Below are 57671 nucleotides of genomic sequence, written 5' to 3' on the forward strand. Positions count from 1 at the left end.
ACCGGTCATACTGACTCGGTATATGCAGTGGCGATCGCAGCCGACGGCCTCACAGCGATTTCCGCTTCATCGGATAAAACCCTGAAAATCTGGGACACCGAGACAGGTACCGAAGTTAGAACCCTCACCAATCATACTAACGGGGTACAAGCAGTGGCGATCGCACCAGACGGCCTCACAGCGATTTCCGCTTCATCGGATAACACCCTGAAAATCTGGGACACCGAGAGTGGTACCGAAGTTAGAACCCTCACCGGTCATACTAACCGGGTACAAGCAGTGGCGATCGCACCAGACGGCCTCACAGCGATTTCCGCTTCATCGGATAACACCCTGAAAATCTGGGACACCGAGAGTGGTACCGAAGTTAGAACCCTCACCGGTCATACTGACTCGGTATATGCAGTGGCGATCGCACCAGACGGCCTCACAGCGATTTCCGCTTCACGGGATAACACCCTGAAAATCTGGGACACCGAGACAGGTACCGAAGTTAGAACCCTCACCAATCATACTAACCGGGTACAAGCAGTGGCGATCGCACCAGACGGCCTCACAGCGATTTCCGCTTCACGGGATAACACTCTCAAAATCTGGGATTTGCTTAGTGGCCAAGAAGTTGCTAGTTTCAGCGGAGATGCTGAGTTTGATTGCTGTGCGATCGCCCCTGATGGAGTGACAGTTGTAGCGGGGGATTCGTTGGGCCGGGTGCATTTCCTGCGATTGGAGGGAGTTAGCGGCGGGCGATAATCGGATTTTTGGGTCGATTCGGGTGATCTAATTTGAAATTCTCGGCGGTTGAAATCCCGGCGGTTGGAAACCGCGTCTACACAAACGATGTCCGCCTACGCGGACGAAGAGGGTATTTGGAGATTGAAAATCATCAGGTGAAATCTTCAACCCGCGAAGGCGGGTTTTGTCTCTGTAGCCGCGGTTTCCAACCGCCGGGTTTTTTGGGTTTCAACCACCGGGTTTTTTGTGGATGAGCGATCGAATTTGAGAGAAATGTGCGATCGACTTTTATTGTTGGGAGATAGTATTCGGATCGATCGGCACAATTCCTTCGCTGGCGTAGCGAGTAAAATCCTTAACATTTAGCATCAAAATATGTGCTCCACCATTTGCTTTCATAATAGCCACAAGACGAGCATCATGTACCTGAATTCCCGAAACTCTGTAGCTAACAACTAACCTACGCCACTCGGAGTATGTTAAATGCGTATCGGGAAACAACGGAAAAAGACGCTCTATCCGCTGTAACAGGCGATCGGCATCAGCAGGAGTCAACCCAAAGCCATTTTTCTCGATCGGGCGAGTAACCACATTCCAAAACTCAACGCAGTTTTGTGATGCTACTTGCAGTTTATATCCATCTTGTCGCAATTTTTTTACGGCAGTTCGGGTTACAGGGTATAAAGGATGAGAGCGATCGGCAAACCGCAGCAAAATATTCGTATCCACAAGACATAACATTGCTAAGGGTGATCCTCGTAGATGCCTTCACGACTTATGGCAAAATCTGATAGCATAGGGACATTTACTCCCATGTTTTTAATGGAATCATCAGCCAATTCATCTAAAATTATTTCAAACTCGCGATCGCTGATTTCTGCCTCAGAATCACTTACTCTTGATAACAGACCGGGCCCTGACTTCCAAGTTAGAAAATCAACAAAATTAAGAACAACTTCTAGCTGCGGTTTACCTAAATAACGCAGCTTACTTACAATGCTTTCAATTACAGCTTCCATATATTTATAGTTGAGCTTTAATTGTGATTAATTTCAGGAAATTATAGCAAAAATATCAAATTTTGTCAAATTTACCCAACTGCGAGAGAAGGGGAAGGGATCTCGGCTTTTAGGGAAAGGGGCGATCGACTTTTTGGGAAATCGGCGATCGACTCTTCAACCCGTCGGGTGGGCTTTGAGCAACGCCCAAAAAGTTAAATTTAAATGCAGAACACCCGATCAATCAACCCTTGGCTCATCCAATCCCAGCGGCACGAAATATTGACTGTAAACCACACTATCCGATGCCCAAAGCGGCCGCCAATAAACATTTTGCATCACCGCTTTCTCCCCATCACCCTCAGCAGGCCACTGAAAACTGACGATCGCAATATTGCTATATCCCACAATCTCATCACCCTCTTGCAGCCAGCGATTGCGCCACAACAGCGATATAAAATTCCACAACCTGCGCAGCACTGACAATCGTTTATCTGTATGCGATCTATTTGACGCAGTTCCCTTTTCTAGCTGCAAAAACATCCGAGCTTTTTGTCGTTTTATCCAGTCAACCCGATAGCCCCAATCAGGCAGAGATTGTCTATTTCTGACAGCAGCCGCCAAAGCTTTCTTTCTGCCACCCCTCGAAATTTTAATTAATTCCAGCGGCTCATTCCATCCCAAACATTCGTGCGATCGCTCAGGAAGCAGCGACTTAATCTTAGTATGAATTAAATGCGTTTTCCACTCCTCATTGATAAAAGCACTAGCTGTCAACTGCGCCAACACAGAAGATTGACAATTTGATTGATAATTCGCCCCCTTCAAAAGCTCAATATTCGATCGAGAATCGCCAAAATGACAATCAGACCAATAACTCAGCCGCACAGCAGCAGCATAGTGAATATCCCCCGTCAACAGAATCACCCGATCGCGCTGTTTAAACAACTCTGACAACAGCTTCACAAAAGCCAACTCGTGAAAATTCCAAGCATCCCCCGCATCACTATTAAAAACCTTCCCCTGTTCCACATCCCACTTTTGCACCACATCAATAATCCACAAACCCACCAAATTTGTCGGCACAACCACCAGCGTCGCCTCAATCTCAAACTCCCCAGTTTTATTCAGCAAATCAGTCTCCTTCAAAGGTTTCTGAATTTGCTCCTCAAAACCTTTGTGAGTCAAAAGCATCGGCGGATCGATCGCGCTTTTCACCGGATACCCCCGCCAACTCCGCGTATCCAGCACAATCACCTCGTGCTTAAAACTTCTCACAGTAAAATGCCAATTCAAAACCTCACTTACACCCTCGCCACCCCGATCCAAAATAAAAACATCTTCATCTAATTTCAACTTAGGCAAATGAGTTTTCGGATCGAGCCCTGGAATTCCCAAATACGAAGCCGCCTCCTCCCAAGCAGAAACATCAGTCCCCGCCGAATTCGACCATTTTTCAGCAGTTGTTAATAATTTATATCCCGGTTTTTCGCGATCGAACTGTGCGGGCGTATTTCCCCAAGCCTGAAACACAGCGTAAGCCAGCAAAGCATTCTGCACCACCCGCCGGCCCAGCGGCTTCCCCAGCACCCGGTAACACCACTCTCGATTCAAATACAAATCGTCGCTAACATCATGGTCGTCGCAAATCATATAAGTAGGAATATTCGCTAGCGCCCTCCTCACCCTCCACAAGTTGCGAACAAAACCGTCAAGTTCAACAACTTCTCTATCCCAGACTTTTGCCTGCTTAGAATTTGGGCAAATATCCTTACCCTTCGGAAAACGCTCGCACCAAAGTACCGGCGACCAAACTAACAAATACATCGCATAATATTCGCCCAAGCTAAACAAGTGACTTTTAGCATTTTTGGGTTTATTCACCAACATCGCGGTAAAGCCGCCAAAATCTCTGGCAATATCGCTGCGAGTCCCCGGCTGTAACTCAATTGGTTTTTTGGACTCATACTTACCATCAGACGGTTTCTGAATAGGTGACTCTCTAAAAATTTCCCTCTCTTGGCCAACTGTATTTTCGTTTTCCGCATTTTTAGGTATACTGATACACAAATTCTTTTTAATTTGGGCATCATCCATCAGGGGTAAACTCTCTTCCCAGCCTAACAGGGTATCGCCAGCATCAGTCAAAGCCCACAGCATCGCATCGGCAACGTCGTCGCCGTAAATTTGGTCACCCGTTAAAAACAGTTGGTGGGGCCTGCTATTTGCCGTACTTGCAAACTGTTCGATCGAATTATCCAAGATTGGCAGGGCATCTCTGCCGTCTCCGTGGGGCTTGCGACAAGAACCGTGAACGATACGCAAATAGTTTAAATCGTTCGGCGGCAGGGCAAAAGTGGGCAACTGGTGAGCGAAATAACTGATCGTCTCCCGTCCCAAAGCCGACCAATCAGGGGACGCCGGCCACAGGCAAGAAATGAGATTTTCTTTCTCATTTTCTGGGACTGCAACCCCCGACGGCGACTCGCGACTCCCAGCAAACTCGATGTCATAAGCATAAATTTGCCCGGATGTCAAGACGTTGCCGTCGATCGGTTTAGCAGTCACCGCCACTACGTGCAGGTATTTGCCGAGCTGCACGGTAGAGTTCGCACCTTGGAGCAATGGCACCCCGACAATTTCGCCGGTTCCGCCCTCTGTCGAATAAACCTTGAGTTCGACTTGGCGAGGTGCTTTCAGAGCCAGCCAAACAGTCACTGCCCGACTTTCAGTCCGGCGCAAAATTGGGCCCGCAAGGATGAGCGGCAAATGATGAATTCGATGACTTAATGGCGTCCACGACATAGGATTTAAAAAATAAAAATTCAATCAGGGGTTTTCTAGCAATGAAATTTCAGGCGATCGAGCATCTGTAATCCGCTTAATTAATGCTAAGTCTGCCAACCCCAGTCTGCAAAATTGTAACAATTCATTAAGTAAAATTAATAATCAACCATGCTACAAGAAGAAAAATTACAGCAGTTCCTAGATTCAGCCCTGCAGCCGCCAGCAATTAAAACATCAGAACCCGCCGAGAGGCCCAACAGTCCGCCGCTCTACTCTTCACCTTTAGATCGGGCGATCGACCGCCACCCCCTCACCGTGGCTCCAGAAACCCCGATCGCCCAAGTGTTGGCTTTGATGAACCCGATGCGTGTCTCCTGTCGGCTTTATGGCGAAAAACCACACGCTCTTCCGAGTCCGACCAAGCGCAGTTGCGTGTTAGTCGTGGAAGATAATCGGCCCATCGGCATTTTTACAGAACGAGATATCGTCAAACTAACTACCGTAGCAGCTTGTGCGGTAGGACTGACAATTGCTGACGTAATGACTCGATCGCCCATTACTCTCAAACAATCCGAGTCTCAAGATATTTTCACAGCTATATTCACGTTGCGCCAGCATCAGATTCGGCATTTGCCCGTAGTGGACGAAGACTCGCGACTTCTCGGCATCATCACCCGCGAAGCCATTCACGAAGCCCTGCAACCGGTTAACTTGCTAACCAATTTGCGCTGTGCAGCAGATGTCATGACTAAAGATGTCATTTCGGCCCCAAAAACTGCCTCAGCCCTCGATTTAGCCGAACTCATGGTCAAGTATCGAGTTAGTTGCGTCGTCATTGTCGAAGAGCAAACTCAGCATCCACAGCGGGCGATCGCACCAATAGAAAATTACCAAATTCCGATCGGCATTGTCACCGAGCGGGATATTGTGCAGTTTCACGCGCTCGAATTAAACCTCTCGGAAATCCCGGCAGCAAGGGTCATGAGTGCGCCTTTATTTTGCATATCTCCCGCCGATTCCCTGTGGAGTGCCCATCAGTCGATGCAGCGGCACTGTCTCCGCCGTTTGGTAGTAGTTGGCAGTCACGGAGAACTTTTGGGCGTTGTCTCTGTGACAAGTTTGCCGCAAGTTTTTAACCAATCAGAAATGTACGGGACGATCGAGCTTTTGCAGCAAGCAGTTGACGATCGAGCCTCTCAATTGCAGGAAGCCAACGAACTTTTGCAGCAAGAAATTTTAGAGCGGCAGCGGGCCCAAGAAGCCCTGCGCCAAGCTCATGACGACTTAAAAAAACAAGTTGAAGAACGCACTGCTCAACTTTTAGAATCAAATGAATTGTTGAGACGCGATATTATCAAGCGCCAGCGAGTCGAAGAAGCGCTGCGGCGAAAGCAAGCTTGCTTGAAAAATCAAGCGCAGCAATTAGAGCAAACTGTACGAAAGTTGCAGCAAACTCAAACTCAATTAGTGCAAACCGAAAAAATGTCTTCTTTGGGACAAATGATTGCCGGTATCGCTCACGAAATTAACAATCCTGTTAATTTTATCTACGGCAATCTTTCCCACGCCAGCCACTACATCAAAGAATTATTCCAACTGTTGGAACTTTACCAGCAGCACTATTCCGAACCAGTCTCGGAAATTCGGGAAGCAGCAGCACAGATGGAAGTCGATTTTTTGGTAGAAGACTTATCTAAGATCATGTCTTCTATGCAAGTAGGAACAGAGCGCATCCGCCAAATAGTTGTATCGATGCGCAATTTTTCGCGATCGGATCAATCTAACATCAAGCTCGTTGACATTCACGAGGGACTCGACAGCACTTTGTTGATTTTGCAGCATCGGCTCAAAGCTTACGGCGCACATCCAGCTATTGACATTATTAAAGAATACGGTAATTTGCCCCTGATCGAGTGCTGTGGCGGTCAGATCAATCAGGTGTTCATGAATATTATCGGCAATGCTATTGATGCTTTGGATGAAGAAATTCAGAAAGGGGAATGGGCGAGGAGATATGGGAAAAATTTACCCCCGTCAACTCCTAGTTCTTCAGTGACTTCTCCCACTATTACAATTCGCACTGAAGTTGTTGGCGGCGATTTTGTGGCGATCCGCATTTCCGACAACGGGCGGGGCATACCGGAGGAGATTCGCCGCCAATTATTTGACCCGTTTTTTACTACCAAACCCGTAGGCAAGGGCACTGGGTTGGGACTGTCGATTTCTTACCATTTAATTGTGGAACAGCACGGGGGGCGGCTCGATTGCGTTTCGGAAGCTGGACGGGGCACTGAGTTTGCGATCGAGATTCCAATCGTCAGTTGTCATTAGTCATAGGATTGAAGAATTGAAGAATTGAAGAAATGGAAATGACTGATGAAGCTCGTAGTTTGGATCGCGGGCAGGGCTATTTCATTCTTTTTTTAAACTGGTATCAGTAGGTGCGATTCGTTTACCCGATAACCCGAAAGGGAGGATGGCTAGCAAAGATGGGGTAAACCCAATCAAGGGTTGGAGCTCGCACTTTAATCTCCCATAAATGACAACTTACTATTCATGCAGGTGAGGAAACCTAGCCGAGTAACTAGCTAGGGCTTGCTGAATAAAGATAACAAATCGATCCCTCCGGCTTCCCCAAGAAGTTGAAAAGGCTAGTAATAGCGGTTAAGTAAATCAAACGCTATATACAGGATACTAGCGTCGGTAAACGCTTGAATATCCGAACGAGCTGGTAGGGTGACTGGGTGGTCAAATGCCAGAATTCTTGGTAAGATAGCTCAAAACTCGTGCATCTCCAAGGGCGATCGTGTACCGAAAAGCTGAACAAGTTAATGGCCCAGCAGCAGAATTTGAACTCCCCTTAGGGGCAAGGTTGGCAACAAATAACCGTTGGGTGCTGATGGCCCAAGTAATTCCGGCCGTCAGAATTTGAAGCCGAATATGCTCAAAACTTCACCACAGAAATGGGTTCACCAGCTAAATCATTTCGGCTCGCCTTAGGGGCATTAATTATTAAGGAGAAATTGGGAACTAGCTCCGCGTGAAACCGTAAATAAAATCAGGGAAAACCCTTACCTACAATACTTTATAAGTCAATCATCCTACAGCAACGAAGCGCCATTCGATCCATCCTTATTAGTACACTTCCGACAAAGAATCAGCGCCGAACTCGTCAACAAAATCAACGCGGAAGTGGTGAGGAGATTGCGGTTAGGAACCAGCTCACATGAGGAAAAAAAAATCCCGAGCGAGAAAGCGACGCGCCTAAACATCAAGGAAAATTAATCCGCTTATGCCACTTGCGCTCCAGCCGATATTAGTTATCCAACGGACTTCTCTCTCTTAAATAAAGCAAGAGAACACACGGAAAAAATCATAGACATTCTCTAGAAAACGCTGAACTTTCTAGTTCTGAACAAACCGAGAACCTATCGCAAGATCGCCAGAAAAGACTACTTAGAAGTTGCCAAACAAAGACGACCTTCCGGGAAACAGAAAAGGAAAGCTCTGAAAAAACAACTCCAGTATGTCAAAAGAAACCTTTCTCACATTTCACTGTTAATCGAGTTAGGAGCATCCCTGGAAAGTCTCAGCAAAAAACAATATAAGACCTTGCTAGTAGTGTCCGAAGTCTATCGGCAACAATTGTGGTTCTGGCAAAATTACCAACAAAGTATTGCCGACAGGATTGTAAGTTTAAGCCAACCTCGGATTCGTCCCATAGTCGCGAGGAAAAGCAGGAAAATCAGTAGAGTTTGGAGCTAAGCTTTCAGCGAGTTGTTTTGAGGGATAGGTGATTTTACATCGAATCAGTTGGGATAATTTTAACGAATCGGGAGACTTCAAAGCTCAAATAGACGCTTATCACAAATTTACTGGTTATTACCTAGAATCTGTCCGTGTCGATAAAATTTGTCGGACAAAAGATAACCAAGCATGGTGCAAAGAAAGAGGCATTAGAATTAGTGGACAGGCTTTAGACAGACCTCCACTCCAGGTAAGCAAAGAAAAAAAGAGACAAGCCAAAGAAGATGAGAAAATTCGCAATGCAATTGAGGGAAAATTTGGACAAGGCAAAAGAAAGTTTAGTCTCGATCGAGTAATGACAAAACTTCCTACTTCACAGACTGCGATTGCTATTACTTTTTTAGTCATGAATCTTTCTACCTAGTTAAGACGGGTTTTTTGTGCCATTTTTTATCAAAAACTCAAAATAATACCTGTTAACCAAGTGATGATTATCAAAAGCTATTAATTGCTAAATCATAGACCAATTAAACTTATATTAGAGGAAGCTTAATATAGATGAGCGATCTCGATCGAACTTTTCCTTTACTTATTCAGCAAGCCTTAAGTAGGTAAAAATAAACATGGCCTGGGGAAACCGGGTTTTGCATTAATCCTAAACCGGCGGCTAGTATAGAGCATTGCCTTACCCGCACCTAATATTTTTTTTGTCGCGTCTGCCTACTTGTTAACTAATAACTTTTGAGGAAAGCCGCTTCTTCTCAATATATTGCTGGTGGTAATCCTCGGCCATATAAAATTCACCAGCAGGTTTGATTTCGGTGGCAATGTCTTTGTCGTATTTACCGGAAATTTGCAATTTTTGTTTGGAGGCGCGAGCCGCTTTTTCTTGTTCGGAATTGTGATAAAAAATCACAGACCTGTACTGTTCGCCTCTGTCGGGGCCTTGGCGATTGATTTGGGTAGGATCGTGACAGTTCCAGAATACATCTAGCAGTGCTTCGTAACTCACTTGCGATCGATCGTACTCTAGCAGCACAGATTCAGCGTGACCGGTGACTCTGGCGCAAACATCCAGGTAGCAGGGATTGGGCCAGTGACCTCCTGTGTAGCCCGCAGCAGTCGAGACAACACCCGCAACGGCGCGAAACTTGTGTTCAACTCCCCAAAAACAACCGGCGGCAAATGTGGCTTTTTCCATCGTGTTACTCATCGTATTGCGCTCAAACTTGGCAATAAATTATGCTTGACATATTCCCATCAGTGTGCATTCCCAAACCAATCGCGGCTGTACGTAGTTTAGCAAATATTGTCGCGCTTTTTCCAAGGGTTCTAAGGGCGATCGACTAATTCCCCCTGCCAAAAATTGCTGCCAGTAACAGTGCTGTAAATAATCAATTAACCACAACTGAGATTCAGTATCTAAAGTTTTATCAATTTCCTTGGCCAATTCCAAAGCAGACCGCAGATTTTGAGGCAACTGCTTCACCTTTTGCAGCAAATCATCGGGTATTGATTGCAGTTGTTGCCAAATAGAAATTGCCTCGCCAGGACTTCCCTGAGCCATCCCCATTACCTCGGGATGGGATAAAATCTCCGCGAATCCCGCTTGCTGCAAAACTTGTGCCATTGCTTCGGGATTCAGCCGAGAAAACTGGATTTTTTGACAGCGGGAAATCAAAGTGGGCAGCAAAGCTTCCACTGTCGGAGCAATTAAAACGAGCGCTGCTTTTCCCGGTTCTTCCAATGTCTTCAACAAGCCGTTAGCGGCTCCCTCGCCCATTGTTTCTGCTTGTTCCAAAACTACGACTGAACGCGCCGCTTCTAGCGGCGGTCGGCTGAGAAATTCACCGATTTCTCGAACTTGTTCTAAGCGAATTTGTGGCGGTGCTTTCCGCTTTAAACCGGCTTCCTCTGCTTCCTTTGGCGACAGCCGTTTGCCTTGGTTCATGTAAGTTGGTTCTACCCAGAGCAAGTCTGGATGATTTCGCTGTCGCACGCGATTTTGCACGGAGGCTATTAGTCTGGTTTCGGAAAGGTTGGCTGAGAATAAAAGCTCAATGAAACACTGAGCCGCTAAACTTTTGCCGATGCCGTTAGAGCCGATAAATAAATAACCAGGAGCAATTCGGTTTCGCTCGACTGCTTGAGTTAGCAATTCTACTGCTCGCTCTTGTCCGATTAATGATGTAAAATAATCCATGTTTGCGGAAGAAGGAAGAAGGAAGAAGGAAGAAGGAAGAAGGAAGAAGGAAGAAGGAAGAAGGAAGAAGGAAGAAGGAATAAAATCTAGGGTTTTAGCAATTAAGTACATCATAACCGTCGGCGCGGCTACTATAATACTAAAAGGCTATTGTGGTTTAATGGACTGCTCAATAATTGTTTTGAGTTAACAATGTTAAGTTGTAAGTTCCTGGAGCAGGACACGGTATTGCCGTGTTTCTAGATATTATGTAGCGCTATTTTTCTGAAATGGTATTATTTGAATATCCCCAAGCTTCTAACCTGCGAGTTACAATATCTTGAATTTCCTGAGCGACTTCATATTCAGGGCGATCGGCATTTATCCGGACAATTCGAGATCCATTTTCCCCGGCTAACTCCGCAAAACCTTGCTGGACAAGTTGGTGAAACTTCAAATCAGCTTGCTCGATCCGATCGCACCCTCCCCGAGCTTTTACCCTCGCCAAACCCGCCTCCACCTTAATATCCAGCCACAAAGTCAGATCGCTTTCCAAGCCGCCGGTGGCAATTTCATTCAACTGTTTAATTAAATTTAAGTTAAGACCGCGGCCGTAGCCCTGATAAGCAATCGTAGAGTCAGTAAAGCGATCGCATAAAACAATCGTTCCTTTCGATAACTCTGGTTTAAGAAAAGTTTCGACGTGCTGAGCGCGATCGGCAGCGTACATCAGTAATTCTGCTCGATCGGATACAGATTCGCCCCCATCTTGTTTCAGCAACAAATGTCGCAGTCCCCTTCCCAGCTCAGTACCCCCCGGTTCGCGAGTAGCCACCAAGCGGACTCTCAGACAGCAACTTGCTTGCAGGAACTGTATCAACCGCTGCATTTGCGTAGTTTTACCCGCACCTTCAACCCCTTCAAACACGATAAGTTTGCCCTTCATTGCCCTAACTTTCCACCTGAATAAAATAAATTCATATTGTTCTGTGAATCGGTTCTAGGTTCGGTATGATAATAAAGTCTAAATGCCTCACGGCTGGAGTTGTCTATGGCTCGCTATACTGGTTTTTTTATCGTTGCCGTTCCGATCGACCGTCTCCGTCAGTCCCTGATTGAAATTTTAGAGTCATGCAATCTTGATATTATCTACAATACAGGAGATTCCGTCATGGCTCGCGAACTTCCCGGTCAAGTTTCGATTCCCAAACTTGTCACCGCAGAAGTCCTAATTGAGAAAAACACGGCTAGCGACTCAGAGGTTCGCATGAACTTCGTGATTAAAAACGAGGAACTGCCACTGCAAACCAACAACCACTGCCGTCAAATGTTCGAGCTAGTCAGTCGTTCAATTATGAACAACAATAATTGGCGGCTCTTGGAAAGTATGGCACTGTAGCCATCAGTCAGTCAATTTGAGGTGTGAGATTTTCGATTGACTCTAAAGATGAATCAGGGGGTTCTAAGTAACGTCGAAACTTCGTGGCTCTCGACTCCTGGTGTGAGGGGTTTGTCACCCTCTTGGGATGAGGTCATCAGTCATTAATTCCTAACTAATGACCGATGACCTCCGACTTCTATCTCTCATCCATACATTTAAGCTCGAAATCCCCGGCGCAAAAACAAAGAATTTGTCACAACGCTAACAGAACTAAACGCCATAAATGCACCGGCCGCCGCAGGACTGAGTAGAATTCCGGTTGCAGGCAGCAAAAGACCGGCTGCAACCGGAATTCCCAAAGTATTGTAACCAAAAGCCCAAAATAAATTTTGGCGAATCTTGTTGAAAGTAGCACGTCCCAGCTCGATCGACTCAACAACATCCATCAAAGCATTTCGCATCAGCACAATTTGAGCAGTTTCAACTGCCACATCCGTGCCGCAGTGCAAACCGATACCGACATCAGCTTGAGCCAAAGCCGGGGCGTCATTGATTCCATCCCCCACCACAGCCACTTTACAGCCTTGGGCTTGCAAAGTCGCGATCGCCCGAGCCTTGCCCTCCGGGCGCACCTCGGCCAAAACATCAGCCGCCGCCAAATCTAGCTGCTGCGCCGTCGCCGCCGCCGCTGACGCTGTATCTCCCGTCAGCATCATCACCCGCAATCCCATGCCCCGCAAACGTTCCACCGTCGCCTTAGCATCCGGTCTCAGAGTATCTTTTAGCCCGATTACCCCCAGCAAAACGCCCCCAGAAGCCACATAAACCGCCGTTTTGCCTTTGCAAGACCCCGACAATTCCGCCGCCACAGCGACCCCCTGCTCCTTCATCCACTCGGCATTCCCCGCGAACACCCGCCGGCCCTCCACCAAAGCAGAAACCCCGAATCCCGGTTCCGTGCAGAAATCCTCAGCAGCTAGCATCGGCAAACCTTGCTGTTGAGCTTCCAGCAAAATCGCTGCGGCGATGGGATGACAAGCGCCCCTTTCCACCGCCGCCGCAATTTGCAGCAGTTTTGAATTAACCGCACTGCCAGAAACTCCATCAATTGTGGAACAAACATCTTGTTTCTCTCCAGAAACTCCATCGATTGTGGAACAGGCATCTTGCCTGTTTCCAGAAAATCCATCAATTATGGAACTAACATTTTGTTTCTCTCCAGAAAATCCATCAATTGTGGAACAAACATCTTGCCTGTTGCCAACATTAATATCTGAGTTCAAATCCCACTCCGAATTCTGGAAAATCGGCAAATAATCTGTGAGTGTGAGATTTCCGGTTGTCAGAGTGCCAGTTTTATCAAAAACCACCGTATCTAATTGATGCACCCGTTCTAAAACATCGCCACCGCGAATTAAAAGTCCGCGCTCCGCCCCGATGCCAGAACCGACTAAAATTGCTGTTGGGGTAGCCAGTCCCAAAGCGCAAGGACAAGCAATAACTAAAACTGCGATCGCCAATTTCAAACTTAACAGCAAAGGCGATTGATAATGGATAATAGGCAATTCATTTCCCATATTCATTGCCCCGTGTCCCATATCCATTGCCCCGTGTCCTAAAAGCACAGAAGGCCAAATATGAGTCCCGGCAAAATACCAAAATAGGAAAGTTAAAAGCGATATCGCCATTACCCCATACACAAAATATCCTGCGACAGTATCAGCTAAATTTTGAATCGGCGCTTTGCGAGTTTGGGCGGCCTGCACCAAAGCCACCATTTGAGCTACAGTTGTTTCCTTACCGGTGCGAGTTGCGCGCATCACAACTGCCCCGGATTTATTGATAGTTCCCGCCGCAACTGTATCTCCTGGTTGCTTCAAAACCGGCATTGATTCGCCAGTCAGCATCGACTCATCTATGGTTGTTTTGCCTTCGCAAACTTCGCCGTCTACCGGAATTTTTTCCCCTGGCAAAACTTGCAGCCATTCTCCGACTCGGACGCGATCGGCTGGAATTTCAATGTATTGTGGATCGTAGACCGCAGATGTCGAGTCTAAAGGCAATTCTTCCGATCGCAAATCTAAACTCGAAAGTTTAAAATCAACTAAGCGGGCTTTCGCCGGTTGCAATGCAATTAAAGCTTGCAAAGCTGATGCAGCGCGCCGTCTGGCTTGCTGTTCCAGAGTTTTGCCCAACAAAATAAAGCCCAGCAGCATCACCGGTTCGTCAAAAAAGCACTCCCATCCCATCCGTGGAAACAGCAGCGCCGCGTTGCTAGCGGTGTAAGCTGTAACAGCACCTAAAGCTACCAAAGTATTCATGTTGGGTGCATTTCGCCACAAACTGCGGCACCCGTCAACGATAATCGGGCGCCCCGGTAGCAGCAAAGCTAGGGTGGCGAGTCCCCAGTGAAACCAAATATTGCTGAGAATTGGGGCTTTTGTGCCGACTACGTGACCTAAACCGGATAGAATAATTAGGATTAGGGCGATCGTCAATTGCTTGATTTGCTGTCGAATTTCCTGTCGCCGTCGTTCAATTGTTGTCGCTTCTGCTTCCTGCTGATTTTCACTTGAACGAGACTGAGAGGGAAATCCATTATCAGTCAACTTTTTCGCTAAAGCTTCTGCATCGACAGTCCCCGGTTGACACTCAACCGTCGCGACTTCTACGGCCAAGTTAACGCAAGCTGAAATTACGCCTGAATACTGCATGAGTTGGCGTTCCACAGCTTTCGCGCAGCCGGCACATTTCATCCCGCCGACATCGAAAGTAACAAGTTCTGGCGGTGATTCTTTAACTGGTATGATTTCTGGTTGAATTTCGGGGATTGTTTTCGGTAGAAATTGCATGGTTTTTTTTGGTATTGATTAGAATATTTCTGTGCTTGTGAAATGGTTTAATGCACGGTTTAGACAAATGTCTATATTTTGATAATAGATAAATATTGTGGCATCTTCCGAAAGTGTTAGTTTTTTTTAATTCTTATTAATTCCATGCGGTTAAATCCGCACTCCTGCAGGGGTTGAAACCAATGTCGGACTGCGGGTTTAATGCTAAGACAGGCTTTGGGCACGGTAGTGCTGTTTCCCTATTTGATATAATGAGCCAATTGCCTAGTTAGTATCCAGCTTTTATTTGACGAATTTAGCTATGACAGAAACACCAAAATTTTATATTGTCAAACGTCCTGCCGGTAATTGCGAAATTTTGCCGATCGCGCAACTCGAACAACAAAACCCTAGTATTATTGAAAAGTGGGGTCCTTACGATTCGCCTGAAGATGCCATCGCCCGTCGCATCGGATTAATTCGCGCCGGCAAATGCCAGCCGCAATGACCAAAAGCATCCAGGATACAAGCCCCCGGATTCATCCGTGGGGTCAATGCTTCAAATCTAAAATCTAAAATCTAAAATCTAAAATCTAAAATCGATTGACTCACAATGACGGATTGCAAAAAATAGCAAAGCATTCGAGTTGAAAATGTTGGCTTTGAGCCGTAATCCTTCCCCCGAATGCTTTTTTTTAACTGAAACCCTACACAGGTTTTCTACTTCGATTTAGAAGGTGCTGCACTCGGTTTTGCTTGCGTTGCAGTCGGCTTAGGTGGCGCTGCATTCGGTTTCGCCTCAGCCTTATTGTTCCCGGTTTTACCAGTAACTTGCTGTGTCAAAACTTCCATAGCTTTCGCGTACTGCGGATCTGCCGCCGTAGCAATTTTATCGCGATCGCGCCTCAATTCCTGTTTTTGAGCGTCGGTGAGTTCTACCTTAAAATCCGGTTCAATCCCGGCGTGGTTGATATCAGTGCCGTTGGGAGTAAAATACTTGGCAATTGTCACTGCCAAACCGGCACCATTTCCCACGCCGCGTACTGACTGAACTAAACCTTTACCAAACGTCTTTGTTCCCACCAAAACCGCGCGTTTGTTGTCTTGCAAAGCACCGGATAGAATCTCGCTAGCACTTGCTGAACCGCCGTCTACCAGTACAACTAACGGTTTGTCTGTGAGCTCTGCCTTATTTGCCGTTTGTTTATCAGCCTCACCGATTCGATCGACCGTCGAGACGATCGTACCTTCTTTGAGCCACATCCGAGCAATTTCAATACTTCCGTACAGCAACCCGCCGGGATTGGAACGCAAGTCTAAAATATAGCCCGTCACCTTTTTCTGTTCCAAATCCTTAATTGCCGATCGCATTTCCGATGCAGCATTCGCACTGAACTGATTTAACCGAATATAGCCGACTTCTCCGATGGGAGTTTTCTGCGCCGACTTCCGCACGGGATGAATTTCGATTTTAGCGCGTTTCAGCTTAAATTCTAATTCCTTTTTTTCCCGCAAAATGGTCAGCGTCACTTCAGTATTCGCCTGACCGCGAATCAAACTTACCGCTTGATTCGTATCCATGCCTTCTGTACTCTTGCCGTCAATCTTAGTAATGATATCTTTTGCCAGAATACCAGCAGTAAAAGCCGGGGTATCTTCGATCGGCGAAATCACCACCAACTTTTTGGTTTCCTCATCTTGAGTCAACTGAATCCCAACTCCTGTCAGTTCTCCAGAAGTTTCAACCTGCATATTCTTGAACTCTTCAGGGTCCATAAACCGCGTATAAGGATCGTCCAGCTTCTTCAGCATTTCCCGAATTGCTTTGTAAGCTTCGTCGTCGCTGGTATAAGTCCGGTTCAAATAATCATTCCGCACCGCTTTCCAGTCAACCTGGTTAAAAGTGCCATCCACATAACTTTTGTCAATAATCTGCCAAACTTCATCAACCAATTCTTTAGGGCTTCCCCGAAAAGAAGCCAGAGATTTAGAACTGCAACCAGTGTTCGCAAGAGTTACAGCAGTGAGTACCACTGCTGCTGCACTTAGAACAAGCCCTCGTTTTGTTATAACCATTTGTCTGACGCGCGGGAGAAAAAGAGTTCAGAATAATTACGCTCAATCTAACACAGGCAAAGCCGGCTCGCGTTTGGCGTACATATATTATTCAACTTTGCCGACTTCTATTCAGGGCGGGCTAGGAGCAACGCCCCACAAGAAACTTGATGTTTTTTTGTGGAACAGGCATCTTGCCTGTTCCTGACGGGCTAGCAGCAACGGCCCACAAGAAACTTGATGTTTTGTGGAACCAGCCCGAAAGCCTGTTCTTGGGGGGCTAAGGTTCGACCCAGCGATCGTCCGATTTAATCAAATCAATCAATTCTGCCACGCCTCGGTCTTCCGGGACTTTCTTAATTTCTTCCCGGCCCCGGTACAGCGAAATATAACCCGGTTGCTTCCCGACGTAGCCGTAGTCAGCATCAGCCATTTCTCCCGGGCCATTGACAATACAGCCCATTACTGCTATATCCAAACCCGTGAGATGCTTCGTCGCCTCTCTCACTTTGTGTAACACTTCCTCTAAATTAAACAAAGTGCGACCGCAGGAAGGACAAGCGACATACTCAACCATGGTTTTCCGCAGTCCCAAGGCTTGCAGAATGCTGTAGCAAACGGGAATCTCCTTTTCTGGGGCCTCTGTCAGCGAGACGCGGATGGTGTCGCCGATACCGTCAGTCAGCAGCGGTGCGAGGCCTGCGGTGGATTTGATGCGGCCGTATTCGCCGTCTCCTGCTTCGGTGACGCCCAAATGCAGCGGGTAATCCATGCCGAGTTCGTCCATCCGGTGCACCATCAAGCGGTAAGCAGCAACCATCACGGGTGCGCGGGAGGCTTTCAGGGAAAGTACGATATTTCGGAAGTCTAGGGATTCGCAAATTTTGATGAATTCCAGGGCCGATTCTACCATGCCTTCGGGCGTGTCGCCGTAGGTAAACAGCATCCGTTCGGCGAGGGAACCGTGATTAACGCCGATTCGCAAAGCTTTGCCTTGGTCGCGCAGGGAAATCACCAGAGGTTCCAGGGTTTCGCGGATTTTTGCGCCAATTTCCGCGAATTCGCTGTCGGTGTATTCGCTTCTGTCGGCTTTCGGCTTCTCGAACACGTAAAGTCCGGGATTGATTCTCACTTTGTCTACGTGTTTCGCCACTTCGAGGGCAATTTTCATGCCGTTGTGGTGGACATCGGCAACGAGGGGCACGGGTTGGTAGGTGGCGTGCAGTTTTTGCTTGATTTCGGCTAAAGCTTTAGCGTGGGCCATGCTGGGCACGGTGACGCGGACGATTTCGCAGCCAATCTCGTGCAAGCGCCGAATTCCGGCGACTGATCCGTCGATGTCGAGGGTGTCTTCGTTAATCATCGACTGTACGACGACGGGGTAGCCGCCGCCGATGGTGACGCTACCGACTTTGACGGGCCGGGTTTTGCGGCGTTTGATGGTGGTGTCGAAGGTTGGTTCGGTGGTGGGGGTTTTAGTGGGGTTCGGCAGAGTTTGCATAACTGGTTGCGAGGGTTCTGTAATTAGAGTTTATAAAATTGTGTCTGCTGTTTTTTAGGTTTGCACAGAAAGGGTCTGTTTGGGCAATGAGGTTTTGGGATTTATGATTCTTAATGAAATTGCTGCGAATTTGTCGATCGAATTATGTCGGAAAAGGGCGATCGAACTAAAAGCTAGCCATCACCGGGAAGGCGAACTGAAGTTGGGCCCGTGGAACTAAACCGAACTTACAAAATTAAGACGTTCTGAGTTTTTGAAATTCGCTGATTCTATTCCCTTCTTCCCCTAGCCTAAGCGCCCCTAAACCGCCCTGGCGGTTGCTATAATTTTGGTTAATTTTTGAGAATCGGCAATTCCAGTATAAACTCCGTTCCTTCTCCTGGAGTAGAGTTAACTGTAATTGTCCCTTGATGTTTTTCTACTATGATTTGACGCGCGATCGCCATTCCTAAACCCGTGCCTTTCCCTACGGATTTTGTAGTAAATAAATAATCAAAAATTTTTTGTTTTACCTCTTCTGTCATGCCGATGCCATTATCGCTAAAACGAATTAAAACTGACTCGCGATCGCTCGATAGTTCAGTTTCGATCGTAATCCGGTTTGGGTTGGCTTTAATATCGGCAAAAGTACGTCCGTGATTTGATTCTTCTATTGCCTCGATCCCATTAGCCAAAATATTCATAAATACTTGATTTAATTGGCCCAAGAAGCATTTTATTTCTGGGATATCCTCATAATTAGTAATAACTTCAATTTCCGGTCTAAATTCCGAAGCTTTGAGGCGATGTTTGAGAATTAAAATTGTGCTATCAATACCTTCATGCAGATTCGCCTTCACTGGAAAATCGCGATCGGCTCTGGAAAATGTTCGTAAACTCGTGCTGATACTTTTGATGCGATCGCACCCCACTTTCATTGAGTCTATCATCTTCGGCACATCTTCTAGGAGATAGTCTAGCTCGATTTCTGCGGCATGATTGTTAATATCTGTTTCAGTCGCGCGATCGCCATATAATTTCAGATGTTCGATCAAATCTTGTAATGCTTGCCCAGCTTGGTCGAGGTTGCCATAAATAAACCCCACAGGATTATTAATTTCATGGGCAACTCCAGCAACTAAATTACCTAATGCCGACATCTTTTCACTTTGAATTACTTGCAATTGCGCTTGCTGGAGTTGACTGTATTGTTCTTTCAACTCTTGATTAGCTTTCTCTAATGCTTCATTCATCTGCTGGAGTTGGCAATTTTGTTCCGCTAATTTTTGAGCCTGAACAGAATTTTCCTGTTTCAGGAGTTTTTGTAAGCGACTGAGTTCTAAATGAGTAGAAATCCGAGCTAAAACTTCCTCTGCTTGAAATGGTTTTGTAATGTAGTCTACGCCACCTACAGTAAAAGCTTTTAGCTTATCCATCATTTCATCCAAAGCACTGATAAAAATTACTGGAATATCCCAAGTCAATTCGTTAGCTTTGAGATGTTTACAAACTTCGTAGCCATCCATCTGTGGCATTTGAATATCTAACAAAATCAAACTAGGAGATGATTGTTCAATAACTCCTAGAGCTAACTTGCCGCTCGGAAATGCTCGCGGCAGGTAGCCATTTTCCTTAAGAATACTGACAAGCAGATGTAAGTTTGCGGGCGTATCATCAATAATAAAAATTTGACCTTGACTGTCGTTCATGTTTTACTCCTTTTATGCTATAGTAGCCGCAATTAAGTTCAAAACCTTTTCATATTCAAAGTTGTGTAGAGAAGTTGCGATCGCCTCAGCTAAAGGCTCATTGTAAGTAGCTATTTTTTTCACCACCGCAGCAATTAATTCAGAATCGGAATACATTACGGCCTCTTGGAGTTGAGCTAATAGATTCCTCGGAATTTCTGCCAGTGCTTCTGTGGTTAGAACCTCTCTTGTTTGTATTTTATCCGTATTTTTGGGTGTTAATTCTTCATAAACATATTTCACTCCAATATGCTTATTCATCCCATTAAATATTTCTTCCTCTCGGAAAGGTTTCCTCAAGAAATCATCACATCCCGCCGACAGAACCACCGCTTTTTCTTCTTCTAGTACGCTAGCTGTCAAAGCAATAATCGCCGTTGCTTGACCTTTTGTCTGAGATTTAATAGTTTGAGTAGCGGTGTAACCATCCATCACCGGCATCCTCATATCCATCCAAATTAAGTTTGGCTCCCACCTCTCCCAAATGTCAACTGCTTCTTGACCGTTACTGGCTTCCTGAAGCTCAAATCCCAAGGGAGATAGCAGTTTAATTAACAATTGGCGATTGAGAGGTTTATCGTCAACTATTAAAATGCGATATTTGGGTTGATTGGGTTCTAGAGCGATGACTCTGCGAGAGGGTTGGTGTGTAGCAATGTCGCTAGCTTCTACTTCATTAACTTGAATATTAAATAAGAAGATTGTGCATTGTCCCACTTGGCTTTTGACTGTAATATCGCCTCCCATAAGATGCACAAGTTGGCGGCTAATTGGCAAGCCTAAACCCGTACCTTCCTGAGCTTGTTTTCCGGTTTCTGTTTGGGTGAAGGCTTCAAACAAATTCCCAATTTCTTCAGGGGCAATTCCAGATCCTGAATCTTCAATTTCAAAATGTATGGTGTATGAATTGGTATCAGCCGCTGCCGCTGTTTGTTGGGAATGGACAGGAGTTTCTAAAACGCTAACTCTTACTGAAACTCCTCCCTCTTGAGTAAATTTAAGAGCATTATTAATCAAGTTAATGAGAACTTGACGCAATTTAACATCATCGGTACGGACGTAATGAGGCAGATTGCGATCGTATTCCAAGAGTAACTGTAAACCTTTCTCTTCAGCTTTCATTTGAAACATATCGTGTATGTCGTCAAGTAAGCGATGGAGATCGAAGTTTTTAGGATTAAGGCTGGTTTTACCTGCTTCGATTTTAGAGAGGTCGAGAACGTTGTTAATGAGGGTTAGTAGGTGTTCGCCGCTGCGAGAGATAATGCCGACGCTTTCTTGATGTTCGCGAGGGAGGGTTTGAGAGCGAGTCATAATTTGAGAAAATCCCATAATTGCGTTGAGAGGAGAGCGTAATTCGTGGCTCATGTTGGCTAAAAATTCGCTTTTGGCACTGTTGGCAACTTCGGCTTTTTCTTTAGCATGGGCGAGTTCTGCTGTGCGTTCCTCGACTCTACTTTCTAACTCTTCATTTGCTCTTTTTAGTCGGGCTTCTGCTTCTGTGTTTTCTGTAATTACCGCCGATAAAATCAAAGTTGTAATAGCAACAACACTCATAAAGGATTGCAATAGTAACAATGACTCATTGAGTGACGGACGAACAAATGGCCCTAAACCCTTAGCAGTTCCCACCATAGAAATGACTGACACGATGACGATTAGTAATGTTGAACCCTGTTGTCCGAATCGAAAGGCTGACCAAACTAAGAGGGGAATCAACATATACACGACAGGATATCCACCGCCAAAACTAATCTGACTGATGATAATTACTAGGAATAGTAACAGTGCTGCTTCTACAAATCTTTGTTTAAATAGTAATTTAATTGGCTGAAGTTCCCGACTCCATGCTAATAAGACTGGTCCAAAAACAAGTGTTCCGATCGCCTCCCCTGTCCACCATGTCCACCAAATTACTCCATAGATTGTCCAAGGTGCTTTGCCAAGCAGACACATAGTTGTTACACAAATCGTAGCGTGCAAAGCAGGAGCCAGCAAAGCCGCGAATAGTACAAAGGAGAAAACATCTTGAGCGCGATCGAGCAAATGACGGTCTCTGATAGATCGGTTTATTAGATATACTGCTAAGAGTTGGCTTAATGCGTCGGCAATTCCAAAGATAAAACTGAGCAGGATACTCGTAGGTGTTAACTCTTGAGTAGAAATATTACTGATGAACTGACCTAAAAAGATACCGGGCAAGAGCGGATATCCTAATGACCAGATAGCGGCAAAACCAAGACCAGAACCTATCCAAATTGGTGTTGCAGCTCCAGGCAGGTAAGCCAGTGAGAGTGATATCTTAGAGACACCGAAGTAAATAATAGCAAGTAGAACTATTTGCAATATGGTTTTGCGATCTAATGCGGTTGGAAGTTTGTATATCCTGTTCATACTTCATCCTTTAAGGTGATTTACTTTTTTATGAAGTCTGTTAAACCAACACTTCGGACAGTTTTCAACCGCTAAGGGTATAATGAGGGTTTCAGGCTTTCGTCAAGCTCCGATACAAACGGTACAATGACACTTTCAGGCTCTCATTCACAAACTGTCCGAAGTATTAAGTTAAGAAGTATTGAGTTAATTTGAGTTAGAAATAGTTTTTGCCTAAGATGCGGTCAAATTAATTTTTCCAGCTTTTATCGCCCGATCGCACCCCTGACCTACTGAATCTTCCTAGATGCGCTAATTATAGTGCAATTAAGATTTATTTATTTTAAGAAAATCTTAAATTTTATTTAATTTTGATAAAAAATCGGCAAAAACCTGGGGGGGATGACAACCCGCCCGAAATGCTTATCCCTCCTTTGTCACTCTCGGATTGTCGCTACTTTCCTGACAGTCTCACAACTGACGCACCACGGAATAAATGCTGCGTCAGTTGTGAGTTTCAGTGATAATTGAGAATTACCACACTGACGCACCCTACCGCTTCGATCGCACGCCATGACATACAAAATCGCAGCTACCAGAAATGATATCATTTGACACTTAGGCTTTTACTACATAGAGTCATGGAAGTCCACAAGCGTGAAATTCAAACCTATGAAACCTTAGAAGGAAAAATCCCTTTTAAAGACTGGCTTGATGCTTTGCGCGATCGCGAAGGGAAAGCTAAAATAAAAGGTAGACTTCAGCGGGTTGCTCTTGGTAATTTAGGAGACTGTAAATCAGTAGGAGAGGGTGTTTCCGAATTGAAAATTGACTGGGGCCCCGGCTACCGGGTTTATTTCGCAGAAAGAGACTCAACTATTATACTCCTCCTTTGCGGTGGAGATAAAAGTACCCAAGATCGAGATATTCGCAAAGCCAAAGAATACTGGATAGAATTCAGGAGTAGAGACGATGCCTAAAACGCACAGTTACCATGATTATCTGATTAACTCGCTTCAAGATATTGAAGAAACTGCTGCTTATATTCAAGCAATTCTAGAAGAAACAGCACCGGAATCCGAACTGTTACTGACGGTACTCAGAGATGTAGTTAAAGCTCAAAGTCAAGTCTCTATTATAGCTGAAGACGATTTACAAAATTGGGATCAACTTCAGGAATTGCTGAAAGCATCAGGCGGAGAAGAGATTTACCGATTTATGGGTTTGCTGAAGGCTTTAGGATTAAAGACAGAGATTGCAGCAAGTCAAAGCAAAACACCAGAAGTATCAATAAATTCTCGTGAAGTAGGGTGCGTCAGCTAGGGACAAGGATTTGGCGTTTTATTTCATCCAGCGTGGAGGACTTGATAATGCAAAATTTAACTCAATTAACTCAGCTTGAATTAGTGCTTCTTGCATTAGTAGCTAGAGGTCGAGGAAAGTGCAATTGGTATCAACTGGAAAAGCAACTTTCCTGTCTAGATGTACCACGAGAACCTGGCATGATGGTTGTCTTAAAAAAACTGGCTGCTGATGGCTTGGCTAAACGATATACCGAAACAGATTCGTGGCGCGACAGATGGGAGTTGACGGCAGAAGGGTCGATTTTGATGACAGACGCAACCGTTTATGAACTCACTACTTTATCCGAATATGAAGTTTAACTTAGAAACCAGATTTGTAGTTTGCATTAATAATCAAGACTATCAAGCATCATTGGAAGTGCGAAAAATCTACCAAATAATACCGAATAATCGCGCTGCGGAACATCAATTTATCCGAGTTATTGATGAATCCGGCGAAGATTATTTGTATCCAGTCGCATATTTCGTGCCCATAGAATTGCCGAAAGCCGTAGAAGCAGTATTTGCATAGACAAAGGTTATGTAAGGGCGGGTTCACCAACCTCTATGTTTATAAACAGCAATCTCAATAAACCCGCCCCGCCCCATATTGTGTTACAATAAATCAGCCTGAGTGTTAACATCGCAAATGTATGACAGCTAAAATACACATCAGCAAATTAGGTAATTCCTTGGCTTTGCCAATACCAGACTACATAGTAAAGTTTCTCAACCTTAAAGCAGAAGATTCCGTAACTTGCATTATAGAAAATGGGAAACTGGTCATAGAGCCTGTAAATAATAAAATATCAAAGTATACCCTAGATGAATTATTGGCAGGCGAAATAGAATCTAGCGAAGAAGTCTCTTGGGGAAAACCAGAAGGAGAGGAAGTTTGGTAAACTATATCCCCGAACGAGGTCATTTTATTCGCCTCAATTTTGACCCTCAATCAGGACACGAACAAATGGGGACTAGGCCTGCACTGGTTGTGAGTCAAACTAAATTTAACCGAAAAATGGGGTTTGTGTTTGTTTGTCCCATCAGCAACACACAACGCAAAAATCCGTTTTATGTCCCCATTCCAGAAGGTGAAGCGATAACAGGTGTAATTATGACGGATCAACTGCGTTATGCAAGATTATAGCGCAAGGCAGGCAAGTTTTCTTAGTGAATGTCGCTCAGATATAATTGAGGAAGTTTTGAGGCGAATTCAACCTATTTTGTTTGAGAATATGACTGTTGATGAATAGTCAATCAAATTATAAACTAGATTTGTAGTTGGCATTAAGCATCAAGAGATCCAGAAATCTCTCTCGCGGATGATGCGATCGCCCCTCCTCCCCAGCAAAACTAAAAAATGTACTGGCAAATCCCTTCACAGACCCAGGCTCAGCATTTAAAGCATCGGAGGTTTTCCATTGGACGATCGCACAAACTCACCAGTCACCTCTGTTAACAACCGCCGACCTCTAATTATCGCAGGAATTCTCCTCGGTATCGGTCAATCCGGCTTTTTTGACGGCATTGTGCTGCACCAACTTCTCCAGTGGCACCATATGTTTAGCAGCGTTAAAACCGATGCTACTGTTGCCGGTTTAGAATTAAATACCCTCGGAGATGGATTGTTTCACGCTGCGGATTGGTTGGTAACAGTAGCAGGAATCTTCTGTTTGTGGCGTGCAGTGAAGCGCAAAGATGTTCCTTTGTCAACTCAAACTTTTTTTGGTTCCATATTAATTGGTGCTGGATTGTTTGACTTTGTTGAAGGCATTGTTGACCATCAAATTTTGGGAATCCACCACGTCAAACCCGGTATCAACGAGTTAGCTTGGGATTTAGGATTTCTCGCTCTCGGTCTTATTTTAGCGCTTTTAGGTTGGATTCTGGTACAGAGTGAAGTTCCCGCAGATACTAAAGTTTAAAGGAATGCAGAGATTGAGAATTATACCAAATCCGGGTTAAAAATCCGCGATGAGACTCGACCATTTCAACCGTTGAGTCTCTTTTTAACTCATCAGTTCATCCAGCAGCCGACTCCAACCCCACAATCAAATCCTCTTGACTCCTAAAATCCAACAAAGCTTCTCGCAAATCATCTAACTGTTCCCCAGATAACCCCTGGATGCTAGTTTGAACTTCCTGTGTAACATCACCCACCCGCCCCACGATCGGACGCATAATTAATCCTGTTTCCCCCTCAATTTTACCCCTTTGGATTCCTTGGGGGAGGCGTTGAGTACCTGCATTTCAACAATCACGGTTTTTTGCCGGTAATCTTGGCTTTGACATCCAGGTAAGTGTCTTTCAATCCTGTAACGCTTCCTGCTGAATAAGGGTAAATGATTTCTATTTCTTAGATGGTTGGTTCTCCGTTATACAGCATTGCATTTAGGAAGCTGATTAAAATTTCTGGATGTTCGGAAGCTCAGAATATTCTTTTGAATGCAAAGTCTGCTTTGGGACTTATGAAACGCATATTGTAGAAGGAAGAGGGAAGAAGGAAGAAGGAAAATGCAATATTTTAGGGATTTTTAGGTTGGTAGTTGCGCTTTAGCACGCTTAGCGCAACTACGAAGTTTTTCAATTATCAGCCTGTGGCTTCAGTAGTAGTTTCAGGCGACATAACTAGCTTTCCAGTTATATCCATAGTCGCCAGCTTCAGCACTTCATTAAAAGCTAAACCCCGAATTTTGAGTTCCCACCGAATGCCTTTTGCTTTCATTCGCTTGGCTTTCCGCATATCGACATCAGCAGCTTTTTGATGCAAGAGCAAATATTTCATTGCTGCTGTAGCTTCTACTTTTGTGGGAAATGCAATATAGGTGATAAATCCGCCGTCCCAGTGATTGGCGTTGCGGACACTGCTGATAGTAGCCACTCTCGGACTAAAGCGGTTCCAGTAAAAGTCGCTGTAGCCGATCGACTGTGTATTAACTTGGAGTTTGTTTGCCATTTGACTTAACTCCTATAATCTTGTGTGCGGGGTTTGCAGCACCAATTTGCTGCTGTTACTATTATAGCATTGGGAAGTGGGAAGTGGGAGCGAATGCTGGCTGTTGTTTTACTTCCCTGACTGCTTTTGTGAAGTCGGGAAAGTAAAATATCCCCAATATCTTTAGTTCTTTTTTGTCTCGAATACAACGGCATTAAAAAGATCTACAAGCTTTAAGTCTGAATAAACAGATAAATACAAATACTTTTCCAGTTTCTGCCGATTTCTAGGTAAAAATAAACCTAAGCCTGATAAGTCTTTATACTTATGTCTAATTCTTGAGTCCAGTAATTCACCATGCTGTTGCACTCTCTGAAGGATAAAATTATTTAAAAATAACAATAAATCGTTACAAGCTGACGGACTTGCACCTGATAATTGGGTAAGTTTTTGTAAAAAATTTGCGAAATCAACAAAGGTTTCTCCAGAGCTATGATAAACGACTACAGCATTGTTATTATAAAAATTGACTTCTGGCCCTAAAATTGAGGATATAAAAACTTTCACAGGCGCAATATTTGCTTGCAAAATAGAATCAATCACAACATTAACTTTTTCTGGCAAGTATCGGAAATAATGATTGTTAGTTAATGTCAAACTATGGTACATATCAGGCTGTTCACAATCCATAATCTTTTTAGCTAGCTGAGAACCATCAATGTCTGGATAATCGCTCAAATGACTTAACAATTGCTCATAATAGTAATTTGGCGCTCCCAGTTGGAGTTGAGATGAAAGCGTATACTTAGCAGTATTTTGGAAAATATGGTGTACTTCAATATTTCCTTTGTTACAATTTTGAAAAAATAATAATTCTAGATTTCCTTTTACAGAGCGGTTAAAATCAAATATAACTTGATTTATTTTTTGAAGATTCATCCATCTAATTTCTGAAATTGAAGGGGAGGTGGGATGTTCGTCGGGGCTTATTTCCATAAGCGTTCCACTATGACCTAAAAACACAATAGCCCAGCGTCTGGCTTGAAATTGAGATTGTGCCCAAGTCAGATACTCACTCAAGACTTCTGCACTACTACTATCTGCTGTTTCTAAGTATTGCGTATCAACTTTACCTTGGCTAATGATGCTTCTAGAAACTTGTGCTGCTCCACTAAAGTCTGATTGTACTACGACCAAAACCTTATCATTTTTTACACCTTTACTAAGCATTTGAATAATTGGTTGTCCGAATCTTGAGAGATTATTGTCATAGGGCATCCAGTATAGTAATATCCAGTCATAATGATTTTTTACCGTACTTCCAAGCATATATCGATCTTCCGAGTAATATATTGTCTCTATTAAAGAACTAATACTTACTGTTATTAGTTTGATAGCTGTTCTTCTTTTCACATTCTCTGTTCATGATTGAGGATAGTTAGCTTTTTGTAGACGGTATTTTTGGCTAACTAAAACCTCAATTCATATTCAGCCGTGACGCGATTGTCTCCTTGAAAATTACTCGAACTTCTGAGTAAAATTTTATCGCTCAATCGATAGCGCACAGTAAATTCAGTCGGTTGATTGGCTGACAAAACTCGAATGATTGATGCTGAAATATTGCGCGTGATGTCAAACCCAACTTCTAAACCTAAACCGAGAGAACCTGCACCCGCACTGGAACTAGCTGTTTGTGCTTCGTTGCCTCTAATCCGAGTGGGAAATAAGCGAAATTCGCTCAATCCTGTGGCGTTGGTAACCGCAGATTGAAGGTTGCTCAATAAACCCGCACCGGCTAAATTTGCGATCGCCAGTGTACTGTCTCCCTGTCCCAAAGTTTGCACGAAACTGCCGCCCAATAGCGCTACAATCTCTGTTTCCGATCGACTCGGAGAACTCCTCAACTCCAGACTTTCCGCCAACTGAGAAGCCCTTCCCTGCACTAACGCTTGAATTCGGACACTCCGCACGCTGCCGAAACTTGTCGGTTCGTCTGCTATTTCAGAGGCTACAGATGTGCCGGGAGTGCGGAACCGCGTTACTTCCTGCACCGAAGTTGCTAATCTCACATCCAGCGTCGGATCGAGTCCTTGTCCCGGTACAAAGGTAGCAGTCTGCGGGTATCCTCGATCGAGTCTAAACTCTGTGGTAAACAAATTCACCGACCCGGAAGTCAACCGAATTGTACCCTCCGGGCGAATGTCATCTAAAGTTCCATTCACCGTCAAGCCCCCAGTCGCCTGAAAACTTAATATCGGCGCACTCGTTACCCGAATTCCCCGACCCAAATTCAGCCGCAAATCGTTCAATCCAACTTCAAAAGAAGGGGAAGTTGCAGTTGCAGGAGAAGGAGAAACCTCAGTTGTAGGAGAAGCAGAAACATCAGTCGCAGCGGAAGGAGAAGGTGTGGAATCAGAATCAGAATCGGAAGCAGAAGAGGAAGAAGCTAACTCAGTTGTGCCGCCGCCGGGACTCCGGAGAAATACTTCACCGTTGTACAGTTCAATATTACCGCTCAACTGCGGGCGGAAAGCCGTGCCCCTTGCCTGTACTTGACCGACAACGCCGCCGCTGTACAATCCTCTGAGATTCAGTGCTAACTTGTCTAAATTCACAGCCAAAGGATTAGTCGCATCGACATCGCCCTCAGCAAAAGGCACAGACAGCGGAATCACGCCAGCGGCGACAACTTCTCCCTGACTCAACTGTCCCCGAATTCCCTCTACCCGAATACGATCGCCCTCAAAGCGCACCGTCCCAGTCAGCCCTGTCAGCGGTTCTGGGAAGGCTCTCGCGCGGACGGTTGCATTTTCAAAATTCGCAATTCCTTGCGCTACAGGCTCTTGCAGCGTTCCTCCGACGCGAATTTGCACCTGTCCCTGACCGCTGACCCACGCAACTTGCGGAGTCAATACATTAATAATTGCCAAACCTTCATTTTGCAAATTCGCCCTCAAATCGATTTGATTGCTGTCAGCTTTCACCGCTGCAAAAGGCAACTCAAAAGGCAAACTTCCCTGCACTTCAATCGGTTCGGTTTGAGTTACCAAAGCGCTGCCGCCAAAATTCAGGCGGGCGTTGCTGTAACTGAAACTGCCGTCGGCTTGTTTAATCGGTTCTCCGTTTAGCGTACCCTCAAGCAAACTCAATTCTCCGGTGGCTTGCGGGTTTTCCAAACTGCCGGCCAAATTCGCCCGCAAATTCAAATTTCCCGTGACATCCACAAAAGGCAATTCCACCAGTTTTGCCAACTCTTCCACGGGTACATTTTCTACCCGCAACTGCCCGGATTGAGCTTTTTGCCCGAGTTGTCCCGAAAAGCCGATCGCACTTTTGCCCGATCGAATTTCCAAAGGCAAAACAGTTAAAATCCCCTCCTGAAAACTGCCTTCTATGCTGAACTTTTCAGCGACATATTGTCCCCACTGCCAGTTATCGCCTTTCACGTTAAATTGAGCTTGCACGCCCGTTTGCAAAGAACCGGCGACAGCAATTTCCGCACCAAAAGTGCCTTGCAATTCAGATAAGGGAGGCACTTTTTCTGATGATTTTACTGCCTGCTGCTGCTGCAAAATAGTTTCAATTTCTGCCAAGCGGCGCAACTGTTCGATTAGCGGGGCATCCGCTTCTCCGACTGCTACAGTTTGCACGTCGCCACTGTCACCGTAAACGGGAGGTTTTAAGCCTCTAGCCAAGTCGCCTAAATTGAAATATTGCAAAGCGGCTAAAACCTGCTGCAAATTGCCTTGCTGGACGTTAACTTTCCCGGCAAATTGCGGGTTTGCGCCTGTTTGAACATTACCGGAAATTAAGTATTGACCGCTGCCTTGGCGGAATATGCCATTTGTGAGAGTGGCGCTGCCGTTAGCGTAGCTAAATTCGGCTTGGAAACTGTCACCTTTAATGTAGCCGATCGCCGGTTGGGCGATCGCAATTTGTCCGCTTGCTTGCAAAGTCGCCGGATTTAACGGCAGCTTCCAACCGGGCACATTTACTTGTCCCGAAACCGTACCGGTAATCGGCCCCAAACCCGCCTCTTTACCGGGTGATAGATTCAAAGCAGCGAGGGGAAAATCGCTTAAATTAACTCGCAAAGTTTCTCCCTCGGTTTGGCCCCTAGCGACAGATTCCCCGCGTTGAACTAAGAAAGATGTCGGCAGAAAAGATTGATTTAAAGCTACTTCGATTTTGTCGCTGGCGCCGGCCAAACGCAAATCTACACTTTTCCCAGCATCAGCATTCACAGTCCCCGCCAGTACCGGGTCAAAAGCGATTTGATTTACTGCTAAATCCCGCACTTCCACGTCGCCCACTAAGCTGAGGGCGGCGAGGGTTCCGGTGAGGCGGCCGGTAAAATCGACATTGCCGCGCAGGGGTAAGTTTTGCTGTGAGGAATTTTTGTCCGCAATTGCTGACAAAAATCCTAACTGTTCTGCCGGTAAGGCTTCCAGATTAAAGTTGGCGAGTCTGACATCCAAATCTAAGTTGGAAATTGAGGGCCCTCCTTTACCTGCGAGTTCGACGTTAACAAAGCCCTTTGCTGTCAAACCGGGAGTTGTGGCGTTCTCAATTTCTACCCGTTTGCCGTCCCAATTAAATACTGCCTCAAAAGGTTGTTTCAAAAACGGCAATTCCGAGATGCGGAAACTGCCGCCGGCGCGAACTGTTTGTGGGGAAGCGGCAATCGGCCCGGATAAATTGATATTGCCGTTAAACAGTCCTTGAAGCTGGGGGAGATTTGGGGCATCAGATACTTCACCTTGCGCTTGCAAGCTTTGTCGCTGCGACTCAAAAGCCTGCTGGAAGCGACTTAGAGCAATTTGCTGGCCCTCGATTGACGCGCGCCAATTCCCCGATGCGGCGCTGCCTTTAGCATTGACAATTCCTCCGCCGTTGGCGAGTCTAATTTGTCCGTCGCCGTTGGCGGTGATGCCGTTGGCGGTTAGATTATCTACTGTTCCCAAAATGCGGACTTGGCCGTCGAGGGTTCCGTTAATTTCTGGCGGTAAATCCGCTGTCAGCAAACCTGTTTGTTTGAGGGTTTGTTCTAAATTACTGACGGCAATTCCGTTCGTTTCCAGCAAGGCTTGCAAGTTGCCGTTTTCTAATTTGGCCGTAGTATCGATCGCCCCGAGTCGATCGACCAAAATCCGCCCTTCTCCGCTACCACTAATTCCTTTCGCTGTCAAGTTATCCAAACTGCCCGCTGCTTGGAATTCGCCGTTAACTCTGCCGTCAAATCCTTTAGGCAAAGTCGCCGTCAGCGGAAACAGTTGGAGATTGCGAACAGTTTGTTCTAAGCGGCTGAGAATAACTCGATCGGCATCGGCGAAAGCTTGCCAGCGTCTGTCTTCTAATTTACCTCTAAAAGCGACAGTACCGTCGCCTATATTGAGTTGGCCGCTGCTGCTGACGCCTATGTCAGCGGCTGTTGAATTATCAAGATTGCCGCTGGCTTGAATTTGATTGGATATTTGTCCGTCAAGTGATTGGAAATTTTGGATTTTGGATTTTAGATTGTTGATATTGGCGACTGTTTGGGGATTGTCAGCAGCGAAAGCTAAGCCAACATCTAACAGCGGCAATCCTAAATTTACTAAACGGCTGATGGAAGTGCGATCGGTTTCTGCTGTTCCTTGCCAGTTTCCGGCTACCAATTCTCCTTTTAAATTAACATTGCTGCCGGCAAGATTGAGTCTGCCGCTGCCGCTGGCATTTATGCTGCTAGCAGTCAAATTGTCAAGACTTCCCGATGCTGTAAATTGACTCGATAGCAGTCCGTCGATCGATTTTAGATTTTGGATTTTGGATTTGAGATTGTTGAGATTGGCCGATTGCTGATTTTCGGGATTGAATGCTGAAGCCACATCTAAAATCGGCAGTGTCAAATCTACCAAGCGGTCGATCGATGTGCGATCTGTTTCTGCTGTTGCTTGCCAGTTTCCCGCTACCAATTCTCCATTTAAATTGACATTGCTGTCGGCAAAATTGAGCCTGCCGTTGGCATTAATATTGATTCCGCCGGCAGTCAAATTATCAACATTTCCCGCCGCTCTAAATTCACCTGCTAGCTGTCCGCCGAGCGATTTTAGATTTTGGATTTTGGATTTTAGATTGTCTAGATTGGCGGTTGAAATGTTAGAATTAGCACGTTCTAAAAACGGCAAGCCAATATCAATTAATTGATTGACAGCTACTTTTTCAGTGTTGCCAACAACTTGCCAGTTCCCCGATTCTAGTTCGCCATTAACATCAACAATACTGTCAGCAATATTCAGTGTTCCTTTGGCCGTCGCAGCGATCGCATTTAAACTCAAATTGTCCAGAGTTCCTGCTGCTTCGACGGTTCCGCTGAACAAACCTGCTAGTTCAGGAGGCAAATTAAGTCCCGGCACGAGTTGCTGCAAACTGTTGAGGGCCACGCGATCGCCCTCGATCAAAGCTTGCCACTGACGGTCTTTTAGCGCAGCATCCACGTTAACAGAAGCGTCGCCAATTTTCACAACCGTATTTTGCAAATCCGCCGAATTGCCTCCGGCTCGAATTTCGCCGGCAGCGGGGAAAGTCCCTTGCGGTGCTTGCCATTGAACTCTAGCTTGAATGTTGTCTAACGGGCCGAAAACTTGAGCTTTGGCGGAGACAGTGCCAATTTTAACAGTAGCAGGAATCGGGAGAGCGTAAATTTGGGCGAGATTATCTGCGGGCAAGTTTTCAGCTTGCAAGTCAAACACCAAACCCGATCGCGAATTCTCACTCCCCAAAGCAATATCAACTTGACCTTTGCCGCCAATTTTACCCCCCGCCGCCGGCACTACCAAAAAATCGCTCAAAGTCAAAGCTAAAGAGGAAAACGGGGGAATAGAAGATTGAGAATTGGGAGTTGGAATTTGAGCCATTCTCCCGCGTTCCAATTTGAAATTAGTGCTAATATTGTTTAATTGCAGTCGATCGACTGTAGCGGGTTTTGTCGAGGCGATCGCACCTGTCAGCACCGGCAGAGCAACGGTTCCAGTCAGCTTGACATCCGCCTTCACCTCCCCCGCCACAGCAACCGGCAATACTACTTTCTGCCCTAACTCTGTCTCCACCGCACTGACAACACTTGCAAAAGCGACTGGTTGCACGTTCGTTGTCAGATTGAAGCTAGCTCGATCCAAATTAAAATTAGTTCCAGTTGCAACTGTTCCTGCTATTCTCAGCGGAATTAGACCGTAATTAGCCGCCAGACTATCGACAATCACATTAGTTCCCTGAAACCGCAACTGACCGCTGCTATTTTGTATAATTTGTTTCAGCGGATCAATACTCGCTTGCACTCCTCCAAAACTAGCCGTTCCCACAATTCCCGATACTTTATTATCTCGCAATTGCACGGTCAAATTGCCATTAGCAAGACCTTTTTGTAAAATAATGCCGGCGGGAAGTTTCAGCAGTCGAGCGAGGTCGGACAAAGGCAAATTTTGACCTTGCAACTGTACGTTAGTTTGAGCGGCGGGTAACAGAGAATCTGCTTTAACTATAAAATTATCGCTGTTAGTAAACTGACCGTTTAGTTCGTAGAGAACGCGGTGATTTTGGTCGCGAAATAGAACACTTCCATTTTTTAAATTTACAGAAATCGGAGCCGAAGTTTTCTGTCCGACTGCGGGACTCGGTACCAAAACTGCGGCGACATTTTCAGCTCGAATTGCCTCCACTTCAGTTTTAAATAAACCCGGAGATTTCCGCTCCGCAGTTGGAATATTAACCCACTGGCCTTTAGCATCCTGTTCGATATAAGCGCTGGGTTTAACTAAGGTAATATCTAATTTGAGAGTGCGGTTGAACAGCAGCGGCCAAACCGAAAATTGCACTTCCACTGCTTCTGTAGAAGCGTAATCCGGATCGGTAGGAGTTGCAGGTAAAGTCGATCGACCAAACCGCAAACTTGTCGGAGAAAATCTCTCCAAACGTCCGAGTTGCACAGGCCGCTTCAGCAACTGACTGACTTCAGTTTCCACCAAAGGAGCTAACTTTTCCCGCACCCACTGGTGTGCTAGCGCCGCCCCAACCAAGGCGATAATGCCCAATCCCGTTCCGCTAAGCAGCACCAGACGCCACCAGCGGCGGTGGGGGCGGGGTGCGAGTTGATTTTTGTTATCGTCCGAGTTAGTCATGGGTGTTTCTCAAAGCTTGTGAGAATTCAGGAATTGGGTGAGGAAATCAGCGGGTTTTAGACAGGTATAATTTCTGTGCTTCGTAAGCGTACCTTCTGCCTTTGGTAGACTCAGGACTGAGGCGGGAAGTGCCGGTGGCGCTTTAGCGAAGCCCTCGCAGAGGATCGAATTTCAAGATTCACGTCCCCCACTCGGGGGCAGAGTTCAAGAACCTTTACCAAACTTAATCAAAACACGCAACACAACCTAACACCAAGTATTCTAACTCCCCAAAATCCTCTCGCTCCCCGCGCGTGCAAGATCTGGAGTCAATCTAAAATCTAAAATCTAAAATCTAAAATTTAAAATCGACTGCTCGGTGGCCCGATCGCTCCTAAGATAAAAAAACGGTGGTTAAGAAGGTCTTTAAAACTTATGCGAGTGTTCGTCTTACTCTTCAATGCCCGCACCGAGAATGAGGGAATTCATACCATTCAACTCGGCGATCGCAATAAAGTTCTGATGTTTGAGTCAGAAGACGACGCCACCCGCTTTGGCGTGATGTTGGAAGCTCAGGATTTCCCAGAGCCCACTGTCGAGGCGATCGACGATGAGGAAATTAAGGAGTTCTGCGATAGTGTTGATTATGATTGGGAACTGGTACCGGCGGGCGCGCTGGCAATTCCGCCAGAAGACAATGTAACACAGACTCAGTGGCAGGCGGAGCTTGAGCCAGAGCCGGAGCCGGATTCTGACGTTTCCCAAAACGAACTGGATTCTATTCGCCGCCGACTCGAAGGACTTTTGTAAAAGGAAGGTGCGGCAAAGGATTCTGTAGCGGATTTAACGGATGGATCTTGAGGGAAGAGAGAAGGAGGAAGAGGGAAGAAGGATAAATTTGATATCTTCGAGCTTTTTCAATCCTAGGCTCCATTTGTATATAGAGGCCTCAGGCTGAAGCTGGGACTCTGTATGTCTCCTGACTTCGCTTGAAGGCCGACAACTGACAAATAACAACTGACAAAAAATGAAGAATTTGGAAGAACGGGGGCATCTGCTGACGGAACAGGTGAATGCCAACAGCGAGAATTTAGACCAACTCAGTTCGATCGAATTAGTGGATTTGTTCAACCGGGAAGACGCCCAAACCTTAAGCGCGATCGCCCGTGCCCGCGAACAGTTAGCCCGAGCGATCGACATTGCAGCCGAGTCTCTGCGTCAAGGAGGCCGCCTGTTTTACGTCGGTGCGGGTACTTCCGGGCGTTTGGGCGTGCTGGATGCGGCCGAGTGTCCCCCCACCTTCTGCACGCCGCCAGAACTCGTACAGGGCATAATTGCCGGGGGTGCGGGGGCTTTGGTGCGGAGTTCGGAGGATTTGGAGGATCGGGCTGAGGATGGGGCTGAGGCGATCGGCCACCGTCACATTACCAACTTAGATGTGGTTGTCGGGATTACGGCTGGAGGTACGACGCCGTTTGTCGCGGGCGCTTTGCAGGCGGCGCGCCAGCGGGGGGCGAAGACTGTGTTTATGGCCTGCGTACCCGTCGAACAAGTGAATTTTGAGGCTGATGTTGATATTCGGTTGTTGGTTGGCCCGGAGGTAGTGGCGGGTTCGACGCGCTTGAAAGCGGGTACGGTGACAAAAATGGCTTTGAATATCCTTTCGACTGGGGTAATGGTGAACCTGGGGAAGGTTTACGGCAATCGAATGGTTGACGTGGCGGTGACTAATAAGAAATTGCGCGATCGGGCTGTGCGGATGTTGCAGGATTTGACTGATTTGAACCGGGATGAAGCGGGTTTTTTGCTCGAAAAAAGTGGCAAGTCTGTAAAATTAGCTTTGATGATGCACTGGACTGGTTTGGAGAAGGAAGAGTGCGATCGAATTTTGGGCGAGTTTCAAGGAAATTTGCGATCGGCTGTAGCATCAATTAGTCAGTAGCCAGCAGTCAGCAGTCAGTTGTTATTGGTTATTGGTTATTGGTTATTCCCCATTCCCCATTCCCCATTCCCCATTCCCCATTCCCCATTCCCCATTCCCAAGTCATTAGTCATCAGTCATTTGCGATATCGATTTCAAAAATTGTGCAATCTCTTTAGTGGATCTGATGTGATAAACACTTTTGGTATTTTGAGCGCGATCGACATACTCGCGATATCTGGGAGTCAAATACTTGTGACACAACCAAAGAGCGCGGTAACTATTAATTGAACTCTTCAATATCGGACTGTTTTCAGGCCAGCCTTCTGGGGGTATAAAGCTACCTGAAATCAGCCGTTTAGTCACCCACCAAAAATGCACGTATAGCGGTAAATCGACAAAAACCAGACTATCCGCCTCATTGAGTCGCAGCCAGAGGGTTTCCCTGCAACCAAACCCGTCAATAATCCATCGATCGGTCGCCAGAATTTTCTCATGGGTCTGCTTGTATTCTTCATAGTTCACCTCAGCGCCCCCAGATTGATATTGAATCTTATCCAAGATGTAAAGTGGCAAACCAGTGATTTCCGATAATCTCTTGCTGAGAGTTGATTTACCGCCTCCAGCGTTACCAAACACGGCTACTTTTTTCATATTTCCTTTTTAGTAATTTAGTTATTAGTCATTAGTTATCAGTCATTAGTAGCAGACTAAAAGCTGAAGGTCGATCTAATTTGTAGCTTTCAAAAAAATTAATTTCGGTAATTTGTGGCGCGGATCACTGACGTTTTTGAAAAAGGCGATTAGGGTCAGTATATATATTTGTTGTTTGGCGATCGCTTGGATATTTTATCAGACAAGCGATCGCGGCTCGGTATTGTCGATCGATTTGTAAAAAATCGGTCAAATCTAAGGCGATCGCTCCTTAGTTAAAAAAGCCGTTTCTGAAGCCAACCACCTAGTACCAGACTGCTGGATACTTTACCCACTTTAAATTCTAAAACCGAGTCCTATGCAACCAAAGCCTAACCTTAACCTATACTCATCCTTGGCGCATCTCCCCTGGCTGAAGAAAAGCTACACTGCCAAAATTATGATGGTTGCATTTTTAGGCACGCACGTTCCTTTGCTAACCTTAATGGTCTGGTTTCTTACCTCAAATGCTTACTCTGTAGAGACATCAGTCCGGGTTCTGCTGATTGCTCTGCTGGCGACATTAGCGGGTACGGCAGCAACGCTTTTTACGCTACGCTACCTCCTGGTTCCGGTAATCTTAACCTCGGAGGCTCTACAAAACTACCTCGATACAAAAACATTGCCGAACTTACCCACAGAGTTTGCTGATGAAGTCGGTACGCTGATGGCAAATTCCTCACAAACGCTTTACAAACTAGATGAATTGATTGATTACATTACCCACTACGATAAACTGACTGGATTGCCAAATCGTGACTTATTCTGCGATCGCCTGAATCAAACCCGATCCGAAAATCACTCATCCCTGGTCGCAGTTCTGGTATTGGGTATCGATGATTTGACAGCGATGCGCCATGCGTTGGAGCCTGGGATATCTGACTTACTAATTAGAGCCGTTTCCCAACGGCTGGTACAGTGCATGGATCGGTCAGATCTCTTGGCGCGTTTGGGCGATGGTGAGTTTGCGATCGCTCGCAGCGAACTCCCCTCGCTGGAGAGTGTGGTCAAGCTATCCCAACTGCTGCTGAGTACGCTAGCAAAACCTTTCTCTATAGAGGGCCAACCGATCCACCTCACCGCCAGTCTTGGCATTACATTGAACCATTTAGAAAATACCAATTCTGCAGAGCAACTTCTTCAGCAAGCTCACTTCGCGCTTCATCAGGCAAAGCAGCAAGGGCAGAGTCACTATCAATTTTATTCACCCGAAATGAACGTTGAGTTACAGGAGCGACTGATCCTAGAAAATAGCCTGCGCGGAGCGCTGGAGCGTAACGAACTACTGGTTTACTATCAACCGCTGATCGACCTCGACAGCGGACAGGTGACAGCAACGGAGGCGCTGGTTCGCTGGCAGCATTCTACAGAGGGTTTGGTCTCTCCGGCAAAATTTATTCCGATCGCCGAAGCCAATGGCGAGATCGTGCCCATTGGTGAATGGGTCTTGCGAACGGCTTGCGCTCAAACCCGTCGCTGGCAACTGGCTGGGATGCCAGCGCTGCGGATTTCGGTGAATCTGTCGGGTCGACAATTTGAGCAGGCGAATCTGGTTGAGATGGTTCGCCAAATTTTGGCCCAGACCGAACTCGAAGCTGCGTATTTAGAACTGGAAGTGACTGAAACTGCCTTGATGACTGACATTGAGCGATCGGTCAAAACCTTATTGCAACTGCGGCAACTTGGCGTGTCCCTCGCCCTAGACGACTTTGGCACAGGTTATTCTTCCCTTAACTACCTGCAACGGTTTCCAGTTAATATGCTCAAGATCGATCGATCGTTTGTCCGAGATGTACTGTCTAACCCGAACAGCGCCACCATTACTGATGCCATCATTGCTCTGGCAAAAAGTCTGCGGTTAACGATCACCGCAGAAGGCATTGAAACCAAGGAGCAGCGTGATTACCTGCAAGCGCGAGGCTGCGATGAAGGTCAAGGGTTTTACTTCAGTCGCCCTGCTAACGCTGACACGATCGCCAAACTGCTAAACGAGTCGTTTCAGTCTGATGCAGCACCTATCGCTCTTGCCACCCACTTTTAAGCTGAACCATTAGCTTTCACTGGTAATGCGATCGTAAGCTCAGTATCCATGCCTGCGGTTGAGTTGAATGCGATCGTACCGCCGTGTTTTTCCGTCCAAGACTGTATAACAACCAATCTCTCAAAACAGCCACCCCGACTATACTCTCAAAGTTAAACGTAAAGCGCTCTCGTTTTTAGATTCCTGACTTCTACAAAAAGTCGGGAATCTGGGTATGCTGTTTTTTAGGCGTTGACAAAAACAGAAGATGTAAGTTGACTTTGACTGACACCCTGCACGATTCCCAAATAATTATTGCCCGACTTAATCGCCGTAGAAGCGACGCTTGCGCCTCCATCCAACTGCAAACTCACAGCTTCAAAAGTCAAGTTTGCAAACCCGATACCGTCAGTCAAACCAATGTTATCCCCGATCGCAAAATCGGCGATCGCATCCGCACTAATTAAAGTAGCCGAAGCAGACAAACCTCCCGCTAAAATAAACGTATCATTTCCGCCACTGCCCGTCAGAATATCTTGACCGCGATCGCCCGCCAACAAATCTTCGCCGTTACCGCCAATCAAGATATCATCTTCTTTACCGCCGCGAATCGTATCGTTACCGTCCGATCCGATTAGTAGATCGTTATCGTTGTTGCCGCCAATAAAATCATTGCCAACACCGCCATCAATTGAATCGGATTCTTTGCCGCCCGATAAGCTGTCATTGCCACCTGCGCCATTAATTGTATCCGCACCTTGCATTCCATTAATGCTATCAGCACCTTCTCCCCCAATGATATTATCTTTGCCGGAAAGGGCAAAAATTGGCAATCCCGCAGCATTTGTCGGTATTTGACTATCGGCACTATCTGATAGGAAATAATTGCCGCCGCTGGCTGTATTTTTGGGTGCTGTCGTCGGGCTGCCGTCCCCTGTAGCATTGGGTATTGGGGAAATAATCGATACCAATGTGTTGGGAGTTGGTGTGGGAGTTGGTGTGGGAGTTGGTGTGGGTGCGGGATTGACGCTACCGTCAAGAGAAGTCGCAAAAACTTGCGTCCAATAGTGATTCCAATTTTCTGTGCCAGTATCGTCGGCTAAGAAATAGTAACCGATGCCAATTTCTTTGAGATTCGCGTTAAGAATGTTAGTCCGGTGGCCGCTGCTGTTCATCCACGAGGATACAACTTGTTCGGGTGTAGAAGATCCAGCAGCGATGTTTTCTGCTGCCGCTGAAAATTTATAGCCCGTTGCAGTAACCCGACTGGTGAATGACGAACCATCTTTTCCGGTATGGGAAAAGAAGTCTTGCAGTGCCATGTTTTGGGTGTGATTTTCCGCCGCATTTAGTAACTGAGTATTTAAGGTTAGCGGGGACAAACTCAACTTGCTGCGTTCGATGTTGGTAAGTTCTAAAACTCTATAAATAAAGTTTTGATTGGTTGAAGTTGGTGCGACTTGAGAGGCCGATCGCTCTCCTGTTAAAATGTCCGAGGACTGAGAACCAGAATTTTGTAGTTGTTCAAGCATGGGGATGATAAACACTTTTAAGAGTGGGTTTTGCTGGTAGATTGCTTGCCCTCTTAGCGATAGTTTCCCCGATCGCTAGCTGGCTGGGTACATTTCAATAATTGTGTTAACCCCTGCCGCTGCTGTATTTATTCTAATTATAGCTGTTGTCAAAGTGCCGATGTCAAGATCCCGGCTCTGGTTGGGAAAGGGAAGAGTGCGATCGACTTTGAGGAGAGTTTCAAGGGAATTTGCGATCGCCCGTGGCATCAAGACAATTTGAGATTCGAGATTTGAGATTTTTCTGATTAGTAAGGTTTGCGGTGCGCACCCAGCCCGCTGGCTAGCGGGCTAGAAACCCGGTTTCTACGAGTTTGGCGGACTGTCACGAGAAATATAGGAAGAAACCGGGTTTTTGAATTCAGTGTGCGATCGCGAACGGAGTTTTTAGTAGAATCCTCACAAAAAATTCTAAATTAATTCAAAATTAACACCTCAAAACTCACAACTTTAAAATATTCTCTTGTCCGGCTCTAGCTTCCTGAGCAACTTGCTCAACCTCATCTTTGGCGAGAATTTCCAAAGCTGTTTCTGCTTCTGTACCGCCCAGCCGCCCGAGAGCTTGGGCGACTCTGTAACGGATCTGCCAATCTGCATTGGAAGCGTAGGGAAGCAGCAGCGGCAGCCCGCGTTTATCTCCCAATTCACCTAATGCGCTGATCGCAATGGTTTGGATCAATTCGTTTTCAGAAGTGAGGGCATTTTCTAACATCGGAAAGGCTTTCGGATCTCCCATTTCTCCCAAAGCCGCGACGATGCTGAGCTGCACCAGCCATTCAGATGTACTGCTGTAAACTTGCTGCAAATCTTCTAAAGCATCGCTTAATTTCAATGCGCCCAAAGCATCGGCTGCTGCTGCTTGTACGTCGGGTTCGGGGTCGTTGTTCAGGCTGTTTCGCAGTACCTCTAAAGCGTTCGGCAGATTCTGCGTGCCGAGGGTTGATATTTGGCTGACTGCTGCGTAGCGAACCCGGACGTTTTTGTCGCCGATCGCAATTTGAATCAGTTTATAGGCGATTGCAGGATCTAGTTGCCGCAGTTGGTTGACTGCTCGCAGCCTTTCGCCAAAATCCTCGGAATTCAGCAATTGTTCGACAGACTCAGGGGTAATGCTCATCGGATTTTAGATTTTAGATTTTAGATTTTAGATTTGGTAATTGGTAATTGCCAAAAGCGAGCGAGATTGAAAGAGCGATCGGCTCATTTTCTGATACAGTCCTGGAACTGCAACAGTTAATTAAGATTCCGCCGCCATCGCTCGAATAATATCTCCCCTAGTGAGGATGCCAATTACTTTGCCAGCAGTATCAAGCACCGGCAATCGGTGGATGCTGCGATCGTGCATCAGTTTTGCAGCTTCTTGGAGAGATTTGTCGGGATCGATGGTAACTGGCTCTGTACTCATCGCTTCTCCTACTGTTTGTCCTAAAGCCTTGTGGAGCTCTCGCTCGTAACGAGATGGATTTTCCAAATAAATCACGCTGTCGAGCACCATGATATAAGCGGGCGGAGTTACGCCGCTTTCCCGCCACATCAAGTCGGTTTCGGAGATGACTCCTACCAACAAGTCATTCTCATCTACGACGGGAAGACCGCTAATGCGTCGATCGGCTAAAATTTTAATCGCTTCGTTCAAGGGCATTTCGGGTCGCGCCAAAATGGGATCGCGGCTCATTACATCGGCTACTGTTTTTGGCATGATTAGCGGTTGATTGAGTTGTTGCTCTAAATCGATCATATAGGGAAAGCGCGGCACAGACTGAAGAAAGGCAGCTCTGCTGAAGGGATTCGTTAGAAGGTAGAAGGAAGGAAAAATTTTGAGTGCCAGAATTTTGGTACTTTTTTCGATCGCACTGCAAAATTCTGCCCTTTGCCTCCCTCCGGCGGGCGATCTGCCTGACAAGATTGTTAAGATATATTAAAGAGCCGATAAATCCTTACCAATGCCAGAATCTCCAGCCCGAGAACCAGACTCCCAACCAGAACCGCGCTGTGTATTGGTTTGCCAGTATCAATCTTGCCTGAAAAACGGTTCAGCAGCAGTGCTAGCTGCTTTTGAAGCTCAACAAGTTGCAGGGGTAAAAGTTGAGGCCAGTAGCTGTCAGGGACAGTGCAACACTGGCCCGACGGTGCGAGTTACCCCAGACGAAATTTGGTATTGTCGAGTTAAACCGAGTGATGTACCGTTGATTGTGGAAGAACACCTCAAAGAGGGAAAACCTGTAGAGGCGCTGTTTAATCCGAGAATTCATGCGCGTTATTATTATTAGTATTGACTTGATTCGGTGAAAATTCCCAGCTCGGGCGCATCTAATTTGAATAGTTATTGTTATGGGACTTGCACTTTGAAAATCAAAGGAATTGCGCTTAGTTTGTTAGTCCTAATTCTGGGGCGTCCGTCGGCGGTTGCGGCTCAAACGCCGACGGTTGCTGGGGATATTTGTCCGGGGGAATTGGGGGCACAAGTAGATGCGATCGCCAACCGTCCCGAATTTAGCCGATCGCGCTGGGGCATTTTGATTCAATCTCTATCTTCTACTGCTACTCTCTACAGCCGCGACGCCCAAAAATATTTTATTCCAGCATCAAATGTCAAGCTGCTAACGACAGCCGCTGCTTTGCACAAACTCGGTGCAGATTTTAGGATTAAGACATCGGTTTACAGCGGCGAAAATGGGAGTTTGTACGTTGCGGGCAGGGGAGATCCGAGCATTGCTGAGGCTCAGTTGAAATCCTTGGCGCAGCAGTTGAAACAGCGGGGAATTAGTCAAGTTAACGAGTTGATTGGCGATGACAGCTATTTTCAAGGCAGTGCAGTCAATCCGAATTGGGAATGGGAAGACGCGCAAGCTGGCTATGGTGCGCCGATTAACAGTTTAATCTTCAATCAAAACGCGATCGAACTTCTTTTGTCCCCGCAGGATCTCGGGCAACCTCTGAAAGTTACTTTTGCCGAACCAAAGCTGGCAAATCAGTGGCAAATTCAGAACAATTCAGTGACAGTCGCCCAAAACGAATCTGAGTTTATTGAAGTTGGTCGGGAGTTCGATCGACCTGCAATTCGAGTTAGCGGACAGTTGAAAGTTGGTGCAGAATCCGAACCAGCTTATGTCGCAGTTGTCAACCCCGCTAAGAATTTTTTGCAGCATTTTCAGCAAGTCCTGGCGACTGAGGGAATTCCTGTCAAACAGGCTTTCGTTGCATCTGCTTCTGGGAATTTTAATCAAGAATTAGCTACCGTTGAATCGCCCCCGATAGCGGAATTGGTGAGAGAAACTAATCGAGAAAGCAACAATCTTTATGCAGAAGTTTTATTGAGGTTGCTGGGAAAAGTTACAGACAAGATTCCCGTGCCGCAAACACTCACAGGCAAGATGCCAGTGCCACAAGAGGATACAGGTGAAATCGGTTTGAAAGAGTTAAAAACAGCTTTAACTCAATTAGGAGTAAATCCCAACAGCTACATATTAACCGACGGTTCCGGCTTGTCTCGGCACAATTTAATTAGTCCAGAAGCCTTGGTGCAAACTTTGAGGTTTATGGCGAATTCACCTGCTGCATCTATTTACCGCCAGTCACTGCCGATCGCGGGCGAGAACGGCACTTTGAAAAGTCGCTTAAATATTACACCAAACCGCGTAGTTTTGCAAGCAAAAACAGGAACTTTGAGCGGAGTTTCGGCGCTGTCGGGATATATCGAAGTTCCGAATTACGAGCCGCTGGTGTTTAGCATTATCGTGAATCAATCTGACCTATCGGCTGCAAAAATGCGATCGGCAACTGACGAAATTGTGCTATTATTGAATCGCCTGCGCCGCTGTTAAAACAACAAATTTAAGGTGAGAAAGTTAAGATTAGTAATTACACCTAAAAAACAGAACACCGAAAAACCCTACAAGTTTTAAGTTTAATTAGATTGCAGCGGCGGGACTCGAAAAGCAGCTACAATAAAAGCAGAAACATTAAAACCATTGGGAAGTTTCAGCCTGCTACCAGTCGGCGGGTTCTGTACTTCCCCAAAATAAGTCTAACTTTCCAACTATGAATTCTTTAGATTCCGAACAGCAACACATTTTTGTCGAAACCAACAACATCCGCCTGCACTGCGTTTCTCAAGGAGAAGGCGATCTCGTTCTGCTCCTGCACGGGTTTCCAGAGTTTTGGTACTCTTGGCGCCATCAAATCCCTGCCTTAGCGCGTCATTTCAAGGTTGTGGTGCCGGATTTGCGGGGCTACAACGATTCCGACAAACCGACAAGCGGCTATGATTTAGATACGCTGAGCGCCGATATTCGCGGTTTGATCGATCGGCTGGGCTATACAAAAGCTCACATTGTCGGTCACGATTGCGGAGGTGCGATCGCGTGGCACTTAGCTCAAAAATTCCCCGAAAAGCTCAACCGCTTGGCAATTTTAAACGCTCCGCACCCGCAGCGATTCGTGCAGGAAATGGCGAGCAATTTAGATCAAATCCGCCGCAGTTGGTACGTTTTGGCTTTTCAGGTTCCCGGCATTCCCGAATGGTTGATCCGGCAAAACTTGAAAGATTTTGTGAAAAATGTTTTTCAAGGACAAGCTGTTCGCAAAGGAGCTTTTAGCGCTGAAGAAACTAAGATTTATCAGACTGCTTTAGAAAAGCCGGGAGTGTTAGCGGCGGCGATGAATTATTACCAGCAGATGTTTCACCCGCAGCGGCTTTGGCATTGGGGACAGAAATTAGAACCTGTGACAGTGCCTACTTTGGTGCTTTGGGGAGAAGAAGATGCGTTTTTAAGCCACAAACTTGTAGAAGGTTTAGATCGGTTAATTACGGCTCCGTTTAAGTTGAAATTAGTTCCTAACTGCGGTCACTGGATTCAGCAGGAAGCACCGCAAACGGTGAATCGAGAATTGCTGAGTTTTCTGAGAAATTCTTCTCCTTCTTTGGCTTTGGCATAGAAAAAAATTAACGCTTGCAAATAAGAACGGGCAAGATGCCCGTTCCACAAGAAGATTGAATTTTTGTGGAACGGGCATCTTGCCCGTTCTTGATATCTGACAAATTCAACTGTTTGTTAATCCCAGAGCAAATTTTCTTGGATCAGCAGTGCAATCATTGCAGTTCTGGAACAAACACCGAGTTTGATAAAAATCCGCCTCACGTAAGTAGCAACCGTCCAGTGACTGATATTTAAATTTTTGGCAATACATTTGTTTGGCAGGCCTTGGGCTACTAATTGCGCGATCGCTCTTTCCCGTGGACTCAGGCTAATTTCCGGTTTGTCACTTGTGCTTTGCATACTTTTGCAATGAGATAACGAGTTAAAATCTAATCAATTAAGGGTTGAATTCCGAGTTTTTCTCGAACTTCAGATAAAGGAGTTTCCCAATCAGATGCAACATCCCAGTCTATTAGCCGAGTGGCTAGTTTTCCGTGTTTTAAGCCTTTGATAATTTGTCCGATCGCGCATTTGCCGCCGATCAGTCCAACTAACACTAAAATCGCACAGGAAGGACGAAATACTTGAGCGCGAGTAAACGCTTGAAGTACAAATTCATCTTCTGTTGAAGCTGAAAGACCGGTCAGAACGTGCCAAACGTCGTGGTTTCGCTGAATCCAGTCTCCCGATGCGATCGGCTCAAAGCCTTGTTCGTCCAAAAACCGCGCCACTTCGCACCCTAATGTTCCTGCTGGCAGTTGGCGCAATTTTTCCAAGTCTATTTCAAAAGGTCGATCGCTCTCAATTTGAGGATTAATTGTTCGAGCCATCTTTAATATAACTTCTAATTGACCGTCAGCCATGATTGATTCTCCCTTCAACAATGATTTAAGTTTCGGGCAAATTAATTGGTGTTTGTCAAGTTCATTTTTGCGCTGAATCAAGACGACTTTTTTTACCTACTCAGCTTAGAAACCGTACTTTCTGTCACAGCAATTGGCTTTCAGGAGCTTTTACATTTCTTTACAAACAGCCTCAGAGGTAAAATCTGCCAGTTGTCAAAATCGGGCTAGTGTTAGTTACCGCAACTTGACCCACCGGGAAGTAACCGTAAAATCCACAGTATTTAGCGGTGATTGGAACTCCCTTACTTACGTATATAAATTTATTCTGCTGCTCATCATTGGAACCTGCAATGAGTCAGAAGTTGAACCCTGTAAACCAAGCGATGCGGGTGCTAGCAAGTGAAGAGAGTTGAAGGAACCTGAAGTAAGGTGAAGTTATGCAGAGTTGATGCCGGGGATGCTCCCCGCCCAGGGTCAGACGAGTGCGCAGTCGCTCAAATTAGTGTCACTCATTTGAGCGACTGGTGAAGTATTTGAATACTAGGTATAATAAAGTATAAATTCATAAAAGGTATTGCCATGAAACAACTTAATATTTGGTTTTATGCAGGAGCTTTGTCATTAATTTGGTGCAGTGCTGCTAGCGCTACCACTTATGTTGATCCCAACGGTCAAACTACTTTAAACCTGTCAGAAAAAGGGAACAATCGCAGCAGTTTTTACTTGACAAAAGTAGGCAATCGTGAATTTTTGGGCAATATTAAAGTTACCCGTTCCGAAGGAGCAGCCGGCTCTTATTATTACAACGGAACTTTCAAAGACAGTGCGAGTGGCCCTGGAAAAAAAATTGTTTGTTCTGGAGATATTACCATTGTCACGCGTCAAGTTGGAAGGAGCAGCCAATTGGGAGCAGAAGTTACTTGGAAGGTGAAAGCAGGAGAAAATTGTCCTTCAGTGGGCAAGACAGTTAAAGTAAATTTAGTCGAAGCTTTACCGCGTGCTAATGCAAGTGGCGACTATACTTCTAGCAATGCTAATACTTGGTTGACTGAAACTGCTGGTTCTGGAACTTGGCCATTGTGGCGAATCACCTCACAGGATGGAAAACTCAACTGTCGCCAGACGCCAAACGGAGCAATTAAACAAGTTTACAGCGCGAACAAAGATAAAATTTTCGGTGAACTCAGGGGAACAAATGCAATTAAACTAGAGAAAGGTCAACCCTGGCTGCTGACAACAAATGGCTGTTACGTGCGCGCTAATTCTCAATACATTCAGCCAATTTCTTTGCCACAGTAAGTGACAAAAGTGATAAATAAACTGCTGCTCATCTCAAAGCACGACTTCTTAAAGAAAGAAGTGACGCTGCTGGGTTTTCTGTTGTTTTAACTTGTTTTAATTAAAACTTGATTGGCGATTTAGTGGCCCAGCAACATAGCTTCTTCTGCCAAATCTTTGCTTGCAATAACCTTCGGTTCCTTCAGGATAAAAACACAAAGGAAGCACACAATTACAGCAGCAATTCCGAGTACCTCAAAGAAGCTGCGGTTGCCTGCAACTGTTTGCGGCAGAAAGCTATAAAGGGTGGCGTAAATTACAGAGCCCACACTGCCGTAAGCACCGATTTTGTTTTGCCAGTGGGTGTGGGCTTAACTATTTTTCTGCACGACAAATATGCTCAGAAGCGCTCTGCGACTCTCAACCAGCAGATAGAAGTTTTAGAGATTTCCTTCAACCAAACTCCTCAACATTAAACGTGAAATACTCTTATTTTAGATCCCCGACTTCATCGATGAAGTTGGGGATCTTTGTCTTCTCTCAAATGCTTTACCCTACATCTTAAAAAAACAGAATAAACATATCCCCGACTTCTTTAAAAAGTCGGGGATATAACTGCTATGGGATTTATTGACTAAAAGATTTAGATTTCTTCCAAATCATCTACATCATCTACATCATCTACATCTACATCATCTACATCATCTACATCATCTACATCATCTACCTCAACAGGAGCGACAGAATTAGCAGAAACCACAGCACCAGTCTCAAGTTTCTTTTTAACTAGCTCCTCAATTTCATTTTTGAAATCGATGTTTTTCTCCATGTGCTGGATCACTTTGTCTCGTCCTTGAGCTATGTTCTCGCCGTTATAGCTATACCAAGAACCTTTTTTCATAATTACTCCCATTTCGTCGGCCAAGTCAGTCAGACAGCCTAAAGTAGAAATGCCTTTGCCAAATACAATGTCAAATTCGGCAATGCGGAAAGGCGGAGCAACTTTATTTTTAGCAACTTTAACTTTCGTGCGGTTGCCGTATTCTTCGGTACCTTTTTTCAAGCTTTGAATGCGGCGAATGTCGAGCCGCACGCTGGCGTAGAATTTGAGTGCGTTGCCGCCGGTTGTTGTTTCCGGGTTGCCGTAAGTTATGCCGATTTTCTGCCGCAATTGGTTGAGGAAAATGACGGTACAGCCGGATTTGCCGATATTGCCGGTGATTTTCCGTAAAGCTTGGCTCATCAAGCGCGCTTGCAAACCCATGTGGGAGTCGCCCATGTCGCCTTCAATTTCGGCGCGGGGGACGAGGGCGGCTACGGAGTCAATGACTACGATATCGACGGCGACGGAACGCACGAGTTGATCGACAATTTCTAGGCCCATTTCGCCGGTATCCGGCTGGGAAACTAATAGATTTTCAATATCGACGCCTAAAGCTGAGGCGTAGGTGGGATCGAGCGCGTGTTCGGCATCGACGAAGGCTGCGATTCCGCCGGATTTTTGGACTTCGGCGATCGCGTGGAGGGCTAGAGTGGTTTTACCGGAACTTTCCGGCCCGTAAATTTCAATGACTCGGCCTTTTGGCAAACCGCCGCCCAAAGCAATGTCCAGTGTCAGGGCTCCGGTGGGAATGGTTTCTACCCTCATACGAGTGGAGTCTCCCAATCGGACGATCGCCCCTTTGCCAAAGCTGCGCTCGATTTGGGACAGTACGGAAGTTAGGGCTTTTTGCTTTTCTGAGTTTTCAGTGGAAGTTTTTATAGACGTTTCTTTTTTTGCCATTTGCGGTATGCGGGTAGACCCCTTGCGGAGCTTGTTGATTAACTGTACAACACGTATGTTAGCAGTTATTTTTGGGGTCTGGAGGTTCTGGGAGGATCTGCTTGAAGATTCTTGATTTTGGGGGTGGTTCAGCCTGAGCCAGCTTTCACAAGGCTCGGATCTAGAAGGTATTCAGCATCCGGCAGAGGGTAGAATTATTGTCTGTCGGGGTATGTACTGGGTATCGATCGCTCTCGGAGTGAGGTTTAAGATGGTCTACAGTGCCAAATTCCGTGAAGCGTAGCTATCCCGCAGGGAATCGCCACAATTAGGACAAGCATGGGATCTACAACACATCAAGACACATCTGTTAATACCAAAAATTCCCGCTGGCTGATGAGCTTATTGGCGATCGGCATTTTACTAGGTATCGGATTTCGGTTCTTCGAGATCGATCGCAAACTTTACTGGCACGACGAAGCTTACACATCAATCCGCGCTGCTGGTTTCACACGCCAAGAAATCGACGACAAACTATTCCAAAACCGGATTGTTCCCGCACCAGAATTGCAAAAATATCAGCGGATTAAACCGGGAAGTACAGAAGCAGATACAATTCGTTCTTTAGCACTAGAAGACCCGCAGCATCCGCCTTTATACTTTCTCATGGCTCGTTGGTGGATGCAGCAATTTGGCAGTTCTCTAACAGCATCCCGCACTTTGCCAGCACTATTGAGTTTACTGTCGCTGCCTTTGATGTACGCTTTAGCTCAGGAACTTTTTGCCTCTAATTTGGCGGCGTTATTAGCAACAGCACTTTTGGCATTATCTCCCTTTGACATACTGTTTGCTCAGACAGCAAGGCAGTACAGTTTGCTGACAGCCACAGTTATTGGCAGCAGTTGGCTGCTGCTGAGAGCAGTGCGGTTGCGGGGTTGGCAAAACTGGGCGTGTTACTCGCTGGCGATCGCCATTGGTTTCTACACTCACCCTTTCTTCAGTTTAACTCTCATCGGACACGGAGTTTTTATAATTGCTTACTGGTTGTTTGTAAAAAAAAGAGAATTGGAAGGTCACGTAACTAATTCCCTATTTTTTCTAGCAGTAATAGCAGCTTTAATATTGTATTTTCCGTGGATTTACGTGCTGACAACCAACCTGGAACGAGCATCAGCTACGACAGATTGGACGCGAGTATCTCCTGGTTTGCTGTATCTGGTCAAATTGTGGGTTCTCAGCTTTACAGCCTTATTTTTTGACTTCGACTTAGGCTTTGATAATATCTGGACTTATGTGCTGAGATTGCCATTTTTGCTGTTAATGGCCGCAGCAATTTACAAAATCTGCCGCTGGACTAGCAGTTCAACTTGGTTGTTTATTTTAACATCAATTTTTGTACCTTTTTCGATCCTGGCGTTACCGGATATAATCTTAGGCGGCAAACGTTCCGCCGTCAGTCGCTATCTGATTTCCTGCTTTCCGGGAGTGCAGCTAGCAGTTGCTTACTTGCTCGCAAGTAACGTGAAAACTCAGGAGCGGTTTTGGCAAGTTATTTTAGCCTTGGTATTTACAGCAAGTATAGCATCCTGTACGGTCAGCGCTTTTTCTGATACTTGGTGGAGCAAAGACTTGAGTTATTTTAATGCTGAAGTTGCGAAAATTATTAACAAAGAGGCGATAGCTAACCGCTCGATTAAAGATACAATTGTAATTAGCGATCGCGGTAACGATTTTACTAACATGGGAGATTTGCTTTCTCTGAGTTATTTGCTTGACAAAGACGTGCGGCTGATGCTGCTGAGCCAGTCGCCAGATATGGAGATGCTGAACAAATATTCGGCTCCCCTGGTATTCCGCCCTTCGGAAAAATTGCGATCGGCACTCAAGCAAAATCAACGCCGCTTAGAGCCAATATTGGAGTATGCCAGACTTTTTCGAGTGCGGCGAGCTTCTTAGAGCAGCTTGACAGAAATGGACGATCGTCCCCGGTAGGGTACGTCAGCCGATTTTAGATTGTAGATTTTAGATTTTAGATTTATTCCACAGATGAATCTGGGAGATTAAACTTTGGTCTAAAATTTTTGGATTTTCACGACAGGAGTAGGTGGCACGGTATCCGTTTTTGGGCGGGGTCATAAAAAACTGTTTGAGTTGCCTCAAATATTTCGACTGACACACCTTAAATCACTATTGGGGCATTTTTGTCAAAATTCCCGCTAAAGTGCGTCAGAAAAAAACTGTGTCAGTTGTCTCAAGTATTTGGGCGGACGCATTTGACATAATCAGCAATAATTATTTGAATACTTAGGATAAAACGCAATGCAAGAGTTAAATAATTCATCTTCCGAATCCGCACAGCAATTTCGCAATCTTCAGACAGAATTACGCGAACGCTGGGGAGCGATCGAAGACTTCGACAGCGGAGATTGTGACATTATCGTCATTCCTTCTCTCAGCTTAGATCAGCAAGAAATGCTGAAAATTGAGGGGGCTTACCACTACGAAGAGCGGCATTTATTTTCATTGATTCGCCTGCGAAATCCCCGCACGCGCTTAATTTACATTACCTCCGAGCCTTTGCACCCGATGATTGTGGATTATTACCTGCAATTGTTGCCGGGAATTCCGTTTTCTCACGCGCGCGATCGGCTTTTGCTGTTCTGTGCTTACGATGCTTCTGCCAAATCCCTCACCCAGAAAATTTTAGATCGTCCCCGCTTGATGGAGCGCATTCGTCAAGCAGCGCGGCCGACAAAATCTTATATGGTTTGTTACAACTCTACGCCCTTAGAACGCGAGTTATCTGTTAAATTGGGGATTCCTTTGTGGGCTAGCGATCCCGATCTGTTATACTGGGGAACAAAAAGCGGTAGCAGGCAAATTTTTAAAGAATGTGGCGTGCCTTGTCCTGACGGTTCCGAGTTGGTTTGGAATGCTGAAGATTTAGCAGAATCTGCGGCTCAACTTTGGGAAAGGCAGCCGCATTTGCAGCGGATGGTAATTAAGTTAAATGAAGGTTTTTCGGGGGAAGGTAATGCAATTTTAGATCTGAAGTCTCTCGCAGGTAAAGCAACTACAGAAAGAGCGAAGGCAATTGGCGACAGCTTCCATAATTTACGCTTTCAATCCACAGGCGAAACCTGGGAAAATTTTAGCAGCCGCATTCCCGAATTAGGGGCAATTGCCGAAGCATTTATCGAAGGAGAAAAAAAGTTCTCGCCCAGCGTTCAAGGCAGAATTGTCCCCAGCGGCGAAGTAGAAATTCTCTCAACCCACGACCAAATTTTAGGAGGCCCAGACGGTCAAATTTTCTTAGGCTGCCGATTTCCGGCGGACGAATCTTATCGAATAGCGTTGCAGGAATTGGGATGGAAAGTAGGGCAAAACTTAGCTAAAAAAGGTGCTTTAGAGAGATTTGGAGTGGATTTTCTCGCGGTAAAGCAATCCGATGGGAAATGGGATCTTCAAGCAATAGAAATTAACTTACGGAAAGGAGGCACAACTCATCCGTTTATGGCTTTGAAGCTGTTAACAAACGGTCGGTACGAGCGTACTACGGGATTGTTTTACAGTCAGCAGGGCCGTCCGAAATATTATGTTGCTTCCGACAATTTGAAAAAAGAGCGTTATCGGGGATTGTTGCCGAACGATTTGATGGATATTATTGCTGACAATCAACTGCATTTTGACACTGGTACTGAGACGGGCAGTGTGTTTCATTTAATGGGCTGTTTGTCGGAGTTTGGCAAATTGGGATTGACGAGTATCGGCAATTCGCAGCAAGAAGCTGAGCAGATGTATAACAAAGTTGTGAAAGTGCTCGATCGCGAAACTTCATACTAAATCTCATTTAACCATTAATTATTTGGTCGTGGGAAATGGCTAATAGGTCATTGGTACTTTAAACTGACAACCGCAGATTTTAATCTGCGGGTTGCGGGTTGTAGCTAATTTTTAGGGGGATAAATGGGCGTGGGATCGATCGAACCTGTGCGGTTGAGCGGCCAAAAACGGACGATCGCCCTACCGATAATATTTTGCCTCGGTACAAAGCCCCAATAATGGCTGTCACAGCTTGCGTTTCGGTTGTCGCCGAGCACCAAGTAAGAATTTGGAGCTACAACTACAGGCCCGTAGGGATACTGTGGAATTTCTTCAATATATTTTTCCTGTAGCGGCTGCTTGTTAATAAAAACTTTTCCCTGTTTAACTTCCACAGTGTCTCCTGGAAGTCCGATCACTCGCTTGATATAGGCATCTTTGATCGGCGGCGGCTGTCCCGTGCACAAACTAGCTGGATCTGGAGGCATAAACACTATAATATCTCCTCGCTGGGGCTCTTGGAATCGATAGCTCACCTTATCTATAATTAATCGATCGTTAATTTGTAAGGTTGGAAGCATCGAGCCGGTGGGAATGTAGCGAGCTTCGGCAACCAGGGTGCGGATGCCAAAGGCCAAAAATGCTGCTAAGCCGATCGTCTTAATTCCTTCTATCCAAGGATTTTCGGTGTCTTGCGGAGGTTTTTCGTCGGCTGACTTGTCTAGACGAGTCATAAGTATTAAGTGACTGGGCTGGATACAAATTATAAACTTAATTCGGAGTTTTTTCAGGAAATCTACAAAATCTTCGCCGGCGGGGTGGGTTTTTGCATTGGCCCTGCAGACGAGTGCAAAACCTCTATTTGTGTTGGAATAATCTTTTTAGGAGCGGGCTAGGAGTGCCACCTCCTAAAAAAAATATTTGTTGCTTCACAGGCATCTGCCTGTTACCTCCAACGCCCCCGGTAAGAAACTGGGTTTCTTACATAGATATATCGTCCTCAACCTGTTATTTTCCGTATAAACCGAGTTTCTGAGCGCAACTCGCATTCATATTTCTTACTATTGACAGAACTCTTTTGAGGATAAAATTTTTCCAGGCTGACACACACCTTACTCATTTAATTATAGCTTATGCTGACCACATCAAGTTTGTTAATCCGCGGCGCTCGCGTTCTTTTGCCCAACGGCGAGTTTTTAGTAGGGGACGTGGAAATCTGCGAGGGCAAAATTGTTCGGGTTGCTCCTGAAATTGCCGAATCGGGCGATCGAGAAATAGATGCGAAAGGCTTAACTCTGTTACCCGGAGTCATTGACCCCCAGGTACACTTCCGAGAACCGGGTTTAGAACACAAGGAAGACTTGTTTACCGCTAGCTGTGCTTGCGCTAAAGGCGGCGTGACTTCATTTTTGGAAATGCCGAATACCCGACCTCTGACAACAACCCAAGCTGCCTTAGATGATAAACTAAGTCGCGCTGCCGAGAAGTGTTTGGTGAATTACGGCTTTTTTATTGGTGCAACAGCCGAAAATTTGCCGGATTTGTTGACTGCGAATCCGACTCCGGGAATTAAAGTTTTTATGGGTTCGATGCACGGGCAGCTTTTGGTGGATGGAGAAGCAACTTTAGAGGCGATTTTTGCCAAGGGCGATCGACTAATTGCCGTACACGCCGAAGACCAAGCTAGAATCAATCAGAGGCGTCAGGAATTTGCCGGGATTTCCGATGTGGCCGTGCACTCGCAAATTCAAGACAATCAAGCAGCTTTATTAGCAACTCAGCTAGCATTAAAGCTTTCTAATAAATATCAGCGCCGTCTGCACATTCTGCACCTTTCAACTGGGGATGAAGCTGAGTTTTTGCGTCAGGAAAAACCGAGTTGGGTAACGGCGGAAGTGACGCCGCAGCATTTGTTGTTAAATACCAGCGCCTATGAAAAAATTGGCAGTTTAGCTCAAATGAATCCGCCTTTGCGCGAACCCCGGGATAACGAAATACTTTGGCAAGCTTTATTAGACGGCGTAATTGATTTTATCGCCACCGATCACGCGCCGCACACATTAGCAGAAAAAGCTCAAGATTATCCGAATACGCCGTCTGGAATGCCAGGAGTCGAAACTTCTTTGCCTTTGATGCTGACCCAAGCAGTGCAGGGAAGATGTACGGTTGCGCAAGTTGCTAATTGGATGTCAACGGCAGTGGCTAAGGCTTATAAGATTCCGAAGAAAGGGTCGATTTCTCCGGGGTTTGACGCTGATTTGGTATTAGTAGATTTGGACAATTACCGCCCGGTGGTGCGAGACGAAATCGTGAGCAAGTGCGGCTGGAGTCCCTTTGAAGGTTGGAATTTAACTGGATGGCCTGTGGTCACGGTTGTGGGAGGAAAAGTTGTTTTTGAGAATAATAAATTGGATACAAATGTGAGGGGAGAAGCCTTGACATTTGACGCTGAGTCAGCATGAATTTAACTCAAGTGTTATAATTGGGTATTCCTGCATCGCAAAGGCGATATTACCCATGCTTCTCCAAGAACTAGAAACACAACTCCTGGCCTTAACTCCGACTGAGAAAGCTGAAGCCATCCGGCTTTTAACCCAAAGTTTAAAGAATAGCTGGCCAGGAATTACCAAAACTCCCGACGTGTGTGGCGGCGATGCTTGCATTGCCAAAACTAGACTTCCCGTTTGGCTGTTCGTGAGTTTGCGCCGTCAAGGTTCAAGCGATGCTGAACTTCTACAATTTTATCCCCATTTGAATGCTGCAAACTTAGTAAATGTCTGGACTTATGCTGAGGCTAACTCCGAAGAAATTGAAACAGCACTCCGAGAAGAAGCAGCAGCAATGATGCAGGAAGTATAATTTATGGCACGTCTCTATGCAGATGAACAGTTCCCGTTTCCTGTTGTGGCATTGCTGCGAAATTTCGGTCACGATGCCCTGACTATTCAAGAGGCAGGAAATGCCGGAGATGATGACCCGGAAGTATTAGCCTTTGCTGTGAATAACGATCGGGCCGTTATGACGCAAAATCGTCGGCATTTCATTCGTTTGCACGCTCAACAACCCAACCATGCTGGTATTATCGTGTGTACAGACGATAAAAATCTAGAAAGGTTGGCAACACGCATCAATGATGCTATTTCAATTGAGGAAACTTTGAGAGGTAAATTGATTCGTGTCAACCGTCCGCAGTAAGTAAGCGCGAGCGAAGCTATCCCGAAGAAAATCGCCTTTTCTCAAATTTCCAATTGCCAATTAAATAAGTCCCCATTACCAATTACTTCAATTTGCCGCCCGTTATCTAGATAACTCAAATAAATTTGCAAATGATTCTCTGGTTTGTATTGCAATCTTTCCGCCCATTCGATCGCCACAATTCCCAAATCCCTTTCTAATCCGTCCCAATAACTTTCTAAGTGCAAAGCTTCGGCTTCTTCGGGTTCCAGTCGATACAAATCGAGATGGTACAGCGGAACTCGCCCTGCAAAATACTCGTTAATCAGGGTGAAAGTAGGACTTTCGATCGAGTCTGAGATTCCTAAACCTTCAGCGATACCTTGAACCAAGGTAGTTTTGCCAGCACCTAAATCTCCTTGTAATAAGATTACAGTGGCTGGGGGGAGCGATCGACCTAATGATACGCCCAACTTGCGCGTAGCTTCAGCATCTGGAAGAGAAAGTATCATCTTAGTCATTAGTTATTAGTCATTAGTCATTAGTCATTAGTCATTAGTTACTCGCTTGAGGCTGCTAATAACAAATAACATTAGTCTGCACCGTCAACAGTCAACAGTCAACAGTTAACAGTCAGCAGCTTAAATGTTCTGGGCGCGACCGTACCAACGCAGCAACATCCCCGCCAACCTTTGAGAATTGTGGCGAATTAAACCCGTATTTTTATCTTCATCCATCACATTTGCGATGACAATTCGCCGCCCCAATTGCGTTACGGCTTCTCGATCGAGTACAACCGGATAAGAATTCTCCTGAGAATAGCGGATCAAAGCTTTTGCAGAAGGGACTTTTCCTTGAACTACTACAGCATCGAACAGTGGCCGGCCGCAAGCGCGGTCGATCGCCCGAATGTGGTCTGCAACACTGTATCCGTCAGTT

51 protein-coding genes and 2 pseudogenes (1 of these 53 running past the window's edge) are annotated in these 57671 nt (G+C 45.8%); 25 read left to right on the forward strand and 28 right to left on the reverse strand.

Annotation, left to right across the window (positions count from 1 at the left end; translation table 11 throughout):
* Positions 1 to 750 (forward strand): annotated as a pseudogene (locus QUA54_RS01560) (WD40 repeat domain-containing protein); the annotation flags it as partial.
* Between the two features lie 270 nt (positions 751 to 1020).
* Here QUA54_RS01560 and QUA54_RS01565 read toward each other — a convergent pair.
* The 3 genes from QUA54_RS01565 to QUA54_RS01575 form a co-directional block, all read right to left on the reverse strand.
* The gene (locus QUA54_RS01565) at positions 1021 to 1461 is read right to left on the reverse strand and encodes a PIN domain nuclease (protein WP_333412732.1); all 441 of its coding nucleotides are present in this window, start codon (positions 1459 to 1461) and stop codon (positions 1021 to 1023) included.
* A 14-nt stretch (positions 1462 to 1475) separates the two neighbouring features.
* The gene (locus QUA54_RS01570) at positions 1476 to 1751 is read right to left on the reverse strand and encodes a hypothetical protein (RefSeq protein WP_333412734.1); all 276 of its coding nucleotides are present in this window, start codon (positions 1749 to 1751) and stop codon (positions 1476 to 1478) included.
* A gap of 219 nt (positions 1752 to 1970) precedes the next feature.
* A complete protein-coding gene (locus tag QUA54_RS01575) occupies positions 1971 to 4535 on the reverse strand; it encodes a PhoD-like phosphatase (protein WP_333412735.1) in 2565 nt (854 codons plus the stop codon).
* Positions 4536 to 4685: 150 nt separating this feature from the next.
* Here QUA54_RS01575 and QUA54_RS01580 point away from each other — a divergent pair, with 150 nt between their 5' ends.
* Positions 4686 to 6848 carry a CBS domain-containing protein gene (locus QUA54_RS01580; protein WP_333412737.1) on the forward strand — a complete coding sequence of 721 codons (2163 nt, stop codon included), beginning with the start codon at positions 4686 to 4688 and terminating at the stop codon, positions 6846 to 6848.
* A 475-nt stretch (positions 6849 to 7323) separates the two neighbouring features.
* A pseudogene (locus QUA54_RS01585) lies at positions 7324 to 8772 on the forward strand (IS5 family transposase).
* 219 nt (positions 8773 to 8991) lie between these two features.
* Here the strand turns inward: QUA54_RS01585 and msrA are convergent.
* Together msrA and QUA54_RS01595 are read right to left on the reverse strand one after the other, a co-directional pair.
* Positions 8992 to 9477, reverse strand: a complete 486-nt coding sequence (gene msrA / locus QUA54_RS01590) for a peptide-methionine (S)-S-oxide reductase MsrA (protein WP_445301518.1) — start codon at positions 9475 to 9477, stop codon at positions 8992 to 8994.
* 27 nt (positions 9478 to 9504) lie between these two features.
* On the reverse strand, positions 9505 to 10467 hold the full coding sequence (locus QUA54_RS01595; RefSeq protein ID WP_333412739.1) for a DNA polymerase III subunit delta': 963 nt from the start codon (positions 10465 to 10467) through the stop codon (positions 9505 to 9507).
* Between QUA54_RS01595 and QUA54_RS01600 the strand changes: the two genes are divergently transcribed.
* The gene (locus tag QUA54_RS01600; RefSeq protein WP_333412741.1) at positions 10466 to 10657 is read left to right on the forward strand and encodes a hypothetical protein; all 192 of its coding nucleotides are present in this window, start codon (positions 10466 to 10468) and stop codon (positions 10655 to 10657) included. The genes QUA54_RS01595 and QUA54_RS01600 overlap by 2 nt on opposite strands.
* 66 nt (positions 10658 to 10723) lie before the next feature.
* On the opposite strand, the gene tmk is transcribed toward QUA54_RS01600, so the two are convergent.
* Positions 10724 to 11392: a dTMP kinase gene (gene tmk, locus QUA54_RS01605; protein ID WP_333193940.1), complete on the reverse strand. Its 669-nt coding sequence runs from the start codon at positions 11390 to 11392 to the stop codon at positions 10724 to 10726.
* A 105-nt stretch (positions 11393 to 11497) separates the two neighbouring features.
* Between tmk and QUA54_RS01610 the strand changes: the two genes are divergently transcribed.
* Complete coding sequence (locus QUA54_RS01610) at positions 11498 to 11845, forward strand: hypothetical protein (protein ID WP_172190364.1); 348 nt, start codon at positions 11498 to 11500, stop codon at positions 11843 to 11845.
* A 197-nt stretch (positions 11846 to 12042) separates the two neighbouring features.
* On the opposite strand, the gene QUA54_RS01615 is transcribed toward QUA54_RS01610, so the two are convergent.
* Positions 12043 to 14679: a heavy metal translocating P-type ATPase gene (locus QUA54_RS01615; RefSeq protein ID WP_333412744.1), complete on the reverse strand. Its 2637-nt coding sequence runs from the start codon at positions 14677 to 14679 to the stop codon at positions 12043 to 12045.
* Positions 14680 to 14980: 301 nt separating this feature from the next.
* On the opposite strand from QUA54_RS01615, the gene QUA54_RS01620 reads away from it, so the two are divergent.
* Positions 14981 to 15166, forward strand: a complete 186-nt coding sequence (locus QUA54_RS01620; protein WP_333412746.1) for a DDE transposase family protein — start codon at positions 14981 to 14983, stop codon at positions 15164 to 15166.
* 212 nt (positions 15167 to 15378) lie between these two features.
* On the opposite strand, the gene ctpC is transcribed toward QUA54_RS01620, so the two are convergent.
* The 5 genes from ctpC to QUA54_RS01645 form a co-directional block, all read right to left on the reverse strand.
* Positions 15379 to 16734: a carboxyl-terminal processing protease CtpC gene (ctpC, locus tag QUA54_RS01625; RefSeq protein ID WP_333412748.1), complete on the reverse strand. Its 1356-nt coding sequence runs from the start codon at positions 16732 to 16734 to the stop codon at positions 15379 to 15381.
* 259 nt (positions 16735 to 16993) lie between these two features.
* The gene (gene ispG / locus QUA54_RS01630) at positions 16994 to 18214 is read right to left on the reverse strand and encodes a (E)-4-hydroxy-3-methylbut-2-enyl-diphosphate synthase (protein ID WP_172190360.1); all 1221 of its coding nucleotides are present in this window, start codon (positions 18212 to 18214) and stop codon (positions 16994 to 16996) included.
* Positions 18215 to 18546: 332 nt separating this feature from the next.
* A complete protein-coding gene (locus tag QUA54_RS01635) occupies positions 18547 to 19902 on the reverse strand; it encodes a response regulator (RefSeq protein WP_333412750.1) in 1356 nt (451 codons plus the stop codon).
* Between the two features lie 12 nt (positions 19903 to 19914).
* Positions 19915 to 22335, reverse strand: coding sequence for an MASE1 domain-containing protein (locus QUA54_RS01640; RefSeq protein WP_333193951.1), 2421 nt, complete (start codon positions 22333 to 22335; stop codon positions 19915 to 19917).
* Between the two features lie 416 nt (positions 22336 to 22751).
* On the reverse strand, positions 22752 to 22925 hold the full coding sequence (locus QUA54_RS01645; RefSeq protein ID WP_216670775.1) for a hypothetical protein: 174 nt from the start codon (positions 22923 to 22925) through the stop codon (positions 22752 to 22754).
* A 30-nt stretch (positions 22926 to 22955) separates the two neighbouring features.
* Here QUA54_RS01645 and QUA54_RS01650 point away from each other — a divergent pair, with 30 nt between their 5' ends.
* The 7 genes from QUA54_RS01650 (at position 22956) to QUA54_RS01680 (ending at position 25582) form a co-directional block, all read left to right on the forward strand.
* Complete coding sequence (locus QUA54_RS01650) at positions 22956 to 23294, forward strand: type II toxin-antitoxin system RelE/ParE family toxin (protein ID WP_172192304.1); 339 nt, start codon at positions 22956 to 22958, stop codon at positions 23292 to 23294.
* Positions 23287 to 23637: a helix-turn-helix domain-containing transcriptional regulator gene (locus QUA54_RS01655; RefSeq protein WP_216670776.1), complete on the forward strand. Its 351-nt coding sequence runs from the start codon at positions 23287 to 23289 to the stop codon at positions 23635 to 23637. The genes QUA54_RS01650 and QUA54_RS01655 overlap by 8 nt, the downstream gene beginning before the upstream one ends.
* A 47-nt stretch (positions 23638 to 23684) precedes the next feature.
* Complete coding sequence (locus QUA54_RS01660) at positions 23685 to 23978, forward strand: hypothetical protein (protein ID WP_172192306.1); 294 nt, start codon at positions 23685 to 23687, stop codon at positions 23976 to 23978.
* Positions 23968 to 24189, forward strand: a complete 222-nt coding sequence (locus QUA54_RS01665; RefSeq protein WP_172192308.1) for a hypothetical protein — start codon at positions 23968 to 23970, stop codon at positions 24187 to 24189. Before QUA54_RS01660 ends, QUA54_RS01665 begins: the two co-directional genes overlap by 11 nt.
* 121 nt (positions 24190 to 24310) lie before the next feature.
* A complete protein-coding gene (locus QUA54_RS01670; RefSeq protein ID WP_333193957.1) occupies positions 24311 to 24559 on the forward strand; it encodes a hypothetical protein in 249 nt (82 codons plus the stop codon).
* The gene (locus QUA54_RS01675) at positions 24553 to 24804 is read left to right on the forward strand and encodes a type II toxin-antitoxin system PemK/MazF family toxin (RefSeq protein WP_333193958.1); all 252 of its coding nucleotides are present in this window, start codon (positions 24553 to 24555) and stop codon (positions 24802 to 24804) included. Before QUA54_RS01670 ends, QUA54_RS01675 begins: the two co-directional genes overlap by 7 nt.
* Before the next feature lie 274 nt (positions 24805 to 25078).
* Positions 25079 to 25582 (forward strand): DUF2243 domain-containing protein, encoded by a 504-nt coding sequence (locus QUA54_RS01680; protein ID WP_333412753.1) that lies wholly within the window; start codon positions 25079 to 25081, stop codon positions 25580 to 25582.
* 97 nt (positions 25583 to 25679) lie between these two features.
* Here QUA54_RS01680 and QUA54_RS01685 read toward each other — a convergent pair whose 3' ends face one another.
* From QUA54_RS01685 to QUA54_RS01700, 4 genes are all read right to left on the reverse strand, one after another.
* Positions 25680 to 25838: a DUF4351 domain-containing protein gene (locus QUA54_RS01685; RefSeq protein WP_333412755.1), complete on the reverse strand. Its 159-nt coding sequence runs from the start codon at positions 25836 to 25838 to the stop codon at positions 25680 to 25682.
* 409 nt (positions 25839 to 26247) lie between these two features.
* A complete protein-coding gene (locus QUA54_RS01690) occupies positions 26248 to 26613 on the reverse strand; it encodes a hypothetical protein (protein ID WP_333412757.1) in 366 nt (121 codons plus the stop codon).
* Between the two features lie 162 nt (positions 26614 to 26775).
* Positions 26776 to 28005, reverse strand: coding sequence for a clostripain-related cysteine peptidase (locus QUA54_RS01695; RefSeq protein WP_333412759.1), 1230 nt, complete (start codon positions 28003 to 28005; stop codon positions 26776 to 26778).
* 56 nt (positions 28006 to 28061) lie between these two features.
* Positions 28062 to 34748, reverse strand: a complete 6687-nt coding sequence (locus QUA54_RS01700; protein ID WP_333412761.1) for a translocation/assembly module TamB domain-containing protein — start codon at positions 34746 to 34748, stop codon at positions 28062 to 28064.
* Between the two features lie 414 nt (positions 34749 to 35162).
* Between QUA54_RS01700 and QUA54_RS01705 the strand changes: the two genes are divergently transcribed.
* Both QUA54_RS01705 and murQ read left to right on the forward strand, forming a co-directional pair.
* A complete protein-coding gene (locus tag QUA54_RS01705; protein WP_172192320.1) occupies positions 35163 to 35537 on the forward strand; it encodes a DUF3110 domain-containing protein in 375 nt (124 codons plus the stop codon).
* Positions 35538 to 35754: 217 nt separating this feature from the next.
* Positions 35755 to 36669 (forward strand): N-acetylmuramic acid 6-phosphate etherase, encoded by a 915-nt coding sequence (gene murQ / locus QUA54_RS01710; protein WP_333412763.1) that lies wholly within the window; start codon positions 35755 to 35757, stop codon positions 36667 to 36669.
* Between the two features lie 105 nt (positions 36670 to 36774).
* On the opposite strand, the gene QUA54_RS01715 is transcribed toward murQ, so the two are convergent.
* On the reverse strand, positions 36775 to 37302 hold the full coding sequence (locus tag QUA54_RS01715) for an adenylate kinase (protein ID WP_333412765.1): 528 nt from the start codon (positions 37300 to 37302) through the stop codon (positions 36775 to 36777).
* Between the two features lie 439 nt (positions 37303 to 37741).
* On the opposite strand from QUA54_RS01715, the gene QUA54_RS01720 reads away from it, so the two are divergent.
* Positions 37742 to 39382 carry a bifunctional diguanylate cyclase/phosphodiesterase gene (locus QUA54_RS01720; protein WP_333412767.1) on the forward strand — a complete coding sequence of 547 codons (1641 nt, stop codon included), beginning with the start codon at positions 37742 to 37744 and terminating at the stop codon, positions 39380 to 39382.
* Between the two features lie 224 nt (positions 39383 to 39606).
* Here the strand turns inward: QUA54_RS01720 and QUA54_RS01725 are convergent, their stop codons facing one another.
* The 4 genes from QUA54_RS01725 to QUA54_RS01740 form a co-directional block, all read right to left on the reverse strand.
* On the reverse strand, positions 39607 to 40893 hold the full coding sequence (locus tag QUA54_RS01725; RefSeq protein WP_333412769.1) for a CAP domain-containing protein: 1287 nt from the start codon (positions 40891 to 40893) through the stop codon (positions 39607 to 39609).
* Positions 40894 to 40968: 75 nt separating this feature from the next.
* Positions 40969 to 41142 (reverse strand): hypothetical protein, encoded by a 174-nt coding sequence (locus QUA54_RS01730; protein ID WP_333412771.1) that lies wholly within the window; start codon positions 41140 to 41142, stop codon positions 40969 to 40971.
* A gap of 232 nt (positions 41143 to 41374) precedes the next feature.
* The gene (gene nblB / locus QUA54_RS01735) at positions 41375 to 42049 is read right to left on the reverse strand and encodes a phycobilisome degradation protein NblB (protein ID WP_333412773.1); all 675 of its coding nucleotides are present in this window, start codon (positions 42047 to 42049) and stop codon (positions 41375 to 41377) included.
* Between the two features lie 120 nt (positions 42050 to 42169).
* Positions 42170 to 42631: a CBS domain-containing protein gene (locus QUA54_RS01740; protein WP_333412808.1), complete on the reverse strand. Its 462-nt coding sequence runs from the start codon at positions 42629 to 42631 to the stop codon at positions 42170 to 42172.
* A 244-nt stretch (positions 42632 to 42875) separates the two neighbouring features.
* Here QUA54_RS01740 and QUA54_RS01745 point away from each other — a divergent pair, with 244 nt between their 5' ends.
* The 3 genes from QUA54_RS01745 (at position 42876) to QUA54_RS01755 (ending at position 45870) form a co-directional block, all read left to right on the forward strand.
* Positions 42876 to 43202, forward strand: a complete 327-nt coding sequence (locus QUA54_RS01745) for a (2Fe-2S) ferredoxin domain-containing protein (protein WP_333189109.1) — start codon at positions 42876 to 42878, stop codon at positions 43200 to 43202.
* 81 nt (positions 43203 to 43283) lie between these two features.
* Positions 43284 to 44756, forward strand: a complete 1473-nt coding sequence (dacB, locus tag QUA54_RS01750; protein WP_445301519.1) for a D-alanyl-D-alanine carboxypeptidase/D-alanyl-D-alanine endopeptidase — start codon at positions 43284 to 43286, stop codon at positions 44754 to 44756.
* Positions 44757 to 44973: 217 nt separating this feature from the next.
* On the forward strand, positions 44974 to 45870 hold the full coding sequence (locus tag QUA54_RS01755; protein WP_333412777.1) for an alpha/beta hydrolase: 897 nt from the start codon (positions 44974 to 44976) through the stop codon (positions 45868 to 45870).
* Positions 45871 to 45986: 116 nt separating this feature from the next.
* On the opposite strand, the gene QUA54_RS01760 is transcribed toward QUA54_RS01755, so the two are convergent.
* Positions 45987 to 46211, reverse strand: a complete 225-nt coding sequence (locus QUA54_RS01760) for a response regulator transcription factor (protein WP_172191715.1) — start codon at positions 46209 to 46211, stop codon at positions 45987 to 45989.
* A 29-nt stretch (positions 46212 to 46240) separates the two neighbouring features.
* Positions 46241 to 46714, reverse strand: coding sequence for a Coq4 family protein (locus QUA54_RS01765; protein WP_333412779.1), 474 nt, complete (start codon positions 46712 to 46714; stop codon positions 46241 to 46243).
* Between the two features lie 561 nt (positions 46715 to 47275).
* On the opposite strand from QUA54_RS01765, the gene QUA54_RS01770 reads away from it, so the two are divergent.
* Positions 47276 to 47995: a hypothetical protein gene (locus QUA54_RS01770; RefSeq protein WP_333412781.1), complete on the forward strand. Its 720-nt coding sequence runs from the start codon at positions 47276 to 47278 to the stop codon at positions 47993 to 47995.
* Between the two features lie 119 nt (positions 47996 to 48114).
* Here QUA54_RS01770 and QUA54_RS01775 read toward each other — a convergent pair whose 3' ends face one another.
* Together QUA54_RS01775 and recA are read right to left on the reverse strand one after the other, a co-directional pair.
* Entirely contained in the window at positions 48115 to 48303 is a 189-nt protein-coding gene (locus QUA54_RS01775) for a hypothetical protein (protein ID WP_333412782.1), read from the reverse strand.
* Between the two features lie 314 nt (positions 48304 to 48617).
* Positions 48618 to 49757, reverse strand: a complete 1140-nt coding sequence (recA, locus tag QUA54_RS01780) for a recombinase RecA (protein WP_333412784.1) — start codon at positions 49755 to 49757, stop codon at positions 48618 to 48620.
* 318 nt (positions 49758 to 50075) lie between these two features.
* On the opposite strand from recA, the gene QUA54_RS01785 reads away from it, so the two are divergent.
* Positions 50076 to 51692, forward strand: coding sequence for a glycosyltransferase family 39 protein (locus QUA54_RS01785; RefSeq protein WP_333412786.1), 1617 nt, complete (start codon positions 50076 to 50078; stop codon positions 51690 to 51692).
* A 363-nt stretch (positions 51693 to 52055) separates the two neighbouring features.
* Complete coding sequence (locus QUA54_RS01790; RefSeq protein WP_333412788.1) at positions 52056 to 53579, forward strand: peptide ligase PGM1-related protein; 1524 nt, start codon at positions 52056 to 52058, stop codon at positions 53577 to 53579.
* A 104-nt stretch (positions 53580 to 53683) separates the two neighbouring features.
* Here QUA54_RS01790 and lepB read toward each other — a convergent pair whose 3' ends face one another.
* Complete coding sequence (gene lepB, locus QUA54_RS01795; RefSeq protein WP_333189118.1) at positions 53684 to 54292, reverse strand: signal peptidase I; 609 nt, start codon at positions 54290 to 54292, stop codon at positions 53684 to 53686.
* A 399-nt stretch (positions 54293 to 54691) separates the two neighbouring features.
* On the opposite strand from lepB, the gene QUA54_RS01800 reads away from it, so the two are divergent.
* Genes QUA54_RS01800 through QUA54_RS01810 form a run of 3 tightly spaced genes read left to right on the forward strand, consistent with a single transcriptional unit; the run spans position 54692 to position 56753 of the window.
* Positions 54692 to 56020 carry a dihydroorotase gene (locus QUA54_RS01800; RefSeq protein ID WP_333412790.1) on the forward strand — a complete coding sequence of 443 codons (1329 nt, stop codon included), beginning with the start codon at positions 54692 to 54694 and terminating at the stop codon, positions 56018 to 56020.
* 55 nt (positions 56021 to 56075) lie between these two features.
* Entirely contained in the window at positions 56076 to 56417 is a 342-nt protein-coding gene (locus QUA54_RS01805; protein ID WP_333412792.1) for a DUF433 domain-containing protein, read from the forward strand.
* A gap of 3 nt (positions 56418 to 56420) precedes the next feature.
* Positions 56421 to 56753 carry a DUF5615 family PIN-like protein gene (locus QUA54_RS01810; protein WP_333412794.1) on the forward strand — a complete coding sequence of 111 codons (333 nt, stop codon included), beginning with the start codon at positions 56421 to 56423 and terminating at the stop codon, positions 56751 to 56753.
* Between the two features lie 41 nt (positions 56754 to 56794).
* Here the strand turns inward: QUA54_RS01810 and tsaE are convergent, their stop codons facing one another.
* Together tsaE and QUA54_RS01820 are read right to left on the reverse strand one after the other, a co-directional pair.
* A complete protein-coding gene (gene tsaE / locus QUA54_RS01815; protein ID WP_333412809.1) occupies positions 56795 to 57244 on the reverse strand; it encodes a tRNA (adenosine(37)-N6)-threonylcarbamoyltransferase complex ATPase subunit type 1 TsaE in 450 nt (149 codons plus the stop codon).
* A gap of 129 nt (positions 57245 to 57373) precedes the next feature.
* A protein-coding gene (locus QUA54_RS01820) for a gluconeogenesis factor YvcK family protein (protein ID WP_333412796.1) crosses the window boundary here: on the reverse strand, positions 57374 to 57671 show its 3' portion. Its footprint extends 1103 nt past the window's final position; the window shows 298 of its 1401 coding nt (coding positions 1104–1401); its start codon lies beyond the right edge, outside the window — the gene reads right to left on this strand; its stop codon occupies positions 57374 to 57376.

The organism is Microcoleus sp. MOSTC5, assembly GCF_036701825.1.
GTDB lineage: Bacteria > Cyanobacteriota > Cyanobacteriia > Cyanobacteriales > Microcoleaceae > Microcoleus > Microcoleus asticus.

Excerpts from the sequence above, each read along its gene's own strand:
- QUA54_RS01570 (WP_333412734.1), bottom strand. The coding sequence starts at position 1,751 with ATGGAAGCTGTAATTGAAAGCATTGTAAGTAAGCTGCGTTATTTAGGT.
- QUA54_RS01575 (WP_333412735.1), bottom strand. The coding sequence starts at position 4,535 with ATGTCGTGGACGCCATTAAGTCATCGAATTCATCATTTGCCGCTCATC.
- QUA54_RS01580 (WP_333412737.1), top strand. The coding sequence starts at position 4,686 with ATGCTACAAGAAGAAAAATTACAGCAGTTCCTAGATTCAGCCCTGCAG.
- msrA (WP_445301518.1), bottom strand. The coding sequence starts at position 9,477 with ATGAGTAACACGATGGAAAAAGCCACATTTGCCGCCGGTTGTTTTTGG.
- QUA54_RS01600 (WP_333412741.1), top strand. The coding sequence starts at position 10,466 with ATGTTTGCGGAAGAAGGAAGAAGGAAGAAGGAAGAAGGAAGAAGGAAG.
- QUA54_RS01595 (WP_333412739.1), bottom strand. The coding sequence starts at position 10,467 with ATGGATTATTTTACATCATTAATCGGACAAGAGCGAGCAGTAGAATTG.
- tmk (WP_333193940.1), bottom strand. The coding sequence starts at position 11,392 with ATGAAGGGCAAACTTATCGTGTTTGAAGGGGTTGAAGGTGCGGGTAAA.
- QUA54_RS01610 (WP_172190364.1), top strand. The coding sequence starts at position 11,498 with ATGGCTCGCTATACTGGTTTTTTTATCGTTGCCGTTCCGATCGACCGT.
- QUA54_RS01615 (WP_333412744.1), bottom strand. The coding sequence starts at position 14,679 with ATGCAATTTCTACCGAAAACAATCCCCGAAATTCAACCAGAAATCATA.
- QUA54_RS01620 (WP_333412746.1), top strand. The coding sequence starts at position 14,981 with ATGACAGAAACACCAAAATTTTATATTGTCAAACGTCCTGCCGGTAAT.
- ctpC (WP_333412748.1), bottom strand. The coding sequence starts at position 16,734 with ATGGTTATAACAAAACGAGGGCTTGTTCTAAGTGCAGCAGCAGTGGTA.
- ispG (WP_172190360.1), bottom strand. The coding sequence starts at position 18,214 with ATGCAAACTCTGCCGAACCCCACTAAAACCCCCACCACCGAACCAACC.
- QUA54_RS01635 (WP_333412750.1), bottom strand. The coding sequence starts at position 19,902 with ATGAACGACAGTCAAGGTCAAATTTTTATTATTGATGATACGCCCGCA.
- QUA54_RS01640 (WP_333193951.1), bottom strand. The coding sequence starts at position 22,335 with ATGAACAGGATATACAAACTTCCAACCGCATTAGATCGCAAAACCATA.
- QUA54_RS01645 (WP_216670775.1), bottom strand. The coding sequence starts at position 22,925 with ATGATATCATTTCTGGTAGCTGCGATTTTGTATGTCATGGCGTGCGAT.
- QUA54_RS01650 (WP_172192304.1), top strand. The coding sequence starts at position 22,956 with ATGGAAGTCCACAAGCGTGAAATTCAAACCTATGAAACCTTAGAAGGA.
- QUA54_RS01655 (WP_216670776.1), top strand. The coding sequence starts at position 23,287 with ATGCCTAAAACGCACAGTTACCATGATTATCTGATTAACTCGCTTCAA.
- QUA54_RS01660 (WP_172192306.1), top strand. The coding sequence starts at position 23,685 with ATGCAAAATTTAACTCAATTAACTCAGCTTGAATTAGTGCTTCTTGCA.
- QUA54_RS01665 (WP_172192308.1), top strand. The coding sequence starts at position 23,968 with ATGAAGTTTAACTTAGAAACCAGATTTGTAGTTTGCATTAATAATCAA.
- QUA54_RS01670 (WP_333193957.1), top strand. The coding sequence starts at position 24,311 with ATGACAGCTAAAATACACATCAGCAAATTAGGTAATTCCTTGGCTTTG.
- QUA54_RS01685 (WP_333412755.1), bottom strand. The coding sequence starts at position 25,838 with ATGCGTCCGATCGTGGGGCGGGTGGGTGATGTTACACAGGAAGTTCAA.
- QUA54_RS01690 (WP_333412757.1), bottom strand. The coding sequence starts at position 26,613 with ATGGCAAACAAACTCCAAGTTAATACACAGTCGATCGGCTACAGCGAC.
- QUA54_RS01700 (WP_333412761.1), bottom strand. The coding sequence starts at position 34,748 with ATGACTAACTCGGACGATAACAAAAATCAACTCGCACCCCGCCCCCAC.
- QUA54_RS01705 (WP_172192320.1), top strand. The coding sequence starts at position 35,163 with ATGCGAGTGTTCGTCTTACTCTTCAATGCCCGCACCGAGAATGAGGGA.
- murQ (WP_333412763.1), top strand. The coding sequence starts at position 35,755 with ATGAAGAATTTGGAAGAACGGGGGCATCTGCTGACGGAACAGGTGAAT.
- QUA54_RS01715 (WP_333412765.1), bottom strand. The coding sequence starts at position 37,302 with ATGAAAAAAGTAGCCGTGTTTGGTAACGCTGGAGGCGGTAAATCAACT.
- QUA54_RS01720 (WP_333412767.1), top strand. The coding sequence starts at position 37,742 with ATGATGGTTGCATTTTTAGGCACGCACGTTCCTTTGCTAACCTTAATG.
- QUA54_RS01725 (WP_333412769.1), bottom strand. The coding sequence starts at position 40,893 with ATGCTTGAACAACTACAAAATTCTGGTTCTCAGTCCTCGGACATTTTA.
- QUA54_RS01730 (WP_333412771.1), bottom strand. The coding sequence starts at position 41,142 with ATGCCACGGGCGATCGCAAATTCCCTTGAAACTCTCCTCAAAGTCGAT.
- nblB (WP_333412773.1), bottom strand. The coding sequence starts at position 42,049 with ATGAGCATTACCCCTGAGTCTGTCGAACAATTGCTGAATTCCGAGGAT.
- QUA54_RS01740 (WP_333412808.1), bottom strand. The coding sequence starts at position 42,631 with ATGCCAAAAACAGTAGCCGATGTAATGAGCCGCGATCCCATTTTGGCG.
- QUA54_RS01745 (WP_333189109.1), top strand. The coding sequence starts at position 42,876 with ATGCCAGAATCTCCAGCCCGAGAACCAGACTCCCAACCAGAACCGCGC.
- QUA54_RS01755 (WP_333412777.1), top strand. The coding sequence starts at position 44,974 with ATGAATTCTTTAGATTCCGAACAGCAACACATTTTTGTCGAAACCAAC.
- QUA54_RS01760 (WP_172191715.1), bottom strand. The coding sequence starts at position 46,211 with ATGCAAAGCACAAGTGACAAACCGGAAATTAGCCTGAGTCCACGGGAA.
- QUA54_RS01765 (WP_333412779.1), bottom strand. The coding sequence starts at position 46,714 with ATGGCTGACGGTCAATTAGAAGTTATATTAAAGATGGCTCGAACAATT.
- QUA54_RS01770 (WP_333412781.1), top strand. The coding sequence starts at position 47,276 with ATGAAACAACTTAATATTTGGTTTTATGCAGGAGCTTTGTCATTAATT.
- recA (WP_333412784.1), bottom strand. The coding sequence starts at position 49,757 with ATGGCAAAAAAAGAAACGTCTATAAAAACTTCCACTGAAAACTCAGAA.
- QUA54_RS01785 (WP_333412786.1), top strand. The coding sequence starts at position 50,076 with ATGGGATCTACAACACATCAAGACACATCTGTTAATACCAAAAATTCC.
- QUA54_RS01790 (WP_333412788.1), top strand. The coding sequence starts at position 52,056 with ATGCAAGAGTTAAATAATTCATCTTCCGAATCCGCACAGCAATTTCGC.
- lepB (WP_333189118.1), bottom strand. The coding sequence starts at position 54,292 with ATGACTCGTCTAGACAAGTCAGCCGACGAAAAACCTCCGCAAGACACC.
- QUA54_RS01800 (WP_333412790.1), top strand. The coding sequence starts at position 54,692 with ATGCTGACCACATCAAGTTTGTTAATCCGCGGCGCTCGCGTTCTTTTG.
- QUA54_RS01805 (WP_333412792.1), top strand. The coding sequence starts at position 56,076 with ATGCTTCTCCAAGAACTAGAAACACAACTCCTGGCCTTAACTCCGACT.
- QUA54_RS01810 (WP_333412794.1), top strand. The coding sequence starts at position 56,421 with ATGGCACGTCTCTATGCAGATGAACAGTTCCCGTTTCCTGTTGTGGCA.
- tsaE (WP_333412809.1), bottom strand. The coding sequence starts at position 57,244 with ATGATACTTTCTCTTCCAGATGCTGAAGCTACGCGCAAGTTGGGCGTA.